This window comes from Streptomyces sp. NPDC102258, assembly GCF_055584685.1.
In genome coordinates, this window is sequence record NZ_JBVJLO010000008.1 from 111040 (window position 1) to 166955 (window position 55916).

At 72.4% G+C, this 55916-nt stretch carries 56 protein-coding genes and 1 pseudogene (2 of these 57 only partly in view); 12 read left to right on the plus strand and 45 right to left on the minus strand.

Annotation, left to right across the window (positions count from 1 at the left end; translation table 11 throughout):
• The 4 genes in view from ACZ6ZT_RS15825 to ACZ6ZT_RS15840 are tightly spaced (at most 45 nt apart) and all read right to left on the minus strand, a layout consistent with a single transcriptional unit that may run on beyond the window.
• Positions 1–352, minus strand: partial view of a nuclear transport factor 2 family protein gene (locus tag ACZ6ZT_RS15825; protein WP_469719739.1) — the 5' portion only. It extends 104 nt beyond the left edge of the window; 352 of the gene's 456 nt are visible here — the first part of the coding sequence; the start codon lies at positions 350–352; its stop codon lies off the left edge, out of view.
• A 13-nt stretch (positions 353–365) separates the two neighbouring features.
• Positions 366–797 carry a nuclear transport factor 2 family protein gene (locus tag ACZ6ZT_RS15830; RefSeq protein WP_469719740.1) on the minus strand — a complete coding sequence of 144 codons (432 nt, stop codon included), beginning with the start codon at positions 795–797 and terminating at the stop codon, positions 366–368.
• 45 nt (positions 798–842) lie between these two features.
• A complete protein-coding gene (locus ACZ6ZT_RS15835; protein ID WP_469719741.1) occupies positions 843–2492 on the minus strand; it encodes a thiamine pyrophosphate-binding protein in 1650 nt (549 codons plus the stop codon).
• 34 nt (positions 2493–2526) lie between these two features.
• Entirely contained in the window at positions 2527–3351 is an 825-nt protein-coding gene (locus tag ACZ6ZT_RS15840; RefSeq protein ID WP_469719742.1) for a type 1 glutamine amidotransferase domain-containing protein, read from the minus strand.
• Positions 3352–3627: 276 nt separating this feature from the next.
• On the opposite strand from ACZ6ZT_RS15840, the gene ACZ6ZT_RS15845 reads away from it, so the two are divergent.
• The 5 genes from ACZ6ZT_RS15845 to ACZ6ZT_RS15865 all read left to right on the plus strand — a co-directional run bounded on the left by ACZ6ZT_RS15845 (position 3628) and on the right by ACZ6ZT_RS15865 (position 7044).
• Positions 3628–3900: a UBP-type zinc finger domain-containing protein gene (locus ACZ6ZT_RS15845; RefSeq protein WP_469719743.1), complete on the plus strand. Its 273-nt coding sequence runs from the start codon at positions 3628–3630 to the stop codon at positions 3898–3900.
• Entirely contained in the window at positions 3897–5609 is a 1713-nt protein-coding gene (locus ACZ6ZT_RS15850) for an FAD-dependent oxidoreductase (protein ID WP_469719744.1), read from the plus strand. The genes ACZ6ZT_RS15845 and ACZ6ZT_RS15850 overlap by 4 nt, the downstream gene beginning before the upstream one ends.
• A gap of 61 nt (positions 5610–5670) precedes the next feature.
• Complete coding sequence (locus ACZ6ZT_RS15855) at positions 5671–6162, plus strand: hypothetical protein (RefSeq protein WP_469719745.1); 492 nt, start codon at positions 5671–5673, stop codon at positions 6160–6162.
• A gap of 76 nt (positions 6163–6238) precedes the next feature.
• Positions 6239–6568: a putative quinol monooxygenase gene (locus ACZ6ZT_RS15860; RefSeq protein ID WP_469719746.1), complete on the plus strand. Its 330-nt coding sequence runs from the start codon at positions 6239–6241 to the stop codon at positions 6566–6568.
• Positions 6565–7044, plus strand: coding sequence for a group II truncated hemoglobin (locus tag ACZ6ZT_RS15865; protein WP_469719747.1), 480 nt, complete (start codon positions 6565–6567; stop codon positions 7042–7044). Before ACZ6ZT_RS15860 ends, ACZ6ZT_RS15865 begins: the two co-directional genes overlap by 4 nt.
• An 84-nt stretch (positions 7045–7128) precedes the next feature.
• Here the strand turns inward: ACZ6ZT_RS15865 and ACZ6ZT_RS15870 are convergent, their stop codons facing one another.
• The 8 genes from ACZ6ZT_RS15870 to fmt all read right to left on the minus strand — a co-directional run bounded on the left by ACZ6ZT_RS15870 (position 7129) and on the right by fmt (position 13523).
• Positions 7129–7539 (minus strand): barstar family protein, encoded by a 411-nt coding sequence (locus tag ACZ6ZT_RS15870; protein WP_469719748.1) that lies wholly within the window; start codon positions 7537–7539, stop codon positions 7129–7131.
• Positions 7536–7967, minus strand: a complete 432-nt coding sequence (locus tag ACZ6ZT_RS15875; RefSeq protein ID WP_469719749.1) for a guanyl-specific ribonuclease — start codon at positions 7965–7967, stop codon at positions 7536–7538. Before ACZ6ZT_RS15875 ends, ACZ6ZT_RS15870 begins: the two co-directional genes overlap by 4 nt.
• Positions 7968–8040: 73 nt before the next feature.
• On the minus strand, positions 8041–8262 hold the full coding sequence (locus ACZ6ZT_RS15880) for a CarD family transcriptional regulator (RefSeq protein WP_030157491.1): 222 nt from the start codon (positions 8260–8262) through the stop codon (positions 8041–8043).
• A gap of 95 nt (positions 8263–8357) precedes the next feature.
• On the minus strand, positions 8358–9371 hold the full coding sequence (locus ACZ6ZT_RS15885) for a sugar-binding transcriptional regulator (RefSeq protein ID WP_073920265.1): 1014 nt from the start codon (positions 9369–9371) through the stop codon (positions 8358–8360).
• Positions 9372–9509: 138 nt separating this feature from the next.
• Positions 9510–10196: a ribulose-phosphate 3-epimerase gene (gene rpe, locus ACZ6ZT_RS15890; RefSeq protein ID WP_469719750.1), complete on the minus strand. Its 687-nt coding sequence runs from the start codon at positions 10194–10196 to the stop codon at positions 9510–9512.
• A gap of 190 nt (positions 10197–10386) precedes the next feature.
• Positions 10387–10932, minus strand: a complete 546-nt coding sequence (locus tag ACZ6ZT_RS15895) for a putative immunity protein (RefSeq protein ID WP_469719751.1) — start codon at positions 10930–10932, stop codon at positions 10387–10389.
• 49 nt (positions 10933–10981) lie between these two features.
• Positions 10982–12469, minus strand: coding sequence for an RsmB/NOP family class I SAM-dependent RNA methyltransferase (locus ACZ6ZT_RS15900; RefSeq protein ID WP_469719752.1), 1488 nt, complete (start codon positions 12467–12469; stop codon positions 10982–10984).
• 121 nt (positions 12470–12590) lie between these two features.
• Entirely contained in the window at positions 12591–13523 is a 933-nt protein-coding gene (fmt, locus tag ACZ6ZT_RS15905; RefSeq protein WP_469719753.1) for a methionyl-tRNA formyltransferase, read from the minus strand.
• 251 nt (positions 13524–13774) lie between these two features.
• Between fmt and ACZ6ZT_RS15910 the strand changes: the two genes are divergently transcribed.
• A complete protein-coding gene (locus tag ACZ6ZT_RS15910; protein WP_469719908.1) occupies positions 13775–14302 on the plus strand; it encodes a hypothetical protein in 528 nt (175 codons plus the stop codon).
• A 278-nt stretch (positions 14303–14580) separates the two neighbouring features.
• Here ACZ6ZT_RS15910 and ACZ6ZT_RS15915 read toward each other — a convergent pair whose 3' ends face one another.
• The 14 genes from ACZ6ZT_RS15915 to pyrR form a co-directional block, all read right to left on the minus strand.
• Entirely contained in the window at positions 14581–16680 is a 2100-nt protein-coding gene (locus ACZ6ZT_RS15915) for a primosomal protein N' (RefSeq protein ID WP_469719754.1), read from the minus strand.
• Positions 16681–16764: 84 nt separating this feature from the next.
• Positions 16765–17973, minus strand: a complete 1209-nt coding sequence (gene metK, locus ACZ6ZT_RS15920; protein ID WP_469719755.1) for a methionine adenosyltransferase — start codon at positions 17971–17973, stop codon at positions 16765–16767.
• Between the two features lie 195 nt (positions 17974–18168).
• Positions 18169–19395 (minus strand): bifunctional phosphopantothenoylcysteine decarboxylase/phosphopantothenate--cysteine ligase CoaBC, encoded by a 1227-nt coding sequence (gene coaBC / locus ACZ6ZT_RS15925; protein WP_469719756.1) that lies wholly within the window; start codon positions 19393–19395, stop codon positions 18169–18171.
• A 101-nt stretch (positions 19396–19496) separates the two neighbouring features.
• Positions 19497–19769 (minus strand): DNA-directed RNA polymerase subunit omega, encoded by a 273-nt coding sequence (rpoZ, locus tag ACZ6ZT_RS15930; protein WP_004948662.1) that lies wholly within the window; start codon positions 19767–19769, stop codon positions 19497–19499.
• A gap of 76 nt (positions 19770–19845) precedes the next feature.
• Positions 19846–20409, minus strand: coding sequence for a guanylate kinase (gmk, locus tag ACZ6ZT_RS15935; RefSeq protein ID WP_469719757.1), 564 nt, complete (start codon positions 20407–20409; stop codon positions 19846–19848).
• Positions 20410–20470: 61 nt separating this feature from the next.
• A complete protein-coding gene (locus tag ACZ6ZT_RS15940) occupies positions 20471–20794 on the minus strand; it encodes an integration host factor (RefSeq protein WP_030234009.1) in 324 nt (107 codons plus the stop codon).
• Between the two features lie 278 nt (positions 20795–21072).
• On the minus strand, positions 21073–21915 hold the full coding sequence (gene pyrF, locus ACZ6ZT_RS15945; protein WP_469719758.1) for an orotidine-5'-phosphate decarboxylase: 843 nt from the start codon (positions 21913–21915) through the stop codon (positions 21073–21075).
• Positions 21912–23021 (minus strand): quinone-dependent dihydroorotate dehydrogenase, encoded by a 1110-nt coding sequence (locus ACZ6ZT_RS15950; RefSeq protein WP_469719759.1) that lies wholly within the window; start codon positions 23019–23021, stop codon positions 21912–21914. The genes pyrF and ACZ6ZT_RS15950 overlap by 4 nt, the downstream gene beginning before the upstream one ends.
• Before the next feature lie 92 nt (positions 23022–23113).
• Positions 23114–26422 carry a carbamoyl-phosphate synthase large subunit gene (gene carB, locus ACZ6ZT_RS15955; RefSeq protein ID WP_469719760.1) on the minus strand — a complete coding sequence of 1103 codons (3309 nt, stop codon included), beginning with the start codon at positions 26420–26422 and terminating at the stop codon, positions 23114–23116.
• Positions 26415–27572 carry a glutamine-hydrolyzing carbamoyl-phosphate synthase small subunit gene (gene carA, locus ACZ6ZT_RS15960; protein ID WP_469719761.1) on the minus strand — a complete coding sequence of 386 codons (1158 nt, stop codon included), beginning with the start codon at positions 27570–27572 and terminating at the stop codon, positions 26415–26417. Before carA ends, carB begins: the two co-directional genes overlap by 8 nt.
• The gene (locus ACZ6ZT_RS15965) at positions 27569–28150 is read right to left on the minus strand and encodes a PH-like domain-containing protein (protein ID WP_469719762.1); all 582 of its coding nucleotides are present in this window, start codon (positions 28148–28150) and stop codon (positions 27569–27571) included. The genes carA and ACZ6ZT_RS15965 overlap by 4 nt, the downstream gene beginning before the upstream one ends.
• Positions 28147–29433, minus strand: coding sequence for a dihydroorotase (locus ACZ6ZT_RS15970; RefSeq protein ID WP_469719763.1), 1287 nt, complete (start codon positions 29431–29433; stop codon positions 28147–28149). The genes ACZ6ZT_RS15965 and ACZ6ZT_RS15970 overlap by 4 nt, the downstream gene beginning before the upstream one ends.
• Before the next feature lie 2 nt (positions 29434–29435).
• Positions 29436–30425, minus strand: coding sequence for an aspartate carbamoyltransferase catalytic subunit (locus ACZ6ZT_RS15975; protein WP_469719764.1), 990 nt, complete (start codon positions 30423–30425; stop codon positions 29436–29438).
• 106 nt (positions 30426–30531) lie between these two features.
• A complete protein-coding gene (gene pyrR / locus ACZ6ZT_RS15980; RefSeq protein WP_469719765.1) occupies positions 30532–31128 on the minus strand; it encodes a bifunctional pyr operon transcriptional regulator/uracil phosphoribosyltransferase PyrR in 597 nt (198 codons plus the stop codon).
• Between the two features lie 263 nt (positions 31129–31391).
• On the opposite strand from pyrR, the gene bldD reads away from it, so the two are divergent.
• Positions 31392–31892, plus strand: a complete 501-nt coding sequence (gene bldD, locus ACZ6ZT_RS15985) for a transcriptional regulator BldD (RefSeq protein WP_007263032.1) — start codon at positions 31392–31394, stop codon at positions 31890–31892.
• 162 nt (positions 31893–32054) lie between these two features.
• Here bldD and nusB read toward each other — a convergent pair whose 3' ends face one another.
• The 14 genes from nusB to ACZ6ZT_RS16055 form a co-directional block, all read right to left on the minus strand.
• Positions 32055–32489 carry a transcription antitermination factor NusB gene (nusB, locus tag ACZ6ZT_RS15990; RefSeq protein WP_469719766.1) on the minus strand — a complete coding sequence of 145 codons (435 nt, stop codon included), beginning with the start codon at positions 32487–32489 and terminating at the stop codon, positions 32055–32057.
• A 3-nt stretch (positions 32490–32492) separates the two neighbouring features.
• Positions 32493–33059, minus strand: a complete 567-nt coding sequence (gene efp, locus ACZ6ZT_RS15995) for an elongation factor P (protein WP_469719767.1) — start codon at positions 33057–33059, stop codon at positions 32493–32495.
• A gap of 59 nt (positions 33060–33118) precedes the next feature.
• Positions 33119–34225 carry an aminopeptidase P family protein gene (locus tag ACZ6ZT_RS16000; protein ID WP_469719768.1) on the minus strand — a complete coding sequence of 369 codons (1107 nt, stop codon included), beginning with the start codon at positions 34223–34225 and terminating at the stop codon, positions 33119–33121.
• 93 nt (positions 34226–34318) lie between these two features.
• The gene (locus ACZ6ZT_RS16005; RefSeq protein ID WP_469719769.1) at positions 34319–35056 is read right to left on the minus strand and encodes an AAA family ATPase; all 738 of its coding nucleotides are present in this window, start codon (positions 35054–35056) and stop codon (positions 34319–34321) included.
• Between the two features lie 46 nt (positions 35057–35102).
• Entirely contained in the window at positions 35103–35555 is a 453-nt protein-coding gene (gene aroQ / locus ACZ6ZT_RS16010) for a type II 3-dehydroquinate dehydratase (protein WP_469719770.1), read from the minus strand.
• Positions 35552–36643: a 3-dehydroquinate synthase gene (gene aroB / locus ACZ6ZT_RS16015; RefSeq protein WP_469719771.1), complete on the minus strand. Its 1092-nt coding sequence runs from the start codon at positions 36641–36643 to the stop codon at positions 35552–35554. The genes aroQ and aroB overlap by 4 nt, the downstream gene beginning before the upstream one ends.
• Entirely contained in the window at positions 36640–37158 is a 519-nt protein-coding gene (locus ACZ6ZT_RS16020; protein WP_469719772.1) for a shikimate kinase, read from the minus strand. The genes aroB and ACZ6ZT_RS16020 overlap by 4 nt, the downstream gene beginning before the upstream one ends.
• Positions 37155–38339, minus strand: a complete 1185-nt coding sequence (aroC, locus tag ACZ6ZT_RS16025; RefSeq protein WP_469719773.1) for a chorismate synthase — start codon at positions 38337–38339, stop codon at positions 37155–37157. The genes ACZ6ZT_RS16020 and aroC overlap by 4 nt, the downstream gene beginning before the upstream one ends.
• Before the next feature lie 190 nt (positions 38340–38529).
• Entirely contained in the window at positions 38530–39357 is an 828-nt protein-coding gene (locus ACZ6ZT_RS16030; protein ID WP_469719774.1) for a shikimate dehydrogenase, read from the minus strand.
• A 5-nt stretch (positions 39358–39362) separates the two neighbouring features.
• Entirely contained in the window at positions 39363–41132 is a 1770-nt protein-coding gene (gene mltG / locus ACZ6ZT_RS16035; protein WP_469719775.1) for an endolytic transglycosylase MltG, read from the minus strand.
• Between the two features lie 126 nt (positions 41133–41258).
• Positions 41259–41729, minus strand: a complete 471-nt coding sequence (gene ruvX / locus ACZ6ZT_RS16040; protein WP_469719776.1) for a Holliday junction resolvase RuvX — start codon at positions 41727–41729, stop codon at positions 41259–41261.
• 2 nt (positions 41730–41731) lie between these two features.
• On the minus strand, positions 41732–44401 hold the full coding sequence (gene alaS, locus ACZ6ZT_RS16045) for an alanine--tRNA ligase (RefSeq protein WP_469719777.1): 2670 nt from the start codon (positions 44399–44401) through the stop codon (positions 41732–41734).
• Positions 44401–44742, minus strand: a complete 342-nt coding sequence (locus ACZ6ZT_RS16050; protein WP_469719778.1) for a DUF6167 family protein — start codon at positions 44740–44742, stop codon at positions 44401–44403. The genes alaS and ACZ6ZT_RS16050 overlap by 1 nt, the downstream gene beginning before the upstream one ends.
• Before the next feature lie 8 nt (positions 44743–44750).
• Entirely contained in the window at positions 44751–45179 is a 429-nt protein-coding gene (locus tag ACZ6ZT_RS16055; RefSeq protein WP_469719779.1) for a DUF948 domain-containing protein, read from the minus strand.
• Between the two features lie 148 nt (positions 45180–45327).
• Here ACZ6ZT_RS16055 and ACZ6ZT_RS16060 point away from each other — a divergent pair, with 148 nt between their 5' ends.
• Positions 45328–47475, plus strand: coding sequence for an ATP-binding protein (locus tag ACZ6ZT_RS16060; RefSeq protein WP_469719780.1), 2148 nt, complete (start codon positions 45328–45330; stop codon positions 47473–47475).
• A gap of 17 nt (positions 47476–47492) precedes the next feature.
• On the opposite strand, the gene rpsD is transcribed toward ACZ6ZT_RS16060, so the two are convergent.
• Positions 47493–48104 carry a 30S ribosomal protein S4 gene (gene rpsD, locus ACZ6ZT_RS16065; RefSeq protein WP_008740451.1) on the minus strand — a complete coding sequence of 204 codons (612 nt, stop codon included), beginning with the start codon at positions 48102–48104 and terminating at the stop codon, positions 47493–47495.
• A gap of 55 nt (positions 48105–48159) precedes the next feature.
• Between rpsD and ACZ6ZT_RS16070 the strand changes: the two are divergent.
• Positions 48160–49079: pseudogene (locus ACZ6ZT_RS16070) on the plus strand (DUF2470 domain-containing protein).
• 39 nt (positions 49080–49118) lie between these two features.
• Here ACZ6ZT_RS16070 and ACZ6ZT_RS16075 read toward each other — a convergent pair.
• The 4 genes from ACZ6ZT_RS16075 to ACZ6ZT_RS16090 form a co-directional block, all read right to left on the minus strand.
• Complete coding sequence (locus tag ACZ6ZT_RS16075; RefSeq protein ID WP_469719781.1) at positions 49119–50471, minus strand: replication-associated recombination protein A; 1353 nt, start codon at positions 50469–50471, stop codon at positions 49119–49121.
• A 50-nt stretch (positions 50472–50521) separates the two neighbouring features.
• Positions 50522–51136, minus strand: a complete 615-nt coding sequence (locus ACZ6ZT_RS16080; protein WP_469719782.1) for a vitamin K epoxide reductase family protein — start codon at positions 51134–51136, stop codon at positions 50522–50524.
• 191 nt (positions 51137–51327) lie between these two features.
• Positions 51328–52590 carry a histidine--tRNA ligase gene (hisS, locus tag ACZ6ZT_RS16085; RefSeq protein WP_469719783.1) on the minus strand — a complete coding sequence of 421 codons (1263 nt, stop codon included), beginning with the start codon at positions 52588–52590 and terminating at the stop codon, positions 51328–51330.
• A 10-nt stretch (positions 52591–52600) separates the two neighbouring features.
• Positions 52601–53314: an MBL fold metallo-hydrolase gene (locus tag ACZ6ZT_RS16090; protein ID WP_469719784.1), complete on the minus strand. Its 714-nt coding sequence runs from the start codon at positions 53312–53314 to the stop codon at positions 52601–52603.
• Between the two features lie 153 nt (positions 53315–53467).
• On the opposite strand from ACZ6ZT_RS16090, the gene ACZ6ZT_RS16095 reads away from it, so the two are divergent.
• The 3 genes from ACZ6ZT_RS16095 to ACZ6ZT_RS16105 form a co-directional block, all read left to right on the plus strand.
• Entirely contained in the window at positions 53468–54250 is a 783-nt protein-coding gene (locus tag ACZ6ZT_RS16095; RefSeq protein ID WP_469719785.1) for a peptidylprolyl isomerase, read from the plus strand.
• A 191-nt stretch (positions 54251–54441) separates the two neighbouring features.
• Positions 54442–55671, plus strand: a complete 1230-nt coding sequence (locus tag ACZ6ZT_RS16100) for a DUF349 domain-containing protein (RefSeq protein WP_469719786.1) — start codon at positions 54442–54444, stop codon at positions 55669–55671.
• Positions 55672–55851: 180 nt separating this feature from the next.
• On the plus strand, positions 55852–55916 hold the 5' portion of the coding sequence (locus ACZ6ZT_RS16105) for a glycosyltransferase family 39 protein (RefSeq protein WP_469719787.1). The gene runs 1186 nt beyond the window's last position; the window shows 65 of its 1251 coding nt (coding positions 1–65); the start codon lies at positions 55852–55854; its stop codon lies off the right edge, out of view.

Sequence of the window (55916 nt, forward strand, 5' to 3'; positions counted from 1 at the left end):
CGCCGCGCCAGCGCATGAAGTGGAAGACCGGGTAGTCCATCCGCTCGTACGGGGTGGTGCTCGCCGGGTCGGCGCCCTCGCGCAGGGCGACGTTGCGGCAGACGTCGGCGCTGCAGTCCTCGCCGACCAGCACGGCCTCCAGGTCCATCCGGAAGGTGCCGCCCGTGAGCTTGTGGGTCTGGCCCATCAGCTCCAGGAAGGCGTCCAGGCTCTCGTACCAGCCGGCCAGCGGGTGGTTGCCCGGGACCAGCCAGCGCAGGTCCTCGGCGTAGTACTCCAGGATCCGCGCCCGGTCGCCGGAGCCGAGGGCCCGGTAGGCCGCCTCGACCCGTTCACGCGTCACTTCGGTCATGGCCGCCGCCTTCTCAGAGCGCGCCGGAGCCGGGCATCGGCGCCAGCTCGTTGACCGTGTACTGCCTGATCAGCGGGCCGGCCGGGCCGGCCACCAGGGTCCAGGTCTGGTCGGCGTCGAAGCCGAGCCACTGGCTGCGCGCGGCCGGCGGGTCCCAGATCTTGGCCTGCCAGTTGACGAGGACCCGGACGATCGCCCGGTCGCCCTCGATGACGGGCTCCACCTTGGTGACGGTGTGGACCTCGTCGAAGAACCGGTGGGTCACGGCGTCGTACCAGCGGCCGAAGCCCTGGTGTCCGAGGAAGGTGTCCTCGGGGACCTTGAACTCCAGGTCCTCGGTGATCAGGGCGAGTACCTGGTCCAGCGGCAGGTGCCGGTCCAGGGCCACGTACCAGTTCTCGGTGAAGGTGCGGATCGCGTCCTCGGTCAGCCGCTCGGCGGGCATGCGGTCTCCTCCTGTCCGTCGGTTTCCGTCGGTGTGGGGCGCTGCTCAGATCTGGACGTCGACGAGGTACGGGCCGGGGTGCGCGAGCATCCGCGCCACGGCGGCCACCGCCTCGTCGGGCTTCTCCACGCGGGTGCCGTCGGCGCCCAGCGCCCTGGCCAGGCCGGCGAAGTCGATCTCGGGGTGGCCGAGGTCGAAGGAGCCGGGGAAGGGGTGCTCGGCGATGTCCCGCTCGCGCCAGTACTGGGCGATGTTGTCGTCGAGGAGCCGGTACTTGCGGTTGTTGCAGACCACGAACTTGGCGTCGATCCCGTGCCGGACCGCCGTCCACAGCGCCTGGTAGGTGTACATCGACCCGCCGTCGCCCGCGAAGCCGACGACGAGCCGGTCGGGGCGGGCGAGCTTCGCGCCGACCGCGCCCGGGAAGCCGACGCCCAGCGATCCGCCCCGGGTGAGGTGGTAGTCGCCGGGCCGCTCGGGCGGCAGGTACCGGGTCACCAGCGGCGAGGTGGTCAGCGCCTCGTCGAAGACGATCAGGTCCCGGCCGGTGCGCTCGGCCAGCGTCCGCAGGAAGACCGCCATCGGCGAGCCGTCCTCGTCCGCCGCGGCGGCCGCCGTCTCCCGCACCCGCTCCCGGGTCCGTACGTCGAGCCGCGCGGCGGCCGCCGCCCGGCGCCGCGGGGTCAGCAGCCCCTCCAGTACGCCGGCCAGCGCGCGCAGCGCCTGCCGCGGGTCGGCGGCCAGCCCCAGGTCCACGGGGTGGTTCTTGGCGATCTCGTAGGCGTTGAGGTCGATGTGCACGACCCGCGCACCGGGCCGGAAGGGGTTCTCCAGCTCGGGGAACACCTCCGGGAAGACGTAGGTGCCCACGATCAGCACCCCGTCCGCGTCCGCGATCAGCTCCTTGCTGTGCGGGCCGAACATGTGGCCGCTCTGGCCGCGCCGCAGCGGGTGCGAGGCCCTGATGTTCACCTCGGAGGAGTCGACCTCGTACACGTCGGCGCCCAGCAGCTCGGCCACGGCGGCGAGTTCGGCCTGCGCCCCGGAGAGCGCCACCCCGTCGCCGACCAGCACGACCGGGCGTTCGGCGCCGGCCAGCAGCTCGGCCGCCCGGCCCACCGAGGCGGGCGAGGGGGCCACGTCCGTGAGCGGCACCGTGGCGGGCAGCACGGGCTCGGAGTTGAGCTCGTCCAGCACGTCCATGGGCAGCGCCACGAAGACGGGGCCGCGCGGCGGGGTGAGGGCGATCTTCACGGCCCGCCGGATGGTGCGGAGCACGGAGCGCGGGTCGGTGACCCGGGTCGCGTACTTGGTGACGGGCTTGGCCATGGCCACCAGGTCGGAGGCCATCTGCGCGTCCATCGCGTCGTAGCGGACGCCGGCGTCCCCGGCGACCACGACGAGCGGGGTGTGCCCGCGCAGCGACTGGTACAGCATGCCGATGCCGTTGCCGAGGCCGACGCCGGAGTGCAGCTGGAGCAGGGCCGCGCCGCCGGTGGCGCGGGCGTAGCCGTCGGCGATGCCCGCGGCCACCGTCTCCTGGAGCGCGAGGACGTAACGGAAGTCCGGCGCCGCGTCGACCGCGTCGAGGAATCCCTGTTCCACCGTTCCCGGATTTCCGAACATCACCGTCAGGCCGTCGGCCTTGAACTGCTCGATCAGCCTTTCCCGGCCGGGAGTCGCTTTGGCGTTCACGCTATTCCCCCCTCTTCTCCCGCGGAACGCGCGCTCACCAGCCGTAGCGGGTCAGGCCGTCTTCCAGGACTTCCACGATCTTCTGCCCCGTGAGATAGGAATCGGGGGTCGAACGGCCCGTCACGAAGGGGAAGTCGACGATCACCGAGACCGGCTTTCCGAAATTCCCGTGATAGGCGCCGCGCGGGCCGGTGGCGTCGCGCAGGATGTATTCCAGCGGGTACGGCGGCGGCCCCATGTTGAAGTCGGTGCCGAGGAATCCGGTGCCGTCCTTGTAGTCGTACTCCTTGCAGTGGCCGGTGACGTGCTTGCCCCAGACGATGCTCTTGCGGTCGTCCCAGTCCCGGGCGAAGGCCAGGCAGGCGACCCCGTAGCACTCGGCGGCGACGACCTTGCCGGCCTTCTTGAAGGCCAGGATCAGGGCGTGTACGCGCTCGTTGTTGGCGAGGTCGGCGATCGGGCCGCTGCCGCCGACGATGAGGATCGCGTCGTAGTCCGCGACGTCGGCGTCCAGCTTGTCCAGATCGCGGTGGTACTGCTCCAGCTCGCGCAGGTAGCCCGCATCGCTCGTGTACGGGCGCTCGGGCACCCAGGCCTCGATGTCGAGCGGCGAGTCGAGCCGGCTCGACTGCTCGAACTCGCGGCCCAGCCGGGCGTTCTCCTCGGTGGTCACCGAGCGGCCCAGCGGGGGGTCGACGTAGTCCGCGTCGAGGCTCGGCGGAAGTGCGTGCGCACGCTTTCCGGTCGGCGTGGCGAATACGGTCTCATATCCCCGCTCGTCGAACTTCGACACCGGGCCGATCAGTTCTTCGGCCCAGTAACCGTGTTCGGAGACAATGACCAGAATCTTTCTGCTCACGAATTCCTCCAGGCGCCGCCTGTTGTGTTGGCGTCCCCCACACTGCGTGCGGCCGGGGCCTGCGTCAAAGGGCGCGAATGCGACTTCGTGAGGTAGCGGGCAAGGTGGTCCCGGCACCTCACCTAGTCGTCCCGCGAGGTCAGGAAGTACCCGCCGGACTTCCTGACCTCGGCCGGATCGATGAACCTTTCGCGGATCTCCGCCCTATGTTCTGGACGCGCCGTGCCCCACGGGCGGGCCGGGGAGCACGAGTGCGCGAGGAGAGGGACGGGGACGATGACGATGGACCTGTTGTGCACACACATCGACCAGATACGTCCGGTGAAGGCCACCACCGAGGGCTGCGAGGAGTGCCTCTTGTCCGGTGACAGCTGGGTACACCTGAGGATGTGCCTGAGCTGCGGGCACGTCGGCTGCTGTGATTCGTCCAAGAACCGTCATGCCACACGCCACTACCGCACCACCGAGCACGCCGTCGCGGCCTCGCACGAGCCCGGCGAGGACTGGGCCTGGTGCTACGCCGACCAGCTGATGCTGGACCCGGCGTGAACGCGCGCAAGGGCGCCGGCGCGGGCTCCGCCGCCGAGCGGGCCGAGACCCGTAAGCCCGTCATCCTGGCCGTGGACGACGACCCGCAGGTGCTGCGCGCCGTCCGCCGCGACCTGCGCAGCGCCTACGGCGACCGCTACCGGGTGCTCGGCGCCTCCTCGGCCGCCGACGCGCTGAAGATCCTGGACTCCCTCGACGAGCGCGGCCACGACCCGGCCCTGTTCCTCGTCGATCAGCGGATGCCCGACGTGACCGGCGTGGAGTTCCTCCTCGAAGCCGTCAGCCGCTTCCCGGACGCCCGCCGGGTCCTGCTCACCGCGTACGCGGAGACGGACGCGGCGATCACCGCCATCAACCGGGTGCGGCTGGACTACTACCTGCTCAAGCCCTGGGACCCGCCCCACGAGCGGCTCTTCCCGGTCCTGGACGACCTGCTCTCCGACTGGCTGGCCACCTACCGGCCGGCCTACGACGGGATCCTCGTCGCCGGCCACCTGGTCTCCCCGGGCACCCACGCCGTCCGGGACTTCTTCACCCGCAACGGGCAGCCGTTCCGCTTCCTGAACGTCGAGCGGGACCCCGAGGCGCTCACCGTGATCGCCGCGGCACAGGCCGACGCGGCGCTCCCGCTGGTGCGCTTCCCCGACGGTTCGGTGCTCTCGGCCCCGTCCGACACCGAACTCGCCCGCCGCCTGGGTCTGGCCACCACCGCCTCGCGCCCCCACTACGAGTGCGTCATCGTCGGCGCCGGTCCGGCCGGGCTCGCCGCCGGGGTGTACTCGGCCTCCGAGGGCCTGTCCACCCTGATGCTGGACTCGCGGGCCCCGGGCGGCCAGGCCGGCACCTCCAGCCTGATCGAGAACTACCTCGGCTTCCCCTCGGGCCTGTCGGGCGGCGACCTCACCCGCCGGGCCACCATCCAGGCGACCCGGTTCGGCGCCGAGATCCTGCACCCGGTCGAGGTGGTCTCCCTGACCCGCGACGACCCGGCGAAGATCCTGACCCTGGCGGACGGTACGGAGATCAGCGCCGAGACGGTGCTGCTGGCGACCGGGGTCTCGTACAACCGCCTCCAGGCCCCCGGCGCGGACCGCTTCGAGGGGGCGGGCCTGTACTACGGCGCGGCCACCACGGAGAGCTCGGCGTGCATCTCGCAGCACGTGTTCATCGTCGGCGGGGCCAACTCGGCCGGCCAGGCGGCGGTGCACTTCGCGAAGTACGCGGCCCGGGTGACGATCCTGGTGCGGGCGGCCTCCCTGGACGCGAGCATGTCCCGCTACCTGATCGACGAGATCGAACGCACCCCGAACATCGAGGTGCGGGTCCGCACCACGGTGGTCGCGCTGGACGGCGACGAGCACCTGGAGCGGATCACCCTGCACGACGCCGACACCGGCGAGGACACCGTGACCCCGGCCCGCTTCATGTTCACCTTCATCGGCGCCCGCCCGCACACGGACTGGCTGGCCGGGGTGGTCGAGCGCGACGAGTTCGGCTTCGTGCTCACCGGCTCCGACCTGATCGCCAACGGCGGCGAACTCCCCGCCGAGTGGAGCCTGGAGCGGGCCCCCTACCCGCTGGAGACCAGCGTCCCCGGGGTCTTCGCGGCGGGCGACGTACGGGCCCACTCGGTCAAGCGGGTCGCCTCCGGCGTCGGCGAGGGCGCGATGGCGGTATCGCTGATCCACCGCTACCGCTCGATGGGCTGAAGCCGAGAGCGAACGCCCGGGCCCTTGCGCTCACCGGGAGAGCGGATGCAACGTTGATTACATGATTACAGCCGAACAGAGCGAGCAGCTCCGCGCCTGGTTCACCGAGCGCCTGCCGGTGGACGTCTACGAGTCCCTCGTCTCGGTCACCGTCGACCGGGAGGAGATCACCGTCGTCGGCACCGTGCCGGCGTCCGAGTCCGTCAAGGAGTTCCGCGAGCGCACCCGCGAGCAGCGCGTCGAGGTGGCGCGCGAGGCGGAGGAGCTCTACCGCCGCAAGGTCGCCTGGGGCGTGCGGTCGGGTGAGGAGACCACCCTCTTCACCCACCTCGCCGTCCCCGTCATGACCCGGCTGCGCCAGTCGGAGCGCCAGGTGCTCGACACCCTGGTCGCCGCCGGGGTGGCGCGCAGCCGCGCCGACGCCCTGGCCTGGTGCGTGCGCCTCGTCGGGAACAACACCGACACCTGGCTCACCGAGCTCCGCGACTCCCTCGACCGGGTGCGTCAGGTGCGCGCCGAGGGCCCCGACCTCCAGAAGTCGCGGTCCGAGTAGGGGAAAGCGTCGCCGGGCGGACATGATCCCGGAAAGGTAGCCAGGACACCTGATCCCAGGGAGAGGCACGCACACCATGACCACGACCGTCGAGTACATCCGCTACCGGATCGCCTCGCAGGACCAGCAGGCGTTCGAGGAGGCGTACACGAGGGCCGCCGAGGCCCTGGCCGCCTCGCCCGAGTGCGTCGACTACGAGCTGGCCCACTGCGAGGAGGAGAAGGAGCGCTACATCCTCCGCATCCGCTGGACCTCGATCGACGCCCACCTGAACGGCTTCCGCAAGGGCGAGCACTTCCCGGCGTTCTTCAGCGCGATCCGCCCGTACGTGACGGCCATCGAGGAGATGCAGCACTACCTCGTGACCGGTGTGGCGGGTCCGGGAAAGGCCGCCGGTCAGTCATGAGCACGACGCCCACGATCTACGAGTGGATGGGCGGCGAGCAGGCCCTGCTGCGCCTCACCGACGTCTTCTACGGGCACGCCCTGAAGGACGAGATCCTGGCTCCGGTCTTCGCGGGCATGGACGCGGAGCACCCGCGGCACGTCGCGGTCTGGCTGTCGGAGGTCTTCGGCGGCCCGGCGGAGTACTCGGCGCACCACGGCGGCCACCCGCACATGGCCACCAAGCACCTGGGACGCGGCATCACCGAGAAGCAGCGCCGCCGCTGGGTGGAGCTGCTGCTGGACACGGCCGACGAGGTCGGCCTGCCGACGGACCCGGAGTTCCGGGCGGTGTTCGTCTACTACATCGAGTGGGGCACCCGGATGGCCCTGATCTACTCGGGCCCCAACCCGCCGCCGGTGAACGCGGCGAAGATCCCGGTCTGGTCCTGGGGCCAGACCCCGCCGTGGGTCCCGAAGACCACGACACCCGAGTGAGCACCGGCGGGGGCGGCGAGAGCCGTCCCCGTCCGACGCGTGCGGAACCCCGGCATGTACCGGACCGCCCGGCCCGTGCGCCCGTCAGCCGCGCCGGCGCCCGGGGCGGGTCTCCCCCGCCGCCGCCGCATCCGGCCCCGCCAGCAGTACGGTCAGCGGCGGCGCCCCCTCGGCCGCGCGCCAGAAGTCCACGGCCTCCTCCAGCACCTCCCGCAGCGTCTCCCAGTCCCCGGGCCGCTCGGCGGCGTACCCCCGCCAGGAGGTCACCGCGAGCAGCCGTCCCGGCGCCTCGGGCAGCCACGACAGGTCGGTGAGGGCGTCCGCGAGCGCGTCCCAGTTCCCGCCGAACCACCGCGGCACCGCGAGGGCGTCCGCGCAGCGCCGCATCAGCGCGGCCTTGCTCCGTACGCCGTCCAGGTCCAGCCGCAGGACGCTCCAGCCCGCCTCCTCGGCGGCCGCCAGGGCGGGGGCGAGGGGCTGCGGGTCCAGGCTCATCGGAGAACCGCCTTGAAGGTCTGGTAGTGGTCGTCCGTGTAGTAGAACTCCCCGCCCCCGCCCGTCACGATCCGCCGGGCCCCGCGGTCGCGTTCGCCCGGTGTGGTGACCGTGTACTCGTGGTAGTAGCCGCGCTTGCGCTGCGGCAGGGCCTTCTCGAAGTTCCCGAAGACGGTCCCGTCCTGCCGGTACGCGTACGGGCCGCCCCGGTCGATCAGGGCCAGCACCTCGCGGGCCTGCCGCGGCAGCGCGTCGGCCCGTACGGTGGCCATCCCCTTGGCCCACCCGGGGGCATCGCTGACAGCGCTGGCGGCAGGCGGGGCCGGGGCGGACGTACCACCGCAGCCCGCCGCGCCGGCCAGCGCGACGCACAGGAACAGCGCACCCAGCGCACGCAGCAGCGATCGGGGCACGTTCCGAAAGATCATGCACCGATCGTGCCAAATATCCGATTCGCTCGCGAACCGCCCTACGGGCGAACCGCTCACCCGGGGAACGGGTTCAGAGCGCGGACATCTTGGTGTACGGACTCAGGATGCGTTTCTGGACCGACCCGAAGTCGACGAGAACGGCGATCCCCTCCTCGATCCCGACGACACGGCCGAGGCCGTGCTCGTCGTGACTCACCCGGTCGCCGACGCTGAACTGCCGGAGCGGCGGTTCCACGGGGGCCTTGAACGGGCTGGACGGCAAATGGCGGCGAGGTACTGCTGACTTAGTCATTGAATCCAGTATGCGCCCCCGGAGCCGCCCCGCGGTCCGCTGTTCGGGTCTCGATTCCGGCACCATCCGGATCTCCGGCCGGCCGCGAGGCCCCGTCAGTCGTCCGGGTCGGCCCGGTCGAGCGCCGGCCGCAGCCCCGGAGCGGACTCGGTGAGCAGGTAGTCGGCGACCGCCGTATCGGTGACGAGGCTGGTCACCAGCCCCGAGCGGAGCACCGCGCCGATCGCGGAGGCCTTGCGCAGCCCGCCCGCGATCGCCACCACCTCGGGGATCCGGCGCAGCCGGTCCGCCTCGACGGTGATGCACCGCTCCCCGAGGTCCCGGCCGACCCGGCGGCCCTCCGCGTCGAAGAGGTGCGCGGACATCTCGGCGGCCACGCCGAGGGAGGCGTAGTGCGCCCGCTCCTCGTCGGTCAGCATGTCGTGCACGGTGGAGATGCCCGGCTCCCAGGAGCCGATCGAGACGGCGGCGACGGTGACCTTGTCGAAGTACTCGAAGGCCCGCGCGATGCCCGTCTGACCGCGCAGCGCGGCCGCGGTCGCCGGGTCGGGCAGCAGCATCGGCGCGTAAATGGGGTGGGCGTCGCCGCCCGAGACCTGCGCGGCTCTGCGGACGGCCTCCACGGAGCCGCGCTCGGCCGTCCCGGCGTCGTACACGCCGGTGAGCTGGACGACGGTGCAGGGGGGCAGCCGGTGCAGCGAGGCGGCCATGTGGATGGTGGAGCGCCCCCAGGCCAGGCCGAGGACGTCGCCCTCGTTGACCAGCTCGCCCAGCAGGTCGGCGGCGACCGCGCCGAGGTTCTCCGGGTCCGGAGCGTCCTCGGTCGCGTCGGCCGGCGATTCCACCACGACGGCGTGCCGCAGCCCGTACCGGGCGCGCAGCGCGTCGGAGCGCTCCGCATCCAGTTCGGCCGGTACGCGGATCTCGATGCGTACGAGGTCGCGTTCGAGGGCGGTCTCCAGGACCCGGGCCACCTTGAAGCGGCTCACGCCGAACTCCTCGGCGATCTGGATCTTGGACTTGCCCTCCAGGTAGAAACGGCGCGCCATGGCCGCCGCCTGCACCAGCTCCGCGGGTCCCATCCGCAGGGCTGACCGTCCCGCCGACATTGCAGACACCGCGTTCTCCTCACTGCTGTTCACACTGTCGTGTTCACACTCTCGACTCGCCGTTCATCCTGTCAGATCCGACGGCCGTTGATCAGCCTGGACGGCTTCCGTTCACCGAGCTGTTCACCAACCCTTGCCTCAGTGGTCGCACGCCCACGGCGCGGCGGCGATCGCCGCGCCCGCCTGCTCGCGCAGCGTCCGTACGGCGGCGGCCGGATCGACCGCCCCGTAGACCGCGCTGCCGGCCACGAACACGTCGGCGCCGGCCTCCGCGACCCGTTCGATCGTCGAGGCCGAGACGCCGCCGTCGACCTGGAGCCACAGGTCCAGTCCGTGCTTGGCGATGAGTTCGCGGGTGCGGCGGACCTTGGGCAGCATGATGTCCAGGAACGACTGGCCGCCGAAGCCCGGCTCGACCGTCATGATCAGCACCATGTCCAGTTCGGGCAGGATGTCCTCGTACTGCTCGATGGGGGTGCCGGGCTTGAGCGCCATGGCCGCCCGCGCCCCTTGGGCCCGGATCTCCCGCGCCAGGCGCACGGGGGCCGCGGCGGCCTCCGCGTGGAAGGTGACGGAACCCGCGCCGGCCTCCACGTACTGCGGCGCCCACCTGTCCGGGTCCTCGATCATCAGGTGCAGGTCCAGCGGGATGTCCGTGGCGCGGCTCAGGGACTCCACGACGGGGACGCCGAGGGTGAGGTTCGGGACGAAGTGGTTGTCCATGACGTCGACGTGCAGCCAGTCGGCCCCCTCGACGGCCCGCGCCTCCTCGGCGAGGCGGGAGAAGTCGGCGGACAGGATGCTGGGATTGATCTGAACGGCCATGCCCCAAGCCTGCCATGCCCACGGCCACTTCCGGCCACGGCCCCGGAACTGGTCCCGTGACCGGAAAAACCCACTGCCGCACGCGAGCCCGCCGCTGTGCCGGACCGTCCGAGTGCGCCGGGTAGGCACCCCGCCCCTCCGCCTCGCGGCGCGCCGCACCGGCACGCCCCGGCGGCGACCGCGCCTGGGGTCACCGGTCGTCCGCGCCGCCCGGCCGGCTCCGCAACGCCTCCTCCAGCCGGTGGCGCATCGCGTCCAGCCGGCTGCGGCCCGGGACGAAGACCGGCAGCTGCCGGATGATGGCGGCCACCGCCGGCGGCGCCTCCCCGAGCGCCCGGCGCAGTTCCTCGTCGCCGACGGCGGTGTCCTCCCCCGCCGCGATCTCGGCCGCGCGGGCCGCCTGCATCGCGGGCGCGAGGGCGTGCTTCGCCTGGTGCGGGCTGGCCAGGGCGTGGATGTACGGGCTCGCCGCCGCGTACCCCGCGGCCCGCGCGGCGGCCCCGGCGACCGGATCCCCGGCCTCCCGCGCCGCCGCCAGCGCGGCCGTGGCCAGCGTCCGCAACGGCCCCCGCCCGATCTCGCCCCGCGCGTACGCCCGCACTCCCCGCAGCGCCTCCCGGGGACGGCCGTCGGCCGGGGCCCGCTCCTCGAACAGCGCCAGCACCCGCTCGGCGCAGCCGGCGGTCCAGCCCCCGAGCTCCCGCCGCTCTTCGTCGCTGATGATCACCTGGTCCATGCGGCCATCCTGCCGGACCCGGCGTCACCGTTCCGCGGGCCGGGGGCCGTTACGCGGTGCGGCGGAGCAGGGCCAGGTACATCGCGTCCGTGCCGTGGAGGTGGGGCCACAGCTGGACGTCGGGGCCGTCGCCCAGGGCCGGGACGCCCCCCATGTACGGCCGGGCGTCGATCAGTTCGGCCGCCACCGGCCGGATGCCGGCGCCGCGCCCCTTGAGGACGTCGTCCACGACGACCCGGGTCTCCGCCAGGTGCGGGGAGCAGGTCGCGTAACCCACGACGCCGCCGACCCGCACCGCCGCCAGCGCCTCGCGCAGCAGTCCGCGCTGGAGCGGGGCGAAGCCCTCCAGGTCCTCCGGGCGCCGCCGCCAGCGGGCCTCGGGCCGGCGCCGCAGCGCGCCCAGGCCGGAACAGGGGACGTCGACCAGGACCCGGTCGAAGGAGCCCGGCAGCCACGGCGGCCGGGTGCCGTCGGCCGCGATGACCTGGTACGGGCCCGGGTTGCCGGCCAGCGCCTTCTCCACCAGCCGCGCCCGGTGCGGCTGCTTCTCGGAGGCCAGCAGGAAGGCTCCGCGCTGGGCGGCCAGCGCGGCCAGCAGCGCCGCCTTGCCCCCCGGACCCGCGCAGCCGTCCAGCCAGCGCGCGTCGCGCCCCTCGACGGGGACCGCCGCCAGGGCCATCGCCACCAGCTGGCTGCCCTCGTCCTGGACCCCGGCGCTCCCGTCGCGGACCGCCTCCAGCGCGCCCGGCTCGCCGCCCTCGGCCATCCGGACCGCGTACGGGGACCAGCGGCCCGGCAGCGCGGAGTCCTCGCCGACCGCCTCCAGCAGTTCCCCGGGCGTGGACCGGCCCGGGCGGGCGACCAGCGTCACCTCGGGCCGTTCGTTGTCGGCTTCGAGCAGGTCCTCGATCCCGGCCCGGCCGCCGCCCAGCGCGTCCCACAGGGCGCTGACGACCCAGCGGGGGTGCGAGTGGTAGACCGCGAGGTGCTCCTCGGCGTCGTCCTCGTACGGCGGCGCGACCCGCTCCAGCCAGCCGTCGAGGTCATGCGCGGAGATCTTGCGCAGGACGGCGTTGACGAACTTCGCGCGGCCGTCGCCGAGCACCACGCGGGCCAGCTCCACGCTGGCGGAGACCGCGGCGTGGGTGGGGATGCGGGTGCCGAGGAGCTGGTGGGCGCCGAGCGCGAGCACGTCGAGGACCGGCGGGTCCACCTCGCGCAGCGGGCGGTCGATGCAGGCCTTGATCACCGCGTCGTAGGTGCCCTGGCGGCGCAGGGTGCCGTAGACGAGCTCGGTGGCCAGGGCGGCGTCGCGCGCCTGGAAGCTCTCGTCCTGGCGGGCCTTCTTCAGCAGCGGTGGCAGCACGAGGTTGGCGTAGGCGTCGCGCTCGTCCACCGCCCGCAGCACCTCGAAGGCCAGCAGCCGGACGGGGTCCTTCTGCGGCCGGCGGTAGGGCTTGGCGGGCTTGCCGCCCTGCTGGCCGGACGGCTTGCCACCGCCTGCGGAGGCGGGACGACGACGGGGCTGTTCGCTCACGTGAAAGGTGCTCCGGGGTTACGAGGTGCTGCGGGGGTCACGAGGTACTGCGGGAGTGTGCCGCGCGGGGCGGCGCGCCGGGCCGACCGGCTCGGGTTCAGCCTACGTCGGCCCCGCGCCGTCAGGGCGCCAGCCGCTCGCCGGGGGCGATCCGCACGCCGCGGGCCCAGTCGGCGCCCTTCATCGGCTTCTTGCCCTGCGGCTGCACCCACAGCAGTTCCACGGCGTGCGAGCCGGTGCCCACGTACACGTTGTTCTTGGCCGGGGCCAGCACGCCGGGCGCCAGGTCGGTGCGGTCGGGGACGAGGCCGACGGAGATCAGCTTGAGCCGCTCGCCGCGGAAGACGGTCCACGCGCCGGGCGCGGGCGTGCAGCCGCGCACGACGCGGTCGGCGCGCAGCGCGGGGGCGTTCCAGTCGACGCGGGCGTCCTCGACGGTGATCTTCGGCGCGAGGGAGATCCCCTCCGCGGGCTGCTCGACCGCGCGCAGGGTGCCGTCCTCGATGCCGTCCATGGTGGCGCCGAGCAGTCCGGCCCCGGCGAACGCCAGCCGGGTCAGCAGGTCGCCGCTGGTGTCGGTCGGGCGGATCTCCTCGGTCAGGACCCCGAAGACGGGGCCGGTGTCCAGGCCCTCCTCGATCCGGAAGGTGGAGGCGCCGGTGACCTCGTCCCCCGCCATGATCGAACGCTGTACGGGAGCGGCCCCGCGCCAGGCGGGCAGCAGCGAGAAGTGCAGGTTGACCCAGCCGTGGCGGGGGATGTCCAGGGCGCTCTTGGGGATGAGGGCCCCGTAGGCGACGACGGGGCAGCAGTCCGGGGCGATCTCGCGCAGCCGGGCCTGGAAGTCCGCGTCGCGCGGCCGGGCGGGCTTGAGCACCTCGATGCCGGCCTCCTCGGCGCGCTCGGCGACGGGGCTGGCGACCAGCCTGCGGCCGCGGCCGGCGGGGGCGTCGGGCCGGGTGATCACGGCGGCGACCTCGTGCCGCCCGGAGGCGATCAGGGCGTCCAGGGCGGGCACGGCGACCTCGGGGGTGCCTGCGAAGACCAGCTTCACTGGGTCCTACCTCGCTATCTCGGCTGTCAGCAGCGCACCAGTCTAGGGGGCCCGTACCGGGGCACCCGCCTGCGGCGGCGAGGGGGCGTACGCACACCCGCGCGCCTCTCGCATATGCCGACACGCCCCCCGGGCGTGACTTACTCGCCTCATGACGCGTTGGTCAAGACAGATTGACCGAAACGGGCCGCGATCAAGAACGGTGTATGCGGCCCGATCCGCTCTTCAGCACCGGTTCGAGAGGCTTCTCCATGGCCGACCACGCCACCCATGACGCCCAAGCACGGGCCAGCCTGCACCTCCTGGTGAGGGACATCGAGCGGGTTCGCCGGCAGGTGGACGCTCTGCGTACGCTCACCGCTCAGCTCGGCAACGTCTACCGCCCCCGCCGCTCCGGCCCCTCCACGGGCTTCGTCGTCTACGGCCGGGCCCCCGCGCCCACCGTCCGGCTCGCCCAGGAGCTGCGGGACAGCGTCGAGACGCTGGTCACCGCGGCGGTGGACTTCGACCGCTCCCTCGGCTTCTCCTGGGACGCGGTCGGTTCGGCTCTCGGCGTCACCAAGCAGGCCGTGCACCGCCGTTACGGGGCCCGCCGCGCGCAGGCCGCCGAGCCCGCGGAGCCGCAGGCCGAGAGCACCGCGCCCAGGACCCTGGGGCCGCTGCCCATCATTCCCGCGGCCCGCTCGGTGCCCCCGCAGCCGGTGCGCGAGGAGGCCCAGGCCGCCGCCGCCGTCCCGGCCGCCCGCCAGTCGGCCCTCCCGGGCCCGCGCAACGGCTGACGCTCCCCGCCGCCGGGACGCCGACCCCCGACGGCACCGGCCCCGCGGCCACCGCCCCTGCCGGGCGGCGGCCGCGGGGCCGCCCCCTGTCCGCCGTTCCGCCACTCACCCAGGCGTTCCGCCCCGACCCCCTGTCCGGACGCTCCGCTCCCGGTGCGCCCGAACGCCGCGCGGGGTGCGACTCCGCTCCGCGCGTCCCCGCCCCTGCCGACGGCACGGCACGAGCGGAGGGCGGCAGGTACGACCCCGCCGCGCCCCGCGGCCCCTGCGTACGGTCCTCAGCCGATGTCGGGCGGGTCGACGCGGACCCGGACCGCGTCGCCCGGCGCGACCCCCCGCGCCAGCCGGGCGGCCTGCGCGGCCTTGAGGGCGGCGGCCAGCGCGGCCCCGCTCCCCGGCGGCACCCGGATGAGCGCCCGCTCCCCCGGCGAGGGCTCCCCCCGCCGCCCGGGCAGCGGTACGGGACCCAGCACCTCCGCGTCCGGGGGCAGCTCGGCGGCGGTGAGGAAGGCCTCCAGCGCCTCCCCCCGGCCGGCCACCGCGGCCATCCGCGACACCGGCGGAAAGCCCAGCTGCGCCCGCTCCGCCAGCTCCCGTACGGCGTGCCCGACGGGGTCCCAGCGCACCAGCGCCTGCACCGGCCGCAGCGTCGGCTCGGCGACGACCACGACCTGGCCCTCGGGCCGCACCAGCGAGGCGGCGCCGATCCAGCGGCGCAGCGCCTCCTCCCCCGCCCGCAGATCGGGCCGGCCCAGCATGGCCCAGCCGTCCAGCAGCAGCGCCGCCGCGTACCCGGCGCCCGCCGCGACCGGTTCGGCGCCCGGGGTGCACACCACCAGCGCGGGCCGGTCCGGCACCTCGTCCAGGACGTGGTCGCGCCCGGAGGTCCGTACGGCCACGGCGGGAAAGGCCCGGCCCAGCTCCTCCGCGGTCCGCCGCGCGCCCACCACCTGGGCCCGCAGCCGGAAGGAGCCGCACTCCTCGCAGTGCCAGGCGCTCTCGGCCCGCCCGCACCAGCCGCAGTGCAGGTCCCGCTCGTCGGGGGCCTCCAGCGGCCCGGCGCACACCCGGCAGCGGGCGGGGGTCCGGCAGCGCTCGCAGGCCAGCCGGGGCACGTACCCCCGGCGCGGCACCTGCACCAGTACGGGGCCGGTCTTCAGGCCCTCCCGTACGGTCTCCCAGGCCAGGCTCGGCAGCCGTGCCTGGCGGGCTGCCCCGTCGCGGGCCAGCAGTTCGTCGCCGACGGTACGGATGCGCGGGGCGGTGGCGCGCACCGTCTCCCGGTCGGCGACGAGCGGTCGGGCCCAGCCGGACTCCACGAGCTGGGCGGCCTCGACCGTGCAGCTGGTGCTCCCGGCGAGGAAACCGCAGCCGTCGGTGACGGCGCGCAGTTCCAGCACCTCGCGGACGTGCGGGAAGGGGGCGTGGTCGTCGCCGTGGCTGGAGTCCCCGTCGTCCCAGACCGCCACGAGCCCGAGGTCCCGTACGGGGGCGAACATGGCGGCCCGGGTGCCGACGACGGCCCGCACCGAGCCCCGGCTGACCGCGAGCCACTGCCGGTAGCGCTTCTCGGGGCCGGACTCGGCGGTGAGCAGGGCGTGCCGGCCCTCGCCGAGCAGGGCCGTGAGGGCGGCGTCGACCCGGGCGGCCGTGCGCCCGTCGGGGACGACGGCGAGGGCGCCGCGGCCGGAGGCGAGGGTGGCGGCCATGGCGCGGGCCAGCTCATCGGCCCAGGCGGGGCCGGGCAGGGCCGTCCACACCGCGCGGGGGGCCGCTCCGTCGGCCAGGGCCCGCAGGAAGGCCGGGCCCACGCCGTAGCGCGCCCAGGGGCCCGGCTCGGGCGCGGCGGGCGGGGGCAGCGGCTCGGGCGAGGGCTTGGCCTCGGCGCGGGCGTTGCGCGGGGGCAGGGCGAGCTGGAGCACGTCGGCGAGGCTGCCCGCGTAGCGGTCGGCGACGGCCCGGGCGAGGGCGAGCATCCGGGGGCCGAGGACGACCTCGGGCGAGACGACGTGGGCGAGGGCGGCGAGGGCGCCGTGGTAGTCGGTTTCCGCGCGGCGCTCGACGATGAACCCGTCGATGAGCCCGCCGCCCTCGCGGCGGCCGCCGTGCACCTGGTGCGCGCCGGCGCCGAAGCGCACCCGGACCCGGACGCCCGGCTGCGCGGCCTCGGACAGCTCGGCGGGCACGGCGTAGTCCCACAGCTGGTCGAGATGGAGCACGCCCTTGTTGACGAGGACCCGCGCGACCGGCAGCTCCTCGGCGAGGGCCGCCCCGCGCCAGGTGCGCGGCTTGGCCTTGGGCGCCTTGGCCTTCGCCTCGGCGACCATCTCCCGGATCAGTGCGAGCTGTTCCGGCGGGGAATCGTTCGCGCTGCTCATACCGGCATTCTTACCAAACGCCGCCGACAACGGACGGCCCCGGACCGCGAGGGTCCGGGGCCGTCCGTGACGAGCGGGCGGTGCCTACAGACCGGCGGCGGCGCGCAGGGCGTCGACGCGGTCGGTGCGCTCCCAGGTGAAGTCCGGCAGCTCGCGGCCGAAGTGGCCGTAGGCGGCGGTCTGGGCGTAGATCGGGCGCAGCAGGTCGAGGTCGCGGATGATCGCGGCCGGGCGCAGGTCGAAGACCTCGCCGATGGCGTCCTCGATCTTCTGCACCTCGACCTTGGCGGTGCCGAAGGTCTCCACGAACAGGCCGACGGGCTCGGCCTTGCCGATGGCGTACGCGACCTGGACCTCGCAGCGCGCGGCCAGCCCGGCGGCGACCACGTTCTTGGCGACCCAGCGCATGGCGTACGCGGCGGAACGGTCGACCTTCGACGGGTCCTTGCCCGAGAAGGCGCCACCGCCGTGGCGGGCCATGCCGCCGTAGGTGTCGATGATGATCTTGCGGCCGGTGAGGCCGGCGTCGCCCATCGGGCCGCCGATCTCGAAGCGGCCGGTCGGGTTCACCAGCAGCCGGTAGCCCTCGGTGTCCAGCTTGATGCCGTCCTCGACGAGCTGGGCCAGCACGTGCTCGACGACGAACTCGCGGATGTCGGGAGCGAGCAGCGAGTCCAGGTCGATGTCGGCCGCGTGCTGCGAGGACACGACGACCGTGTCGAGGCGCACGGCCTTGTCGCCGTCGTACTCGATGGTGACCTGGGTCTTGCCGTCGGGGCGCAGGTACGGGATCGTGCCGTTCTTGCGGACCTCGGACAGCCGGCGCGAGAGCTTGTGCGCGATGTGGATCGGCAGCGGCATCAGCTCGGGCGTCTCGTCGCAGGCGTAGCCGAACATCAGGCCCTGGTCGCCCGCGCCCTGCTGGTCCAGCTCGTCCTCGTCACCCTCGACGCGCTGCTCGTAGGCGGTGTCCACGCCCTGCGCGATGTCGGGCGACTGCGCGCCGATGGACACCGACACGCCGCAGGAGGCGCCGTCGAAGCCCTTCTTGGACGAGTCGTAACCGATTTCGAGGATCTTGTCGCGGACGAGCTGGGCGATCGGCGCGTACGCCTTGGTCGTCACCTCGCCCGCGATGTGCACGAGACCGGTCGTGATGAGGGTCTCCACGGCCACACGCGAGGTCGGGTCCTCGGTGAGGAGCGCGTCGAGGATGGTGTCGCTGATCTGGTCAGCGATCTTGTCGGGGTGACCCTCGGTGACGGACTCCGAGGTGAACAGGCGACGGGACACAACGCTCCCTGGGGTTGCAGCGGCTGCTGGCTGATCATGGGCGGAACCACACCGGAGGCTGCGCCCGGTCACGTTCCAGATGTGCAGTTTATCGGTCGACACCGTGCGCCGGACCACCCGTCTCGCCTTATGGGAGCCATGTGACCTGCGGCACTCCATTCTGACGTACGGATTTCCCGACGAGAAGGCACACGCTCAGGCGCGTCGCGAGTCCGCCCTGGGGGCGAGCCTGGGCGCCACCTGGTCCCAAATGACATCGGCCAGGGCTTCCTTAGGACCGTAGGGCACTGCCACCTCGGACCCGTCAGAGGAGAGGATCACAGCCTCGTTCTCCTCCGAACCGAAGGTCTTGGCCGCGCCGACCTCGTTCACCACGAGAAGGTCGCATCCCTTGCGGCGGAGCTTGGTCCGGCCGTTGGCGAGGACGTCGTCGGTCTCGGCCGCGAAGCCGACCACCACCTGGCCGGCCAGGGCGCGCTCGGCGGAGAGCTCGGCGAGCACGTCGGGGTTGCGTACGAGGGCCACCGGCTCGGGCTCCCGGCCGTCCTGCTTCTTGATCTTGCCGTCGGCGTACCGGGCGGGCCGGAAGTCGGCCACGGCCGCGGCCATCACCACGGCGTCGGCGTCCGCGGCCGCCTTGAGCACCGCCTCCCGCAGTTGCAGGGCCGTGCCCACGCGTACGACGTCCACCCCGGCCGGGTCGGCCAGCGCGGCGTTGGCGGCCACCAGGGTGACCCGGGCGCCGCGCGCGACGGCCGTACGGGCGAGGGCGTACCCCTGCTTGCCGGAGGAGCGGTTGCCCAGGAAGCGGACCGGGTCGAGGGGCTCGCGGGTGCCGCCCGCGCTGACCACCACGTGCCGCCCGGCGAGGTCCGGCTCCGCGGTCCCCCGCGCCAGGACGCGGCGGCACACCTCGAAGATCTCCTCGGGGTCGGGCAGCCGCCCCTTGCCGGTGTCCTTGCCGGTCAGCCGGCCGACGGCGGGCTCGATGACGACCGCGCCGCGCCGGCGCAGCGTCGCCACGTTCTCCTGGGTGGCGGGGTGCTCCCACATCTCGGTGTGCATCGCCGGGGCGAAGACCACCGGGCAGCGGGCGGTGAGCAGGGTGTTGGTGAGCAGGTCGTCGGCGAGCCCGTGGGCGGCCTTGGCCAGCATGTCGGCGGTGGCGGGGGCCACGACGACGAGGTCGGCGCCCTGGCCGATGCGTACGTGGGGCACCTCGTGGACGCTCTCCCAGACCCGCGTGGAGGCGGGGTTGCCGGAGAGCGCGGCCCAGGTGGCCTCGCCGACGAAGTTCAGCGAGGCGGCCGTCGGCACGACCCGTACGTCGTGCCCGGACTCGGTCAGCCGGCGCAGCAGCTCACAGGCCTTGTAGGCGGCGATCCCGCCGCTGACCCCCAGCACGACCTTCGGCTTGTCCACCACGCGCTCCCCATCCGTAACCAGTCGTCTACGCATCCATGACACACCACAGGCCCGGCAGATGTTCCGCCGGGCCTGTGGTGAAAGGAATGTTCCGTGCCCTACTGGGCCGGGGCCTCGATGGCCTCGGAGGTCAGCAGGCCCGCGTTGATCTCGCGCAGGGCGATCGAGAGCGGCTTCTCGTGGACGTGGGTGTCCACCAGCGGACCGACGTACTCCAGCAGGCCTTCACCGAGCTGCGAGTAGTACGCGTTGATCTGCCGCGCACGCTTGGCCGCGTAGATCACGAGGCTGTACTTCGAGTCCGTGGCCTCGAGCAGCTCGTCGATCGGCGGGTTGATGATGCCCTCGGGCGCGGTGATGGAAGAGGACACGCTCTACCTTCCGAAGAATGGGTGAAAGATCAGACATTGACCGGACACCGACGGAGACGACGGCATCGATCAACGATCAAACAACTTTCATCAAGGCTAGCAGCTCGCGCGCCACGTCCTCGACGGAGGTGTTGACCAGGGTGGTGTCGAACTCGGATTCGGCAGCGAGTTCGATCTTCGCCGCGCCGAGCCGACGCTCGATCACCTCGGGCGATTCCGTCCCGCGGCCGGTGAGCCGGCGGACCAGCTCCTCCCAGCTCGGCGGGGCGAGGAAGACCAGCTGCGCGTCCGGCTTGGACTCGCGGACGAGGCGGGCACCCTGGAGGTCGATCTCCAGCAGGACCGGCTCGCCGTTCTCCAGCCGTTCCGCCACCGCGCCGCGCGGTGTGCCGTAGCGGTTGCCCGCGAACTCGGCCCACTCCAGCAGCTCGCCGTTGGCGATCAGCTTGTCGAACTCGTCGTCGTTGACGAAGAAGTAGTGGACTCCGTGTCGCTCACCGGGCCGCGGCTTGCGGGTGGTGGCCGACACCGAGAGCCATACCTCGGGGTGGACCTTGCGCATATGCGCGACGACCGTGCTCTTGCCGACCCCCGAGGGGCCGGAGAGCACGGTCAGCCGCGGACGAACCTCTGCTGCCATAGAGCGATTATCCAGGTTCTCGGGACTGCCTGAGAACGCCGGGAGTACTTCGGGCGACGCCTCAGGCGCCACTGCCGCCGAACTCGCGCTCCAGAGAGGCGATCTGGTTGGAACCGAGACCTCGGACACGCCGGGACTCGGAGATGCCGAGGCGCTCCATGATCTGCTTGGCGCGGACCTTGCCCACGCCGGGCAGCGACTCAAGGAGGGCGGAGACCTTCATCTTGCCGATGACGTCGTTCTCCTGTCCCGTCTTGATGACGTCGTGGAGGGAGGCGCCGGAATGCTTGAGTCGATTCTTCACCTCGGCCCGCTCCCGGCGAGCCGCGGCGGCCTTTTCGAGCGCTGCTGCGCGCTGTTCAGGGGTAAGGGGCGGAAGAGCCACGCCTACGTCACCTCGGATGTCGAACTGTCGGATACGGACCGGCGCAGAGCCCGAAGGCACCACGCCAGGCGAGCCCCCGAGCAGCGACGGAAATCGTTCGCTGCTCGTTCACTCTGGTCGGAGACTAGCGGCCAAGGCCGCTCCAGTCAGCGAGAACGGACGAAAAGTCCTGGTCAGCCTCCACTGAACCGTACATCAGGGACAAACTACCCCGGTTTTGTCCGGGGAAGGACGTTCGAATTTCGTCAGGGCGTGCCATACGCGTGTCGCGGGCGGGGTCAGGCGGAGACGGCCTCGCGGATCTCGGCCGCGAAACGGCGGGCGGCCGCGCGCAGGGCGGCGGCGTCCGGACCGTGCCGCAGGACGCCCCGGGAGACGTTCGGGACGACGTTGCCGACGGCCTGGCCGAACACCGCCGGCAGGTCCGCGGCCGTCGCGCCCTGGGCACCGATGCCCGGGGCCAGCAGCGGCCCGTTGATGTCCAGGTCGAAGGAGGACAGATCGCCCAGCGTGGCGCCGACCACCGCGCCGAAGGAGCCCATCGGCGCGGCCCCGGCGTTCTCGGCCGCCAGGTGCGCCAGCATCGTCGCGCCAATGGTCCGCCCGTCCTCGCGTACGGCGCGCTGCACCTCCGCGCCCTCCGGGTTGGAGGTCAGGGCCAGCACGAACAGGCCGGCCCCCGACCGCCGCGCCAGCTCCACCGCGGGGGCGAGCGAGCCGTAGCCCAGGTAGGGGGTCACGGTGAGCGCGTCGGAGAACAGCGGGGACGCCGGGTCCAGGAAGGCCTCGGCGTACGCGGCCATCGTGGAGCCGATGTCGCCCCGCTTGGCGTCCATCAGCACCAGCGTGCCCGCGGCCCGAGCGTCGGCGACCGTACGCTCCAGCACCGCGACGCCGCGCGAGCCGAACCGCTCGAAGAAGGCCGCCTGCGGCTTGAAGACGGCGACCTCCTCGGCGAGGGCCTCCACGACCGTGCGGGAGAACCGCTCCAGGCCCGCGACGTCGTCGCCGAGGCCCCAGGAGGCGAGCAGCCCGGCGTGCGGGTCGATGCCGACGCACAGCGGCCCCCGCGCGTCCATGGCGGCGCGCAGACGGGTTCCGAAGGGGGTCACGGGGCTCACAGGGCGGCCTTTCGGGTCTCGGCGCCCACGGCTTCGGCCAGGGTCGCGTACGGGCTGGCGGCCAGGCGCGCGGCCAGGCCCTTGTGGAGGGCGCGGGCGTAGAGGGGGCCCTCGTAGATGAAGGCGCTGTAGCCCTGGATCAGGGTGGCGCCCGCCAGGATGCGCTGCCAGGCGTCCTCGGCGTTCTCGATGCCGCCGACGCCCACCAGCACCATCCGGTCGCCCACGCGCGCGTAGAGGCGGCGCAGGACCTCCAGGGAGCGCTCCTTGACCGGGGCGCCCGACAGTCCGCCGGTCTCCTTGACGAGCGAGGGCGCGGACTTCAGGCCGAGGCCCTCGCGCGCGATCGTCGTGTTCGTGGCGATGATGCCGTCCAGGCCCAGCTCCAGCGCCAGGTCGGCGACGGCGTCGACGTCCTCGTCGGCGAGGTCGGGGGCGATCTTGACCAGCAGCGGCACCCGGCGCCCGGGCACGGCGCGGTCCGCGGCCTCGCGCACGGCGCTCAGCAGCGGGCGCAGCGACGCGGTGGCCTGGAGGTCGCGCAGGCCCGGGGTGTTCGGGGAGGAGACGTTGACGACGAGGTAGTCGGCGTGGCGGGCGAGGCGCTCGGTGGACAGGACGTAGTCGGCGACGGCCTCGTCCTCCGGCACCGCCTTGGTCTTGCCGATGTTGACGCCGACGACGGTCCGGAAGACCGGCGTACGGGCGGCCAGGCGCGCGGCGACGGCCGCGGAGCCCTCGTTGTTGAAGCCCATCCGGTTGATCAGCGCCCGGTCCGGGACGAGCCGGAACAGCCGCTTCTTGGGGTTTCCCGGCTGGGCCCGGCCGGTGACCGTGCCGATCTCGACGTGGTCGAAGCCGAGCATGGCCATGCCGTCGATGGCGACGGCGTTCTTGTCGAAGCCGGCCGCGAGCCCGAAGGGGCCGTGCATCCGCAGGCCGAGGGCCTCGGTGCGCAGCGACGCGTAGCGGGGCGCGAGGGCCGCCGCGGCGAAGGTGCGCAGCACGGGGGTGCGGGCGGCGAGCCGGATCCAGCGGAAGGCCAGGTGGTGGGCCTTTTCCGGGTCCATCCGCTTGAAGACGAGGTCGAAGAAGAGTTTGTACACGGTGCCTGGGGTCCCTCTGCGCTCATGAGGAAGGGGACGCCCGGCGCGCGGTCGGCGCGCCGGGGGTCCCCCTCCTTCGTACGGGCTTGTCGTCAGTCGCGGGCCGCGGTCAGCTGCTCCGCGTGCTCCTGGAGGGAGCGCACGCCCACGTCGCCGCGGCCGAGCGCCTCGATGCCCTGGACGGCGGCGGCGAGCGCCTGGACCGTGGTCAGGCAGGGGACGCTGCGCGCCACGGCCGCCGTGCGGATCTCGTAGCCGTCGAGCCGGCCGCCGGTGCCGTACGGGGTGTTGACGATCAGGTCGACCTGGCCGTCGTGGATGAGCTGGACGATGGTCTTCTCGCCGTCCGGGCCCTCGCCCTCGCTGAGCTTGCGCACGATGGTGGCGTTGATGCCGTTGCGGCGCAGCACCTCGGCGGTGCCGGAGGTCGCCATCAGCTCGAAGCCGTGGTTGACGAGCTCGCGCGCCGGGAAGATCATCGAGCGCTTGTCGCGGTTGGCGACGGAGATGAACGCGCGGCCCTTGGTCGGCAGCGGGCCGTAGGCCCCGGCCTGGGACTTGGCGTAGGCGGTGCCGAAGACGGAGTCGATGCCCATGACCTCGCCGGTGGAGCGCATCTCCGGGCCGAGGACGGTGTCGACGCCGCGGCCCTGGATGTCGCGGAAGCGCGACCACGGCATGACGGCCTCCTTGACGGAGATCGGCGCGTCGAGCGGCAGGGTGCCGCCGTCGCCGTTCTTCGGGAGCATGCCCTCCTCGCGCAGCTCGGCGATGGTGGCGCCGAGCGAGATGCGGGCGGCGGCCTTCGCGAGCGGGACGGCGGTCGCCTTCGAGGTGAAGGGGACGGTCCGGGAGGCGCGCGGGTTGGCTTCCAGGACGTAGAGGATGTCCCCCGCCATGGCGAACTGGATGTTGATCAGGCCGCGGACGCCGACGCCCTTGGCGATGGCCTCGGTGGAGGCGCGCAGCCGCTTGATGTCGTAGCCGCCGAGGGTGATCGGGGGCAGGGCGCAGGCCGAGTCGCCGGAGTGGATGCCGGCTTCCTCGATGTGCTCCATGACGCCGCCGAGGTAGAGCTCGTGGCCGTCGTAGAGGGCGTCCACGTCGATCTCGATCGCGTCGTCGAGGAAGCGGTCGACCAGCACGGGGCGGGTCGGCGAGATCTCCGTCGACTCGGCGATGTACGACTCCAGGCGGGTCTCGTCGTAGACGATCTCCATGCCCCGGCCGCCGAGCACGTAGGACGGGCGGACGAGGACCGGGTAGCCGATCTCGTCGGCGATGGCCTTCGCGCCCGCGAAGGTGGTGGCGGTGCCGTGCTTGGGGGCGGGCAGTCCGGCGTCGGCGAGGACCTGGCCGAAGGCGCCGCGGTCCTCGGCGGCGTGGATGGCCTCCGGCGGGGTGCCGACGACCGGGACGCCGTTGTCCTTGAGGGCCTGGGCGAGGCCGAGGGGGGTCTGGCCGCCGAGCTGGACGACGACGCCGGCGATGGGGCCGGCCAGCGACTCGGCGTGGACGATCTCCAGCACGTCTTCGAGCGTCAGCGGCTCGAAGTACAGGCGGTCGGAGGTGTCGTAGTCCGTGGAGACGGTCTCGGGGTTGCAGTTGACCATCACGGTCTCGTAGCCGGCGTCGCTGAGGGCGAAGGAGGCGTGGACGCAGGAGTAGTCGAACTCGATGCCCTGGCCGATGCGGTTCGGGCCGGAGCCCAGGATGATCACCGCGGGCTTGGTGCGCGGGGCGACCTCGGACTCCTCGTCGTAGGACGAGTAGAAGTACGGGGTCTTCGCGGCGAACTCGGCGGCGCAGGTGTCGACCGTCTTGTACACCGGGCGGACGCCGAGCGCGTGGCGGACCTCGCGGACGACGTCCTCGCGCAGGCCGCGGATCTCGGCGATCTGGGCGTCCGAGAAGCCGTGCCGCTTGGCCTCGGCGAGCAGCTCGGGGTGGAGCTTCTCGGCGGCGGCCAGCTCGTCGGCGATCTCCTTGATCAGGAAGAGCTGGTCGACGAACCAGGGGTCGATCTTCGTGGACTCGAAGACCTCTTCCTGGGTGGCGCCGGCCCGGATGGCCTGCATGACGGTGTTGATGCGGCCGTCGGTGGGGCGCACCGCGAGGGCGAGGAGCTCTTCCTTCTCGCCGACGGGGCCGACGAAGGTGAACTGGCTGCCCTTCTTCTCCAGGGAGCGCAGGGCCTTCTGGAGGGCCTCGGTGAAGTTGCGGCCGATGGCCATGGCCTCGCCCACCGACTTCATGGTGGTGGTGAGGGTGGAGTCGGCGAGCGGGAACTTCTCGAAGGCGAAGCGCGGGGCCTTGACGACGACGTAGTCGAGGGACGGCTCGAAGGAGGCCGGCGTCTTCTCGGTGATGTCGTTGGGGACCTCGTCGAGCGTGTAGCCGATGGCCAGCTTGGCGGCGATCTTGGCGATCGGGAAGCCGGTGGCCTTCGAGGCGAGCGCCGAGGAGCGCGAGACGCGCGGGTTCATCTCGATGACGATGACGCGGCCGTCGGCCGGGTCGATCGCGAACTGGATGTTGCAGCCGCCGGTGTCGACGCCGACCTCGCGGATGATCGCGATGCCGATGTCGCGCAGCCGCTGGTACTCGCGGTCGGTCAGCGTCATCGCCGGGGCGACGGTGATCGAGTCGCCGGTGTGCACGCCCATCGGGTCGAAGTTCTCGATGGAGCAGACGACGACCACGTTGTCCTTGGTGTCGCGCATCAGCTCCAGCTCGTACTCCTTCCAGCCGAGGATGGACTCCTCCAGGAGCACCTCGGTGGTCGGGGAGAGCGTCAGGCCCTGGCCGGCGATGCGGCGCAGCTCTTCCTCGTCGTGGGCGAAGCCGGAGCCGGCGCCGCCCATGGTGAAGGAGGGGCGCACGACGACGGGGTAGCCGCCGAGGGTGTCGACGCCCTGGATGACGTCGTCCATGGTGTGGCAGATCACCGAGCGGGCGGACTCGCCGTAGCCGATCTTGGCCTTGACGGCCTCGACGACGCCCTTGAAGAGGTCGCGGTCCTCGCCCTTGTTGATGGCCTCGACGTTGGCGCCGATGAGCTCGACGCCGTACTTCTCCAGGACGCCCTGCTCGTGCATGGAGATCGCGGTGTTGAGCGCGGTCTGGCCGCCGAGGGTGGGCAGGAGCGCGTCGGGACGCTCCTTGGCGATGATCTTCTCGACGAACTCGGGGGTGATCGGCTCGACGTACGTGGCGTCGGCGATCTCCGGGTCGGTCATGATCGTCGCGGGGTTGGAGTTCACCAGGATGACCCGCAGGCCCTCGGCCTTGAGGACGCGGCAGGCCTGGGTGCCGGAGTAGTCGAACTCGGCGGCCTGCCCGATGACGATCGGGCCGGAGCCGATGACCAGGACGGACTGGATATCGGTGCGCTTAGGCACGCTCGGCCTCCATCTGGGCGGTGCTCATCAAAGACGTGAAGCGGTCGAAGAGGTAGGCGGCGTCGTGCGGGCCGGCTGCCGCTTCGGGGTGGTACTGGACGGAGAAGGCCGGCTGGTCGAGCAGCCGCAGGCCCTCGACGACCTGGTCGTTCAGGCAGACGTGGGAGACCTCGGCGCGGCCGAAGGGGGTCTCGGACACCCGGTCGAGGGGCGCGTCGACGGCGAAGCCGTGGTTGTGCGCGGTGACCTCGACCTTGCCGGTGGTGCGGTCCTGCACCGGCTGGTTGATGCCGCGGTGGCCGTACTTCAGCTTGTACGTGCCGAAGCCGAGCGCGCGGCCGAGGATCTGGTTGCCGAAGCAGATGCCGAAGAGCGGGGTCTTGCGCTCCAGCACGCCCCGCATGACGGCGACGGGGCCGTCGGCGGTGGCCGGGTCGCCCGGGCCGTTGGAGAAGAACACGCCGTCCGGATTGACCGCGTACACGTCCTCGACGGTGGCGGTGGCGGGCAGCACGTGCACCTCGATGCCGCGCTCGGCCATCCGGTGCGGGGTCATGCCCTTGATGCCGAGGTCGACGGCGGCGACGGTGAACTTCTTCTCGCCGATCGCGGGGACGACGTACGCCTCCTTGGTGGCGACCTCGGCGGAGAGGTCCGCGCCCTTCATCTGCGGGGCGTCCTGGACCTTCGCCAGCAGCACGGCGTCGTCCATGACGGCCTCGCCGGAGAAGATGCCGACGCGCATGGCGCCGCGCTCGCGCAGGTGGCGGGTGAGGGCGCGGGTGTCGACGCCGCAGATCCCGACGACGCCCTGGGCGACGAGCTCGTCGTCCAGCGTGCGCCGCGAGCGCCAGTTGGAGGGGACGCGGGCGGGATCGCGGACCACGTAGCCGGACACCCAGATGCGGGAGGACTCGGGGTCCTCGTCGTTGACCCCGGTGTTGCCCACGTGCGGGGCGGTCATCACGACCACCTGCCGGTGGTACGACGGGTCGGTGAGGGTCTCCTGGTAGCCGGTCATGCCCGTGGAGAACACGGCCTCGCCGAAGGTCTCCCCCACAGCGCCGTAGGCACGGCCGCGGAAGATCCGGCCGTCCTCCAGGACGAGTACGGCGGGAGCTTTGGCTGCTCCCCTGGTGGAGGTCGTCATCGTTCGGCGCCTTCCGTCGTGATGGATTGGTTCATGGAGTTGATCGCCTCGACCCAGGCGGCGTGTTCGGCCGCGCGGTCGGAGCGGAATCCGGAGTCGATCAGCTTGTCGCCGTGCGCCCAGGTGACGACGAGCAGACCGCCCTCGGTGAGTACCTTGCCCGCGATCCCCTTGTCGAGGCGGGCGCCGCGCAGCCGCGCGGCCGGTACGAAGAAGTCGGTGGCACCCGGACGGACCACGTCGAGGCCCGCGTCGGTGAGCGTGAGCTCGACCCGGCTGCGCACCCCCAGGCCGTGGGCGACGATCCGGTCGAGCCACTGCCCGGCGGTGGTGGACCCGTGGTAGCGGCCGGTCAGGGCCAGCCGGTGCGCGGGCAGGCCGCTCGGGGCGGCGGGCAGCTCCGGCAGATCGCTCTGCAGGGCGCCGCGCCATTTCCAGCCCTGCCGCATCAGCCAGTACACGAACGCGATGAAGACGAGCAGACCGACCACCCACGCGATGCGGGCGCCCCAGTCCGTCACCTCCGCCGACTGTCGTTCGGCGGCCTCGGCGGCCAGTTGGATCACTGCAGGTGTCACGCCAGTTTCCCGTCCACGACCGTTGCCCGGCCCCGCAGGAAGGTGTGAGTGACGCGCCCCGGCAGCTCACGGCCCTCGTAAGGCGTGTTGCGGCTGCGGGAGGCGAAGTGCGCGGGGTCCACGACACCACGGTACGAGGTGTCGACCAGGGTGAGGTTGGCGGGTTCACCTGCCGAGACGGGTCGTCCGTGGTGCGGAAGGCCGCCGATGCGCGCCGGGGCGTACGACATCCGCTCGGCAACGCCCGCCCAGTCGAGCAGGCCGGTCTCCACCATCGTCTGCTGGACGACGGACAGGGCGGTCTCCAGGCCCACCATGCCCATGGCGGCGGCGGCCCACTCGCAGTCCTTGTCCTCGTGCGGGTGCGGGGCGTGGTCGGTGGCGACGATGTCGATCGTGCCGTCGGCGAGCGCCTCGCGCAGGGCCATCACGTCGCGCTCGGTGCGCAGCGGCGGGTTGACCTTGTAGACCGGGTCGTACGAGCGGACGAGCTCGTCGGTGAGGAGCAGGTGGTGCGGGGTGACCTCGGCGGTGACGTCGATGCCGCGGGACTTGGCCCAGCGGACGATCTCGACGGAGCCGGCGGTGGAGAGGTGGCAGATGTGCACCCGGGAGCCGACGTGCTCGGCGAGGAGGACGTCGCGCGCGATGATCGACTCCTCGGCGACGGCGGGCCAGCCGCCGAGGCCCAGCTCGGCGGAGACGACGCCCTCGTTCATCTGGGCGCCCTCGGTGAGGCGGGGCTCCTGGGCGTGCTGGGCGACGACGCCGCCGAAGGCCTTCACGTACTCCAGGGCGCGGCGCATGATCACGGCGTCGTCCACGCACTTGCCGTCGTCGGAGAAGACGGTGACGCGGGCGGCGGACTCGTGCATGGCGCCCAGCTCGGAGAGCTTCTTGCCCTCCAGGCCGACGGTGACGGCGCCGATGGGCTGCACGTCGCAGTAGCCGGACTCCTTGCCCAGGCGCCAGACCTGCTCGACGACGCCGGCGGTGTCGGCGACCGGGAAGGTGTTGGCCATGGCGAAGACGGCGGTGTAGCCGCCGGAGGCGGCGGCGCGGGTGCCGGTGAGGACGGTCTCGGAGTCCTCGCGGCCCGGCTCGCGCAGGTGGGTGTGCAGGTCGACCAGGCCCGGCAGGAGCGTCCGGCCCTCGGCCTCGATGACGCTCGCGCCCTCGGCGGACAGGCCGGTCCCGACCGCTTCGATGCTCTCGCCGTCGATCAGGACGTCCTGCGCCTCGCCGCCGAGCACCTTCGCGCCACGAATAAGGATCTTGCTCATGGTTACTTGTTCTCCTCGGTACGCGGGGCGGCGGTGGTGGTGACGGCGGGCTCGGAGCCGCCGAGCAGCAGGTAGAGGACGGCCATCCGGATCGAGACGCCGTTGGCGACCTGCTCGACGACCGTGCAGCGGTCGGAGTCGGCGACCTCGGCGGTGATCTCCATGCCGCGGACCATCGGGCCGGGGTGCATCACGATGGCGTGCCCGGGCATCCGCGCCATCCGGGCGGCGTCCAGGCCGTAGCGGCGCGAGTACTCGCGCTCGGTGGGGAAGAAGGCGGCGTTCATCCGCTCGCGCTGCACCCGCAGCATCATGACCGCGTCGGACTTCGGCAGCACCTCGTCGAGGCTGTACGAGACCTCGCACGGCCAGGTCTCGACGCCGACGGGCACCAGGGTGGGCGGGGCCACCAGGGTGACCTCGGCGCCCAGGGTGTGCAGCAGGTCCACGTTGGAGCGGGCCACGCGGCTGTGCAGGACGTCGCCGACGAGGGTGATCCGGCGGCCGTCGAGGTCCTTGCCGAGCCCGGCGTCCCGGCCGACGAGGCGGCGGCGCATGGTGAAGGCGTCCAGCAGGGCCTGGGTGGGGTGCTGGTGGGTGCCGTCGCCCGCGTTGATGACGGGGGCGTCGATCCAGCCGGAGGTGGCGAGCCGGTAGGGGGCCCCGGAGGCGCTGTGCCGGATGACCACGGCGTCGACGCCCATGGCCTCCAGGGTCTGCGCGGTGTCCTTGAGGGACTCGCCCTTGGAGACGCTGGAGCCCTTGGCCGCGAAGTTGATCACGTCGGCGGACAGGCGCTTCTCGGCGGCCTCGAAGGAGATCCGGGTGCGGGTGGAGTCCTCGAAGAAGAGGTTGCAGATCGTACGGCCGCGCAGGGTGGGCAGCTTCTTGATCGGCCGGTCCGCGACGCGGGCCATCTCCTCGGCGGTGTCGAGGATGAGGACGGCGTCGTCGCGGGTGAGGTCGGCGGCCGAGATGAGGTGGCGCTTCATCTGGGTGCTCCGTAAGTCGGGAGGGCAGGCAGGCGGGCTGACTGGAATACGGGCAGGGCAGGCTGCGGCGCGGACCCCCGGTCGGGGGGTCCGGCGTCCGTACGGGCTACTGCCCGGAGGCCTGGTCGGTCCGCTGGCCGAGCAGAACGGCGTCCCGGCCGTCCTCCTCCTGGAGCTGGACCTTGACGGTCTCCCGCAGCGACGTGGGGAGGTTCTTGCCGACGTAGTCGGCGCGGATCGGCAGTTCGCGGTGGCCGCGGTCGACGAGGACGGCGAGCTGCACGGCGCGCGGCCGGCCGATGTCGCCGAGGGCGTCGAGGGCGGCCCGGATGGTGCGTCCGGAGAAGAGCACGTCGTCGACGAGGACCACCAGGCGGCCGTCGATTCCGTCGCCGGGGATCTCGGTGCGGCCGATCGCCCGGGCGGGCTTCAGACGCAGGTCGTCGCGGTACATGGTGATGTCGAGGGAGCCCACCGGGATCTTGGCACCGGTGATCTCTTCGAGCTTGGCGGCCAGCCGGCCGGCGAGGAACACGCCGCGGGTGGGAACGCCGAGGAGCACCACGTCGTCGGCGCCCTTGGCGCGCTCGACGATCTCGTGGGCGATGCGGGTCAGGACCCGGGCGATGTCCTGCGCCTCCAGTACGGGGCGCGCCGCCTCGGATCCGGCTTCCGAAGAAGCCGGGGAAGTCTGGCTGTCCATGAAAAGGACCTCCTTCTCCGCCTCACGGGACGGACCTTAAAGGACGTCTGATGTACGCCGTCCACCGTACCAGGAACGGGCGCCCGGCTTCGCACGGGCGCCGCGGCGGCCCTCGCGGGCGGGCGTCGAACGGCATTCGGCTTGACGCATCCACGTAACGCTGCGTAACCTCACAGTGAGTTACCAGCCGCGCGACGGAGCCGCATGTCAACCATGTCGCCTGTCGTCCATGTCGTCACAGCGTCACAGCGTCCGGGAGCGTTATGTCCAGCGAATACGCCAAACAGCTCGGGGCCAAGCTCCGCGCCATCCGCACCCAGCAGGGCCTCTCCCTTCACGGTGTCGAGGAGAAGTCCCAGGGCCGTTGGAAGGCCGTGGTGGTCGGGTCCTACGAGCGCGGGGACCGCGCCGTGACCGTCCAGCGCCTTGCCGAGCTGGCGGACTTCTACGGTGTTCCGGTGCAGGAACTGCTGCCGGGCACGACGCCCGGCGGAGCGGCCGAGCCGCCGCCGAAGCTGCGCCTGGACCTGGAGCGGCTGGCGGGCGTGCCCGCCGAGAAGGCCGGCCCGCTCCAGCGCTACGCGGCGACCATCCAGAGCCAGCGCGGCGACTACAACGGCAAGGTGCTGTCGATCCGCCAGGACGACCTGCGCACCCTGGCCGTCATCTACGACCAGTCCCCCTCCGTCCTGACCGAGCAGCTCATCAGCTGGGGCGTCCTGGACGCGGACGCGCGCCGCGCGGTGGCCCACGAGGACATCTAGTCCCCGGCCGGCCCAGCAGAAACGTTACCGGCGGGTGCCGGGGCCCCTTCAGGGCCCCGGCACCCGCCGGTTTCGCATGTCCGCGCGCCGCGGGGACCGCGACAACGGAAGGGCCCGCGACGCTCGCGTCGCGGGCCCTTCCGTACGGCGCGGTGTCCCGCGTCAGGCCTCGCTGCGGCGCAGCTTCGGCTTGAGGTCCTTGAAGCGGCCCAGCAGCCCGTTCACGAACGAGGGCGACTCGTCCGTGGAGAACTCCTTGGCCAGCTGGACGGCCTCGTCGATCGCCACGGCGTCCGGGGTCTCGTCGACCCAGATCAGCTCGTAGGCGCCCAGCCGCAGGATGTTGCGGTCGACGACCGGCATGCGGTCGAGGTCCCAGTCCACGGCGTAGGTGACGATCAGCTCGTCGATCCGGTTCACCTTGTCGGCGTAACCCTCGACGAGGTCCATCGTGAAGGCGCTGACCGGCGGCTGCCGGTCGTCCGACCTCGCGTGGCGGATCCAGTCCGCGAGGACCTCGCGCACGGGGACCCCGCGCTGGTCGGCCTCGAACAGGATCTGGAAGGCGCGCTTGCGCGCATTGCTCCGAGCAGCCACGGGTTAGTTGCTCTTCCGGCCGAGGTAGTCGCTGGTGCGGGTGTCGACCTTGACGACCTCGCCCGTGGTGACGAACAGCGGGACCTGGATCTCGTAACCGGTCTCCAGCGTGGCGGGCTTGGTGCCGCCGGTGGAGCGGTCGCCCTGGACGCCCGGGTCGGTGTGCTGGATGGTCAGCTCGACGGCGGCCGGGAGCTCGACGTAGAGCACCTCGCCCTCGTGCTGGGCCACGGAGGCGGTGAAGCCCTCGATGAGGAAGTTGGCGGCGTCGCCGACGGCCTTGCGGTCGACCATGAGCTGGTCGTAGGTGCTCATGTCCATGAAGACGAAGTACTCGCCGTCCATGTACGAGAACTGCATGTCACGGCGGTCGATGGTGGCCGTCTCGACCTTCACACCGGCGTTGAAGGTCTTGTCGACGACCTTGCCCGAGAGCACGTTCTTGAGCTTGGTACGCACGAAGGCCGGGCCCTTGCCGGGCTTGACGTGCTGGAACTCGACGACGGACCAGAGCTGGCCCCCGTCGAGCTTCAGCACCATGCCGTTCTTGAGGTCGTTCGTGGAAGCCACGGTTGCGGAATCTCCTGCACTGGAAGACCACGGATGCGCGCACAGCCCGGCCACGCGGGCTAGAGCGCGAGCAGCTCCTTGGTCGTAATGGTGAGTAGCTCGGGACCGCCGTCCGCCTCGGGGCGCACGACGAGCGTGTCATCGATCCGGACACCTCCCCGGCCCGGGAGGTGAACCCCCGGTTCGACGGTGACCGGCACGCAAGCGTCCAGTTTACCCATTGCCGTAGGTGCAAGCTGCGGGTCCTCGTCGATTTCGAGGCCCACCCCGTGTCCCATCCATCCCGCGAGGGCTTCCCCGTGGCCCGCGGAGTCCAGCACGGACCGTGCCGCGCGGTCCACGTCGCGGTAGGCGGCGCCCGGCAGGAGCGCCTCCCGGCCGGCCCGCTGGGCGGCGAAGACGAGCTCGTACAGCTCGATCTGCCAGTCGGCCGGGGTGGTCCCGATCACGAAGGTGCGGCCGATTTCGCAGCGGTAGCCGCGGTAGTTCGCACCGAGGCAGACGGAGAGGAAATCGCCCTCCTCCACCCGCCGGTCCGAGGGCCGGTGCCGGCCCCGGCCCGAATGCGGGCCGGTGCCGACGGAGGTCGGGAAGGCCGGGCCGTCGGCGCCGTGGTCGACGAGGCGGCGTTCCAGCTCCAGGGCCAGGTGGCGTTCGGTGCGGCCGACCAGGATCGACTCCAGCAGCTCGCCGAGGGCCTGGTCGGCGATCTCGGCGGCGATCCGCAGGCAGGCGATCTCCTCCTCGTCCTTGACCAGGCGCAGCTGCTCGACGGCGGAGCCGAGGTCGGCCAGCCGCAGCCGGGGCGCCACCGAGTGCAGGGCCCGGTGCCGGCCGACGGTGAGGTGGTGTTCCTCCACGGCCAGGGACTCGGCCCGTCCGGCGGCGGCCAGGTCGGCCGCGGCCACGGCCGGGTCGGCACCGGGGCTGGACAGCACGGAGAGGCGCAGCCGCTCGTCGAGCCGTCCCTCGTCCGCCTCGCAGGAGGGCGCGGCGGCGCAGAACAGCACGTCCTCGGCGGGTCCGACCAGCAGGACGGCGCCCAGCGGGGACGCCCCGGCGAGGTAGCGGACGTTCGCCGGACGCGTGATCAGTGCGGCGGAGCTGCCCGCGGCCGTACAGCGGTCGCGGAGCAGTCCCCTGCGGGTCGCGTACACGTCTGACATGTCTTCGAGCGTACGAGCGCACCGCGCATCCGGCCTGGCGAGCGCATCCGGACGGGACGCGGACCCCGGCGGGACGGGACCGGGGGCGGGCGGCTACCAGCCTCCGGGGGCCGCCGCCGCCCGCGCGAGGGCCTCGTCCAGGGCCCGCGCGGTGCCTTCCACGTCGAGGTGTGAATTGTCGATGATGGGCAGTCCGGAGCCGTACCAGCCGGCCATCCGGCCGTGGATGCGGGCGACCTCCTCGTCGGAGAGGCGGCGGTTGCCGGAGCGGGCGGCGTTGCGGTCGAGGACGATCTCCAGGCCGGGCAGCAGCACCACCGGCAGCAGCCCCGGCCCCACGTGCCGCTTCCAGCCGCCCAGGCCCACCACCGGGCGGTCGGGGAAGACGGCGTCGTCGAGGATGCAGGAGATCCCGTTGGCCAGGAAGTTGCGGGCGGCGAAGCCGCAGGTGCGCCGGGCCAGGCGGTACTGGGCCTCGGAGTGCTCGTTCCAGCCGGACTGCGGATCCGCGAAGCCGGAGCACACCCATTCGCGGACGTCGTCCAGGCTGATGTGGGCGGTCGGCACCGGACGGGTGTTCGCCCAGTGCCGGGCCACGGTGGTCTTGCCGGCCCCCGCCGGGCCGATGAGCAGGACCGCGAGCGTGGCGCCGCCGGTGCCCGGCGCGGGGGGAACGGGCGGCGCGGCCACGGCGGGGGGCAGCGGGATGTGCCCCGTGGCCTCGGGCACCGGGGTCACCGGCCAGCCCTGGGCCGGGGGTATCGGCGGCGGCGGGGGCGCCGCCGGGTGCTGACCCGTCGGCGGACTCCAGCCCCCCACTCCGTGCTGCATCCGCGCCACTCCGTCTCGTTCAGGCGACTGATGCGAGAACGTTATCTCAGGCCGTGACCTCTTCCGCCAGCGCGCGCAGCGCCAGCCGGTAGGAGCCCAGCCCGAAGCCCGCCACGGTACCGGTGGCCACGGCCGCGATGACGGACGTGTGCCGGAACTCCTCGCGGGCGTACGGGTTGGAGATGTGCACCTCGATCAGCGGCGCGGTGCGCTGCGCCGCCGCGTCCCGCATGGCGTACGAGTAGTGCGTGAAGGCGCCCGGGTTGATCACGACGGGGAGCTTCCCGTCGGCGGCCTCGTGCAGCCAGCGCACCAGCTCGCCCTCGTCGTTGGTCTCGCGGACCTCCACGTCGAAGCCGAGCTCCGCCCCCAGGGCGCGGCAGCTCTCCACCAGCCCGGCGTACGAGGTGGCCCCGTAGACGTCGGGCTCGCGGGAGCCGAGCCGGCCCAGGTTCGGGCCGTTGAGGACGAGGACCCTGCGGGCCGCGCCGTCGCTCACGCGGACACCTCGCCGTACGCGGCGATCAGGTGCGCCGGGTCCGGGCCCTCCAGGACGGTGGGCTTGCCCAGGCCGTCCAGGACGATGAAGCGCAGCAGGTTGCCGCGGGACTTCTTGTCGAGCTGCATGGTCTGGAGCAGCTTGGGCCACTGGTCGCCGCGGTAGGTCAGCGGCAGCCCGACGGCCCCGAGGATCTCGCGGTGCCGGTCGGCCGTGGCGTCGTCGAGGCGGCCCGCGAGCCGGCCCAGTTCGGCGGCGAAGACCATGCCGACGGACACGGCCGCGCCGTGGCGCCACTTGTAGCGCTCGTTCTTCTCGATGGCGTGCGCGAGGGTGTGGCCGTAGTTGAGGACCTCGCGCAGTCCGGCCTCCTTGAGGTCGCTGGAGACCACGTCGGCCTTGACCTGGATGGAGCGCACGATCAGCTCGGCCGTGTGCGGGCCCTCGGGCGTGCGCGCCGCCCCCGGGTCTTCCTCGATCAGCTCCAGGATCCTCGGGTCGGAGATGAACCCGGCCTTGATGACCTCGGCGAGACCGCTGACGTAGTCGTGGACCGGCAGCGAGTCCAGCGCGGCGAGGTCGCACAGCACGCCCGCCGGCGGGTGGAAGGCGCCGACGAGGTTCTTGCCCTCGGCGGTGTTGATGCCGGTCTTGCCGCCGACGGCCGCGTCGACCATCGCGAGGACGGTGGTCGGCACCGCGATCCAGCGCACCCCGCGCAGCCAGGAGGCCGCCACGAAGCCCGCGAGGTCGGTGGTGGCGCCGCCGCCGACGCCGACGATCACGTCGGTCCGGGTGAAGCCGGACTGGCCCAGCGCCTTCCAGCAGTACGCCGCCACCTCGATGGTCTTGGCCTCTTCGGCGTTGGGCACCTGGATGGCGACGGCCTCGTAGCCCTGCGCCGCGAGGTCGTCGCGCAGCGCCTCGCCGGTCGAGGCGAGCGCCTCGGGGTGGATCACGGCCACGCGCTGGGCGCGGGTGCCGATCAGGCTGCCCAGCTCGCCCAGCAGCTGCCGGCCGACCAGCACGTCGTACGCCTCGTGTCCCGCGCTCGCGCCGACCTTGATGCGCGTCACCTGGTCTGTCATACGTCCTTCAACTCCAGAGCGTCGAGGACCGCCTGGGCGACCTCTTCGGGGGTGCGGTCGTCGGTGGCCACCACGACGCGCGCTACTTCGGTGTACAGGGGGCGCCGGGCGTCCATCAGCTCGCGCCACTGGCGGCGCGGGTTGACGGCGAGCAGCGGGCGGGCCGCGCCGAGGCCGACGCGGCGCACGGCCTCCTCGACGTCCATCGACAGGTAGGCCACGGGCAGCCCGCCGAGGAGGGCGCGGGTGCCCTCGTCGAGGACGGCGCCGCCGCCGAGGGCGAGGACTCCGGTGTGCTCGGCGACGGCGGCCGCGACGGCCCGCCGCTCCAGCTCGCGGAAGTACGGCTCGCCCTCGTCGACGAACAGGTCGGAGATCTCCCGGCCCGTGGCGGCGACGATGTCGGCGTCGGTGTCCCGGTAGGCGACGCCGAGCCGTTCGGCGATCAGCGCGCCCACCGTGGACTTGCCGGACCCCATGGGGCCGACGAGGACGACCAGTGGTCCGGCGGTCACCGGATCTGCAGGTTGTCGAGGTAGGAACGGACGTTGCGGCGGGTCTCGGGGACCGAGTCGCCGCCGAACTTCTCGACCACGGCGTCGGCCAGCACGAGCGCGACCATGGCCTCGGCGACGATGCCCGCGGCGGGCACCGCGCAGACGTCGGAGCGCTGGTGGTGGGCCACCGTCGCCTCGCCGGTCGCCACGTCGACGGTCGCCAGCGCCCGCGGCACGGTCGCGATGGGCTTCATGGCGGCCCGTACGCGCAGCAGCTCACCGGTGGTCAGACCGCCCTCGGTGCCGCCGGAGCGGCCGGAGGTGCGCTTGAGGCCCTCGGGAGTGGAGACGATCTCGTCGTGCGCCTGGGAGCCGGGTACGCGGGCCAGCTCGAAGCCGTCGCCGACCTCGACGCCCTTGATGGCCTGGATGCCCATGAGGGCGGCGGCGAGGCGGGCGTCGAGGCGCCGGTCCCAGTGGACGTGGGAGCCGAGGCCGACGGGCACCCCGTAGGCGAGGACCTCCACGACGCCGCCGAGGGTGTCACCGTCCTTGTGGGCCTGGTCGATCTCGGCGACCATCGCCTTCGACGCGTCGGCGTCGAGGCAGCGGACCGGGTCGGCGTCGAGCTTCTCGACGTCGGCGGGGGTCGGCAGGACTCCGTAGGGGGCCTTCGCCGCGGCGAGTTCGACCACGTGGGAGACGATCTCGATGCCCGCGACCTCCTTGATGAAGGAGCGGGCGACGGCGCCGAGGGCCACACGGGCGGCGGTCTCACGGGCGCTGGCGCGCTCCAGGATCGGCCGGGCCTCGTCGAAGCCGTACTTCTGCATGCCCGCGAGGTCGGCGTGGCCGGGGCGCGGACGGGTGAGCGGGGCGTTGCGGCCGGTCTCCTTGAGCAGCGAGGGGTCGACCGGGTCGGCCGACATGACGGTCTCCCACTTCGGCCACTCGGTGTTGCCGATCATGACCGCGATCGGGGAGCCCTGGGACAGTCCGTGCCGGACGCCGCCGAGGAAGGTGATCTCGTCCTGCTCGAACTTCATCCGGGCACCGCGGCCATAGCCGAGCCGGCGCCGGGCCAGGTGGTCCGCCACCAGCTCGGTGGTGACCGGGACGCCGGCGGGAAGGCCCTCCAGCGTCGCGACCAGGGCCGGTCCGTGCGACTCTCCTGCGGTCAGCCAACGCAACCTGCTCAACGATGCTCCTCATGCTCGCGCCTGGCACTGCGACGGCGCGATCGGGTGCGCGGCCCTGACCCGCCTCACCCGATCCTCCCACGTCCGGGCGGGTGCACCGGCCCCGGTCCAGCAGTCGGACGACGGCCGCGGAGCCACTGTGGCGCGTACGGCTATCCGTTCCCTACGCGCGGGCCGGGCGCGGCCCCGCTCAGTGGCGGGCGCGCAGGGCCGCTTCGCCGGCGGCCCGCATGGCCGCGAGCGGGCCGCGGGGGGTCCCGGTCATCTGCTCGACCTGGAGGACGGCCTGGTGGACCAGCAGGTCCAGGCCGCCCAGCAGGGTCCCGCCGCGGCCGGTCCAGGCGGCGGCCAGCGGGGTCGGCCAGGGGTCGTAGAGGACGTCGAAGAGGGTGCCCGGGGCCTCGGGTACGGCCGCGGCGAGGGCGTCGGTGGCCCCGGCCGGGGTGGTGGCGACGACCAGGGGCGCCGTCAGCGCCTCGGCCGCCCGTGACCAGTCGGCCGTGCGGACGGGCACGCCGAGCCGCTCGCCCCACTCGCGCATCTCGGCGGCGCGGGCGGCGGAGCGTACGTACGCGGTGACCTCGCCGGTGCAGATCCGGCCGAGGGCGGCCAGCGCCGAGGAGGCGGTGGCCCCGGCGCCGAGGACCGCGGCGGCAGGGACCTTCTCGACGCCGCGCTCGTGCAGCGCGGCGAGGATCCCGGGGATGTCGGTGTTGTCGCCGAGGCGGCGGCCGTCCCGGGTCAGGACGACCGTGTTGACCGCCTCCACGGAGGCGGCGGTGTCGCTGACCGCGTCGAGCAGCGGGATGACCGCCCGCTTGAGCGGCATGGTCAGGGACAGCCCGGCCCACTCGGGGCCGAGCCCCGCCACGAACCCGGGGAGCGCGGCCTCGTCGATCTCGAACCGGTCGTAGGACCAGTCGTCGAGGCCGAGCTCCCGGTGGGCGGCGCGGTGCAGCACCGGTGAGAGGGAGTGCTCGATGGGCGAACCCAGCACCGCGGCCCGTATCCCTGACATGACTGCTACCCGCCGTTCTTGTGCTGCTTCTGCCGGTCCTGGAACTCGGCGACGAGCTTGAGGTGCTCGTCGTACGTCTTGGTGAAGGTCGTCGTCTGGCCGTCGACCGACACGAAGAACATCCATCCGCCGTGGTCCGGGTTGAGCGTAGCGGTCAGCGCCTCCAGGCCGGGGTTGCCGATGGGGCCCGGGGGCAGTCCCTTGACGTAGTGCGTGTTGTACGGGTTGTCGAAGGCCTGGGCTTCCTTCAGGTTGAAGTTGATCTCGCTCTGGTTCTTGACGTAGTTGTACGTCGAGTCGAACTGGAGCTTCTGGTTCGTGACGTCGTTGCTCTTCTTGAGGCGGTTGTAGACCACCTCCGCCATCTTGCGGAAGTCGTCGTGGTTCTTGCCCTCGGCGTTGACGAGGCTGGCGACCGTGACCACCTGGAGGGGGTTCTCCAGGCCCAGTTCCCTGGCCTTGGCCTCCACGCCCAGCTCGCTGTACTTGGCGTTCGCGTTCTTGACCATCTGCTTGAGCAGCGACTCGGGGGTGCTGTCCTTGCCGAGGTCGTAGCGCGTCGGGTAGAGGAAGCCTTCGAGCGGGTCGATCAGCTTGGGGTCGTTGCCCGCCCAGGCCGGCAGGCCCAGGTTCCTGGCCTCGCGCTGCGCGATGTCCTTGGTGGTGCCGGCCGGCTTGCCGAGCTTCTTGTCGATCGCGTCGTACACCTTGGTGTTGCGCATGCCCTCGGTGACGGTGATGACGTTCAGCTTGGTGGGGTCGATCATCACGGCCACGGCCGCGGCGCCCGACATCTTCTTCTTCAGCGTGTACACGCCGGGCTGGATCGACTTGCCCTTGGGGTTGGCGTTGGCGGCGTCCACGAAGGCCTGGGCGCTCGCGACGATCCCGGCGTCCTTGAGGATGCGGCCCATCTGGCCGAGGCCCGCGCCCCTGGGGATCTCGATGTCGACCGACTCCTCCGAGCCGGAACCCGCGAAGTCCTCCGTCGCGCCGAAGCGCTCCTTGAGGTACGAGTAGCCGTAGTAGCCGCCACCGCCGACGACGGCGACGATGACCAGGGCAGCGACCAGGCAGGCCGCGCCGCTGCGCTTGGGTTTGCCGCCCTTGCCGCCCTTGCCGCGACCCGCGCGCCGGCCGCCGCGGCCGGGGGGCTCGTCGTCGGCGTCGCCGAGGAGGGACTCCTCCGGCTCCTCCGCCGGCGGCTCATCGGCCGGGTCCGGGTCGAGGTGGCGCCGGCCGGGGGGCCGGGGCGGGGGGAAGGCCTCGGGGGTGGCGTAGAGGTCGGGGGCCTCGCCCGGGTAGCCCGTGGTGACGGACTGGGCGTAGGGGTCGGCGTCGGCGTACGGGTCCACGGGCGCGTGCCCGGCCTCGTACGGGGCCTGGACCTGGGCGTGTGCCGGGGCATGGGCCTGCGCCTGGGCCTGGGCCTGGGCCTGGGCCTGGGCCTGGTACGGGACCTGCTGCCCCTGCCCGGTGTCCCAGCCCTGGCCGTCGTAGACCTGCTGGGGCTGGGACTGCTGGTGCTGCGGGTGCGGCTGCTGCTCCTGCGGCACGTACTGCTGCTGCTCGTACTGCTGCTGTTCCGGGTACTGCTGCGGGTACTGCTGGAACTGCGGCTCCTGGAACTGCGGGTCCTGGTACTGCGACTCCTGGTACTGCGACTCCTGCTGATGCTGCTGCTGGGTCGCCTGTCCGGTCCACCCCTGGTCCCCGTAGAGCGGGTCCTCCGGGTGCCAGGGTTCGGGGGCGCGGCCCCGGCCATACTCAGTCATCGGTCCCCTAGAGCCGCGAGACGAAGGCAGCGGCTTCGTTGCCGCGGCACCCGGTTCCGCCTCTGAAGTGGTGGGCGACGGCTGTTCGAATGCCGCCACATCGCGCGGAACGTTACCGTATCGCGATCAGACAACCACTTCGACGCACTCACCGGGCGGATTACCTGATACCCGTTCGGTCTCAAGAGCGTTCTGAAGGATCACCACGGCGGCCGCCTGGTCGATGACCGCGCGGCCCTTCTTGGCGTTCCTGCCGGACGCCCGCAGCCCCTGGGCCGCGGTGACCGTGGTCATCCGCTCGTCCACCAGGCGCACCGTCACCGGCTTGATGCCCTTGGCGAGTTCGTTGGCGAAGACGCGCACCTTGGCCGCGGCCGGCCCCTCCCGCCCGCTGAGCGAGCGGGGGAGGCCGACGACGACTTCGAGGGGCTCGTACTCCGCGACGAGCTGCCGCAGCCGCCGGTGGGCGAACGGGATGTCCCGGCCCGGGACGGTTTCCACCGGTGTGGCGAGCACCCCGTCGGGGTCGCAGGAGGCGACCCCGATCCGGGCGTCCCCGACGTCGATGGCCAGCCTTCGGCCGCGGCGCAGCGTCATCGTCAGGCCGTCTCGACGACGAGGCGTTCGACGGCGCTGATGGCCTCGGGGATGGCGGCCGGGTTCTGGCCGCCGCCCTGGGCCACGTCCGGCTTGCCGCCACCGCCGCCGCCGAGGGTCTTGGCGGCCGTACGGACCAGGTCGCCGGCCTTGAGGCCGCGCTCGCGGGCCGCCTCGTTGGTGGCGATGACGGTCAGCGGGCGGTCGTTCGCCGTGGTGAAGAGCGCCACGACGGCCGGGCGGTCGCCCGGGATGCGGCCGCGGACGTCGAGGACCAGCCTGCGCAGGTCGTCGGCGCCGGTGCCGTCCGGCACCTGGCCCACGACGAGGGCGACGCCGCGGATGTCCTGCGCGTTCTCGGCGAGACCGGCGGCGGCCTGGAGGACCTTCTCCGCGCGGAACTTCTCGATCTCCTTCTCGGCGTCCTTCAGCTTGCCGAGCATGGAGGCGATCTTCTCCGGCAGCTCTTCCGGACGGCCCTTGACCAGCTCCTGGAGCTGGGCGACGACCGTGTGCTCCTTGGCCAGGAAGTTGTACGCGTCCACGCCCACCAGGGCCTCGACGCGGCGCACGCCGGAGCCGATGGAGGACTCGCCGAGCAGCTTCACCAGGCCCAGCTGGGCGGTGTTGCCGACGTGGGTGCCGCCGCACAGCTCCTTGGAGAAGTCGCCGATGGTCACGACGCGCACGCGCTCGCCGTACTTCTCGCCGAACTCGGCGATGGCGCCCTGCTTCTTCGCCTCGTCGATGCTCATGACCTCGGCGGTGACGTCGAGCTCGCGGGAGAGCACGTCGTTGATCTTCTGCTCGACGTCGGTGAGGACCGTGCCGGGGACGGCGTTCGGGGAGCCGAAGTCGAAGCGGAAACGCCCGGGGGAGTTCTCCGAGCCGGCCTGGGCGGCCGTCGGGCCGAGGGCGTCGCGCAGGGCCTGGTGGGTCAGGTGCGTGGCCGAGTGGGCGCGGGCGATGGCCCGGCGGCGGTGCACGTCGATGGCGGCGTACGCGGAGGCGCCCACCGTCACCTCGCCGACCTGGACGGAGCCCTTGTGGACGAAGACGCCCGGGACGGGCTGCTGCACGTCGCGGACGACGATGACGGCGCCGGAGTCGAGCTTGATCCGGCCCTGGTCGGCGAGCTGGCCGCCGCCCTCGGCGTAGAAGGGGGTGCGGTCCAGGACGACCTCGACGTCGTCGCCCTCGGAGGCCGCGGGCGCGGAGACGCCGTTGACCAGCAGGCCGACGAGGGTGGACTCGCCCTGGGTGGTGGCGTAACCGGTGAACTCGGTGGCGCCGGAGCCGTCGGCGATCTCCCGGTAGGCGGACATGTCCGCGTGGCCGGTCTTCTTGGCCTTGGCGTCGGCCTTGGCCCGGTCGCGCTGCTCCTGCATCAGGCGGCGGAAGCCGGGCTCGTCCACGGAGAGGCCCTGCTCGGCGGCCATCTCCAGGGTGAGGTCGATCGGGAAGCCCCAGGTGTCGTGGAGCAGGAACGCCTTGTCGCCGGAGAGGACCGTGCCGCCGCCGGCCTTGGTCTCGGTGACGGCGGTGTCGAGGATGTTCGTGCCGCCCTTGACGGCCTTGAGGAAGGCGGCCTCTTCGGCGAGCGCGACGGTCTCGATCCGCTTGCGATCGGTGACCAGCTCCGGGTACTGCTGCCCCATCGTGTCGATCACGACGTCGACCAGCTCCCGGACGACCGGGCCGGTGGCACCCATGAGGCGCATGTTGCGGATGGCGCGGCGCATGATGCGGCGCAGCACATAGCCGCGGCCCTCGTTGCCGGGGGTGACGCCGTCGCCGATGAGCATGACGGAGGTGCGGATGTGGTCGGCGACCACGCGCATCGACACGTCGGTGCCGTGCGCGGCGCCGTAGCGCACGCCGGTCAGCTCGGTGGCCTTGTCCATGACCACGCGCAGGGTGTCGGTCTCGTACATGTTCTGCACGCCCTGCAGGATCATCGCGAGGCGTTCGAGGCCGAGACCGGTGTCGATGTTCTTGGACGGGAGGTCACCGAGGATCGGGAAGTCCTCCTTCCCGTCGCCGGCGCCACGCTCGTACTGCATGAAGACCAGGTTCCAGATCTCCACGTAGCGCTCGTCGTTGACGGCCGGGCCGCCCTCGACACCGAACTCGGGGCCGCGGTCGTAGTTGATCTCCGAGCAGGGACCGCAGGGGCCGGGGACGCCCATGGACCAGAAGTTGTCCTTCTTGCCCAGGCGCTGGATGCGCTCGGCGGGGACGCCGATCTTCTCGCGCCAGATCGTCTCGGCCTCGTCGTCGTCGAGGTAGACGGTGATCCAGAGCTTCTCGGGCTCCAGGCCGTAGCCGCCGTCCGCCACGGAGCTGGTGAGCAGCTCCCAGGCGTACTGGATGGCGCCTTCCTTGAAGTAGTCCCCGAAGGAGAAGTTGCCGCACATCTGGAAGAACGTGCCGTGGCGGGTGGTCTTGCCGACCTCTTCGATGTCCGGGGTACGGACGCACTTCTGCACGCTGGTGGCCCGCGGGGCCGGGGGCTTGGTCTCGCCGAGGAAGTACGGCTTGAAGGGGACCATGCCCGCGTTGACCAGCAGCAGAGTCGGGTCGTCCGCGATGAGCGACGCCGAAGGGACGACGGTGTGCCCGCGCTCCTCGAAGAAGCTCAGCCAGCGGCGGCGGATTTCAGCCGACTCCATCAGTGGTCCTCATTCCGGTCGTACGAAAACTTCACAGGGGTGTTCTTGTCGTTCTGGATGGCCCGCGTCCGCCGCGGCCCGGGAAGGGCGGTGACGTTGTCGGGCCGGTCGGGGTCCTGGTGGAGCCCCAGTGCATCGTTCAGCTCGTCCTCGCGCTGCGTCATTCCCGCCTTGACGTCGAGGGCGAAGTCCTTGAGGCGGTGACCCGCCTCCACCGCCTTGTCGGCGGCCTGGGCGGCGAGGCTCTCCGGCGTCAGCTTCTTCAGCTGCCGGTTGACCTTGGTGGTGGCCCACACGCCGGCGGCGGCGCCTGCGGTGAACCAGAAGGCTCGGCGGAACATCGGCGGTCTCAGCCCTTCTGCTTCCGGCGCCGCGCGGCCGGCACCGTACGGCCGACGATCACGCTGCGCCGGGATGTCTTCTGCGGCACGTCCCCCGCCTTGCCCAGGGCCTTGCGGACCCCGTAGCCGAAGGCCGCGACCTTGACCAGCGGGCCGCCGAAGGTGGAGGCCACGGTGGAGGACAGGGCGGAGGCGTTGGAGGTGACCTCCTGGACGTCGCTCGCGATGGCGTCGACCCGGTCGAGCTGGGTGCGCGCGGAGCGGACGGTGTTCGAGGCGTCCGCGAGGAGCGGGACGGCCTGCTCGGTCACGTCGGCGACGAGCTTCGTCGTCGCTTTGAGCACCTGGGCGAGCCTCACCAGCACCACGGCGAGGAAGGAGACCAGGATGGCCCAGAAGACGGCCACGAGGATCCCGGCCACCTCTCCACCGGACACGTTGCACCGCTCCCTGAATTCGCGAAACCTACGGAGAAAAGTCGTCCTCCGACCCTATCGCGCCGGGGATCCGCCGCAGTACCGGAATCCGGGCCCCGTCGCACCCGCCTTGTACGGAGCGCGTGCGGAGCAGTACCCTCCGTGTCCCATGCGACAGAGACCCCCGCGACCGGGGACGTCCGGCAATCTTCCCTCGGAGCTGAGCGCCTTCGTCGGGCGGGGTGGCGAACTGGCCGCACTGGCGCGGCTCCTGGACGCCTCCCGGCTGGTGACGGTGACCGGGGTGGGCGGTGTGGGCACCTCCCGGCTGGCCCTCGCGGCGGCCCGGGCCGCCGCCGAAGGGGCGCAGGAACGCTACTTCGACGGCGTCTGGCTGGCCGAACTGTCCTCCGTACGCGATCCCGCGCTGCTGGAGTTCACCCTGGCCGAGGCGCTCGGGCTGACCGACCACACCACCCGGCCGCCCCGGACCGTGCTGGCCGGGCACCTCGCCGCGCGGCGGCTGCTGCTGGTCCTCGACGGTTTCGAGCATCTGGTGGAGGAGACGGCGGCGCTGGTGCGGGAGCTGCTGCGGCGCTCCCCCGGCCTGCGGGTGCTCGCGGCGGGCCGCCGCCCGCTCGGCGTGGACGGGGAGTCGGTCCTCCCGCTGGACCCGCTGGAGCCGGAGCCGGCCCTGGAGCTGCTGGCCGCGCGCGCCGCGGCCGCGGATCCCGCCTTCGCGGTGACGGCGGCGAACCGGCCGGTGCTGACGGAGCTGTGCGCGCGGCTCGACGGGATCCCGCTGGCTCTGGAACTGGCGGCCGGCCGGCTGCGGACGCTGTCGCCGGAGCAGGTGCTGGCCCGGCTGGAGGACCGCTTCGCCCTGCTGACGGGCGGGCCGCGCGGGGCGTTGCCCCGGCACCGGGCGCTGCGGACGGCGATCGGCTGGAGCAACGAGCTGTGCACCGTCGAGGAGCGGCTGCTGTGGGCGCGGCTGTCGGTGTTCGCGGGGCGGTTCGACCTGGACGCCGCCGAGTACGTCTGCGCGGGCTCCGGCCTGCCGGTGGACCGGGTGCTCGACCTGGTCGGGGAGCTGCTGGCGCAGTCCCTGCTGTCCCGGGAGGAGACCCCGGCCGGGGTGCGCTACCGGATGCTGGAGAGCGTACGGGTCTACGGCGCGGGCTGGCTGGAGTCGCTGGGGGACGCCGGGCGGCTGCGGCGGCGGCACCGGGACTGGTACGTGGGGCTGGCCACCTGGTGCGAGCTGGACTGGTTCAGCCCGCGCCAGCGGGAGGTGGCCGCGCTGGTGGAGGTGGAGCTGGCGAACCTGCGGCTCGCGCTGGAGTGCTGTCTGGACGAGCCCGAGGAGGCGCACCTGGGCCAGTACCTGGCGGGCACCCTGTGGTTCTACTGGGCGGGCTGCGGCCGGCTGACCGAGGGACGGCACTGGCTCGACCGCGCCCTGGAGTGCGGGGCGGCGGAGGAGGAGTACGCGGGTTCGCGCCTGAAGGCGCTGTGGGTGCTCGGCTACGTGGCCGCGCTGCAGGGCGACCCGGTGGCGGCGGCGGGCGCGCTGCACGAGTGCCGGGCCGGCGCGGAGCGGACCGGGAACCGGGTGGCGGCGGCGTACGCGGTGCACCGGCTGGGCTGCCTCGCGCTGGTCTCGGACGACATGGCGCGCGCCGGGGAGCTGCTCGGGGACGCGCTGGAGCGCTACCGCGAGACGGGCGAGCTCAACAGCAACGTGCTGATGTGCCAGGTGGAGCTGGCGATGGCGCTGGCCTTCCGGGGGAACCTGGCGGGGGCGGTCACGCTGTGCGAGGAGGTCCGGGACATCTGCGAGGAACGCGGGGAGCTCTGGACGAAGGCGTACGCGCTCTACGTGCTGGCGTACGCGGCCCTGGACGCGGGGGACACGGGCGCCGCGCGGCGGCTGCTGACCGAGTGCGTGGGCGTCAACCACACCTTCCGCGACCTGGTCGGGCTGGTGCTGGCGGTGGAGCTACTGGCCCTGGTCACGGTCGCGGAGGGCGCCCCGGCGGAGGCGGCGGTGCTCCAGGGCGCGGCGGAGCCGATGTGGGAGGGGGTCGGGCTGCGCCTGTTCGGCTCCGGGTACTTCAACGCGCCCCGGCTGCTGTGCCGGGAGCGGGCGGGCGAGCTGCTGGGCCCCGAGCGGTACGCGGCGCACGCCGCCGAGGGCCGGCGGCTGACGCCGGCCGCGCTGGTCCTGCGTACGGAGACGGGCGGGGCGCGGGGGACGGAAACGCGGAAGCCCGCCGCCCCCCGGAGGGGACGGCGGGCCGGGACCAGCCTGTGAGGGCTACGTCCGCTGGATCAGCGGGCGTAGTACTCGACGACGAGCTGCTCGTCGCAGATGACCGGGATTTCCTTGCGGTTCGGGTCGCGGTCCAGGCGGAAGGCCAGGGCCTTCAGGTTGACCTGCAGGTAGCGCGGGGTCTCGCCCTCGCCTGCGTAGCCACCCTCACGGGCAACCTGGAACGGAACCTTCTCGCGGCTGCGCTCGCGCACGGTGATGACGTCGTCCGGGCGGACACGGAACGACGGCTTGTCGACCTTGTCACCGTTGACCTCGATGTGGCCGTGAACGACCATCTGGCGGGCCTGGTAGATGGTGCGGGCGATGCCCGAACGCAGGACCAGGGCGTCGAGGCGACGCTCGAGCTCGACGACCAGCGCCTCGCCCGTCTTGCCCTCGGCCTTCTTGGCGCGGTCGTACGCGCGGGCCATCTGACGCTCGGAGATGTCGTACTGCGCGCGCAGACGCTGCTTCTCCAGCAGACGAACCTTGTAGTCCGAGTTCTGCTTGCGGCCACGGCCGTGCTCGCCCGGCGGGTAGGGGCGGGCCTCGAAGTACTTGACGGCCTTCGGGGTCAGCGCAATGCCGAGGGCACGCGACTTCTTGACCTTGGGTCGCTTCTGGTTCACGTGGAACCTACCTCCATGTAAGTTAGGTGAGGCTTACCTTAGCGAGGAGGACGTAATGTCTCGACCACATGGGATCCCCCTGCCCAGTGCGCGTCGCAGTTCGGGTTCCAACGAAACGGAATCCGCTTTCGACGACGATAAGCAAGGTCAGCCGCGTCCCAGGGAAGGCGTTCGGCAGCTCACCGGAGCCGAACGCGTACGAACCCTCGTAGAGTCCAACGCCTCAGTATCCCTCACCCTGCCGGGTGCTCGTGACGCGCACGAGCCCGACGAGCTCGGGAAAGGGGCGCCGGTCACACGGACCGTCACCCCGGACGGGGACGTGATTCTCCTGGTTTCCGGGGAATCCGCGGCTGCCAGGGCAACCGCTCACGCCCAGGACGACGACCTCACCGCCGTGATCGAGATCACGGATGTGGCGCCGGTGTCCGTGCCCCATCGTATACGGGGCCGCGCCCGGCTCGCCGGGTGGCTGACGCCGGTGCGCGGAGCCGACCGGGCCGGCTGCGCCGCGCTGCTCGCCGAGCGGCGGCCGGTGGGCGGGCTGCTGGGCCTGTCCGAGGCCCCGCAGGCGCCCGGCGACGGCCACCGGTCGGTGCGCCCCGCCTGGATGATGCTCCGCCTGGAGGTCGGCGAGATCGCGGTGGACGACCTCTGGGGCGCCGAGCCCGTGGACCCGCGGGAGCTGGCCGGCGCCGAGCCGGACCCCCTGGCCGGCCATGAGGCGGAGCTGCTCCAGCACCTGCACGCCGCGCACGCCGAGCGCGTCGCCGACCTGTGCGCACTGCTGGCCCCCGGGCCGCCGCCGGCCTCAAAGCCGTGCCGCTCGCCCTGGACCGGCTCGGGCTGCGGGTGCGCTTCAGCGACGCCGACCGCTCCTCCTTCGACGCCCGCTTCGACTTCCCGGAGCCGGTCGCGGACATCTGCGGCCTGCGCCGCGCGATGCACCACCTCTTCGCGGCCGCCGCCCGCTGAGGGCGCGCCCCCGTGCGGCCCCGGCGGCACACCCGCGGCTCAGGACCCGCCGCGCAGGCGCTCCCGCACCTTCTCCACCACGTCCGCGTACCGCGCCTCCGCCCCGTAGCGCGTCGGCTCGTAGTACCGCTTGCCGTGGATCTCGTCCGGCGCGTACTGCTGCGCGGCGATCGCCCCCGGCACGTCGTGCGGGTACACGTACCCCACCGCGTGCCCCAGCTTCGCCGCGCCCTTGTAGTGCCCGTCCCGCAGGTGCGCCGGCACGCTCCCCGCGAGCCCGGCCCGTACGTCGGCCAGCGCGGCGCCGATCGCGGTCGTCGCGGTGTTCGACTTGGGGGCCAGCGCCAGCGCGATCGTCACGTGCGACAGGGTCAGCGCGGCCTCCGGGAAGCCGATCATCGCCACCGCCTGCGCGGCCGCCACCGCGAGCGGCAGGGCCGTCGGGTCGGCCAGGCCGATGTCCTCGCTCGCGGAGATCATCAGGCGCCGCGCGATGAACCGGGGGTCCTCCCCCGCCTCGATCATCCGGGCCAGGTAGTGCAGCGCCGCGTCCACGTCCGAGCCGCGGATCGACTTGATCAGCGCGCTCGCCACGTCGTAGTGCTGGTCGCCGTCCCGGTCGTACTTGACCGCCGCCCGGTCGACGGCCTCCTCCACCGTCTGGAGGGTGATCTCCTCCTCGCCCTTGGCGATGGCCGATCCGGCCCCCGCCTCCAGCGCGGTCAGGGCGCGGCGCGCGTCGCCCCCGGCGATCCGCAGCAGGTGCGCCTCGGCGTCGGCCGGCAGGGACACCGCCCCGCCGAGGCCCCGCTCCTCGGCGAGCGCGCGGCGCAGCAGCGCGCTGAGGTCCTCGTCCGTCAGCGGCTCCAGCGTGAGCAGCAGGGAGCGCGAGAGCAGGGGGGAGATGATCGAGAAGTACGGGTTCTCCGTGGTCGCCGCGATCAGGGTGACCCAGCGGTTCTCCACGGCCGGCAGCAGGGAGTCCTGCTGCGCCTTGCTGAAGCGGTGGATCTCGTCCAGGAAGAGGACGGTCTCCTTCCCGTACCCGCCGGCGGCGCGGCGGGCGCCCTCGATGACCGCGCGGACCTCCTTGACCCCGGCCGTGATCGCCGACAGCTCGACGAACCGCTTCTGCGTCGCCTGGCTGACCACGTACGCCAAGGTGGTCTTGCCGGTGCCGGGCGGCCCCCAGAGGATCACCGACGAGGCCCCGGCCGGGCCCCCGGCGCCCTCCCCCACCAGCCGTCGCAGCGGTGAGCCCGGCTTCAGCAGGTGCTGCTGGCCGACCACCTCGTCCAGGGTGCGCGGGCGCATCCGGACGGCGAGCGGGGAGGTCGAGGGGTCCTTCTCCTGGCGGTCCTCGGCGGCGGCGGTGAAGAGGTCTGGTTCCACACCGGAAGCCTATGCGAGGCCACTGACAGCGCGGCCCCGGCAGCGCTGGCTCAGGAGGTCCAGAAGTCCCACCAGCGGGTCAGGATCAGCATGCCGATGATCCCGACGTGCAGGACGGGCAGCACCCAGGTGAACTCGTCGAAGAAGCTCCGCAGCCAGCCGGGGGCGGGCAGCAGGCCCTCGCGGATGTTGTGCGAGGTCACGTACCAGAACATGACGATGGTGGCGACCCAGGCCAGGCAGCACCACAGGCACAGTGAGTTGATGTTGTACAGCGACTGGTACATCAGCCAGGCGCAGAACCCGACGCCGAAAAGGGTGCCGGCGTTCAGGGTGAGCCAGTACCAGCCGCGGAAGCGGGCTCCGGCCAGGATGCTCATGCCGACGCAGATCACGATCCCGTAGGCGACCAGGCCCAGCATCGGGTTCGGGAAGCCGAAGGCGGCCGCCTGGTCGCTCTTCATGATGTTGCCGCAGGAGACGATCGGGTTCAGGCTGCAGCCCGGCGTGAAGTTCGGGTCCTCCAGCAGTTTGAACTTGTCGATGGTGATCACCCACGCGGCCAGCAGCCCCGCGGCCCCCGTGATCACGAGCAGCAGGGCCAGCGCCCGGCTGCCGCCGAAGGTCCGCGCAGCGGTGTCCGCACCGGCACTGGTTGTCGTCATACCCGCCCGCTCCACATCTCCAAGGTCGTCAAGCACCGGCCATTGTGCCGTACGGGCCTGTGCGCGCACCGTTCGTTGGAGATAAGGACGGCCGCCCCCCGGGGGCCCCGGGAGGCGGATCCGGCCGCGGGAACGGAGGAGGGCGGGGCGGGGGACCGACTCCCCCGCCCCGCCCTCCGGACGGCTTCGGATCAGGCCAGACGGGCCGTGACCTCGGCGATCAGATCGGCCAGGGCGACCGGGACCTGCTCGCCGGCCTCCATGTCCTTGAGCTGGACGACGCCCTCGGCGAGGTCGCGCTCACCGGCGACCACGGCGAACCGGGCGCCCGAGCGGTTGGCGTCCTTCATGGCGCCCTTGAGTCCCTTTCCACCGAACGCGAAGTCGGCCGCGATCCCGGCCCGGCGCAGTTCGGTGACCTTGCCGAACAGCACCCGGCGGGCCTCCTCGCCCAGCGCCACCGCGAACACGGAGGTGGCGGCGGGGAGGGCCAGTTCCACGCCCTCGGCCTCCAGCGCGAGGACCGTGCGGTCCACGCCCAGCGCCCAGCCGACCGACGGCAGCGCCGGTCCGCCGATCATCTCGGAGAGGCCGTCGTAACGGCCGCCGCCGCCGACCGCGGACTGCGAGCCCAGGCCGTCGTGGACGAACTCGAAGGTGGTGCGGGTGTAGTAGTCGAGCCCGCGCACCAGCTTCTCGTCGTCCTCGAAGGCGACCCCGGCGGCGGTGACCAGCGCCCGGACCTCCTCGTGGTACGCCTTGCAGGGGTCGCACAGGTAGTCGCGCAGCATCGGGGCGCCGACCAGCTGCTTCTGTACCTCGGGCCGCTTGTCGTCGAGGACGCGCAGCGGGTTGATCTCGGCCCGGCGGACGGTGTCGGCGTCCAGGTCCAGCGCGCGCAGGAACTCCTGGAGCGCCTCCCGGTAGACCGGACGGCACTCCTTGTCGCCGAGCGAGTTCAGCAGGATGCGGAAGTTCCGCAGGCCCAGCGAGCGGTACGCCTGGTCGGCCAGGATGATCAGCTCGGCGTCCAGCGCCGGGTCCTCGGCGCCGATCGCCTCCGCGCCGACCTGCGAGAAGTGGCGGTAGCGGCCCTTCTGCGCCCGCTCGTAGCGGTAGTACGAACCGGAGTACCAGAGCTTGACGGGCAGCGTGCCGGCCTTGTGCAGGTTGCCCTGGAGGGCGGCGCGCAGGACGGAGGCGGTGCCCTCGGGGCGCAGTGCGAGCTGGTCGCCGCCCTTGGTGGTGAGGGTGTACATCTCCTTGCTGACGATGTCGGTCGACTCGCCGACGCCGCGCGAGAAGAGCTCGACGTTCTCGAAGCCGGGGGTCTCGACGTACCCGTAGCCGGAGTTCCTCAGCGGGGCGGAGATCGCCTCGCGCACCGCCAGGAAGGTGGCGGAGCGGGGCGGCAGCAGGTCGTACGTGCCCTTGGGGGCCTGGAAGGTACTCACGAAACTCTCGTCACATTCCTCGTCGTGGGGCGGCGGCGGGGTCCGCCCCCAGGCCGGCGGCGACTTCCCGCAGGTACGGGTTGGTCGCGCGCTCGCGGCCGATGGTGGTCTGGGAACCGTGGCCGGACAGCACCACCGTCGAGTCGTCCAGCGGCAGGCACACGCGGGCCAGCGACTGGAGCATCTCGGCGTGGGAGCCGCCGGGCAGGTCGGTGCGTCCGATGGAGCCGGCGAACAGCAGGTCGCCCGAGAAGAAGACCGGCGGGACGTCGGCCGCCTCGGGCATCCGGAAGGTCACCGACCCCTTGGTATGACCGGGCGCGTGCGCCACCGAGAACTCCATCCCGGCCAGCTCCAGGACGCTTCCGTCGCTCAGCTCGCGGACGTCGTCCGGCTCGCCGACGGTCAGCTCCCCCATCAGCGGCATCCCGATGGAGCGGCCGAGGGCCTTCTCCGGGTCGCTCATCATGAAGCGGTCCTCGGGGTGGATCCAGGCCGGTACGTCGTGCGCTCCGCAGACCGGGACCACCGAAGCCACGTGGTCGATGTGGCCGTGGGTGAGGACGACCGCGACGGGCTTGAGCCGATGCTTCCTCAGCGTCTCCTCGACACCCTGGGTGGCCTGGTGGCCCGGGTCGATGATGACGCACTCCTCACCGGCGGCGGGGGCGACCAGGTAGCAGTTGGTCCCCCAGGCCCCGGCGGGGAATCCGGCAATCAGCACGTTCGTCCCTCAATCGTCGTCCGGTGGGCGGCAGCGGATCGGAATCTGCTGCTCAGAGCCTACCGGCGCCTCTCATGACACAGCGAACCCATATACGGTACGGCCTAACCGAGCCCGGACAGCGGTACCAGAGACGCACAAGGAGACGACCCGGTGGTCACGAGCGATCAGCGTCGGCGACAGCTCGCCAGGGAGAAGTACGAGCGCCAGCAGAAGCGCCGGGCCGAGGCCCGCCGCAAGTCCCGGCAGCGCTGGGCGGTGGCCGGCGCGGCCGCGGCCGTGGTCGTGGCCACCCTGGTCGCCCTGGTGGTTGGGGGCGTCTTCGACGGCAAGGACAAGAAGGACGCGGCGGCGGAGCCCTCGCCGTCCGCGTCGGCGCCCGAGCCGCAGAAGTCCCCGTCGCCGCCGATGACCATCGACGCCAAGGCGAAGTACACCTTCGCCCTGAAGACGAGCGCGGGCGACGTGACGTTCGAGATGGACGCGGCGAAGACCCCGCAGACGGTCAACTCGTTCAAGGCGCTCGCCGACAAGGGCTTCTTCGACAACACGAAGTGCCACCGCCTGGTGACGAGCGGCATCTACGTCCTGCAGTGCGGCGACCCGCAGGGCACCGGCACGGGCGGCCCCGGCTACACCATCCCGGACGAGAACCTGGACGCGCTGGGCAAGCCGAACGAGCAGGGCCAGGTGATCTACCCGGCGGGCACGGTGGCCATGGCGAACACGGGGCAGCCGGGCAGCGGCGGCAGCCAGTTCTTCCTGGTGTACAAGGACAGCCCGCTGGCCCCCTCCTACACCCCCTTCGGCACGATCGACGCGGCCGGGCTGAAGGTCCTGGAGGACGTGGCGAAGGCGGGGACGGCCGACGGCGCCCAGGACGGCGCCCCGAAGACCCCCGTGGTGATCCAGAAGGGCACCGTCACCCAGAAGTGACGGGGAGCGGCGGCCCCGGGCCCGCCCGGCCCGCCTCCCGTACGCCGATATTCCGTCGTGCGGGATGCGGACAGCCGGCCCGGCGGTCGCCTATGTTGGCGTTGTGCAGGGCGGGCGCTGCCCGCCCCAGGAAACTGTGGACGATGCCCGGGGGGTGAACCCTCTCGCGGGCATCAGGTGGAGGAGGCGCTGTGAGCAGCGACCCGTGGGGCCGAGTCGACGAGACCGGCACCGTGTACGTGCGTACTTCCGAGGGCGAGCAGGTCGTCGGCTCGTGGCAGGCGGGCACCCCTGAGGAGGCCCTGGCCTACTTCGAGCGCAAGTACGAGGGCCTGGTGGTCGAGATCGGCCTCCTCGAACGGCGGGTGCGGACCACCGATCTGTCCGCCAAGGACGCCCAGACGGCCATCGAGCACCTGCGGACGCAGGTGGACGAACACCACGCCGTGGGCGACCTGGCCGCGCTGCGCGTGCGGCTCGACCAGCTGGTCGCGACCGTGGACTCGCGGCGCGAGGAGCGCAAGGCCCAGAAGGCCAAGCAGGCGGACGAGGCCCGTACGGCCAAGGACGAGCTGGTGGCCGAGGCCGAGCGGCTGGCCCAGAGCGACCAGTGGCGCAGCGCCGGCGAGCGGCTGCGGGCCCTGGTGGACATCTGGAAGGGTCTGCCGCGCCTGGACCGCAAGTCGGACGACGAGCTGTGGCACCGCTTCTCGCACGCCCGTTCCGCGTTCTCCAAGCGCCGCAAGGCGCACTTCGCCGCGCTGGACGCCCAGCGCGAGGAGGCCCGCAAGGCCAAGGAGAAGCTGGTCGCCGAGGCGGAGTCGCTGTCGAAGTCGACGGACTGGGGTCCGACGGCCGCCCGCTACCGCGAGCTGATGGACAGCTGGAAGGCGGCCGGCCGGGCGCAGCGCGAGGCCGAGGACGACCTGTGGAACCGTTTCCGCGGTGCGCAGGACGTGTTCTTCGCGGCGCGCGGCGAGGTCTTCGCCGAGCGGGACGCGGAGCAGGTCGAGAACCTGAAGCTGAAGGAGGAGCTGGCCGTCGAGGCGGAGAAGCTCCTCCCGGTGACGGACCTGAAGGCGGCGCGGGCCGCGTTCCGTTCCCTCAACGAGCGCTGGGAGGCCATCGGTCACGTGCCGCGGGACGCGCGTCCCAAGGTCGAGGGCCGGATGCACGCCGTGGAGCGGGCCATCCAGGAGGCCGAGGAAGGCGAGTGGCGCCGGACGAACCCGGAGGCGCGGGCCCGTGCGGCCGGTCTGACGGGTCAGCTCCAGGCGGCGGTCGACAAGCTGCGCCAGCAGATCGACGGCGCGCGCGCCGCGGGCAACAACGCGAAGGCCGACAAGCTGGCGCGGGAACTGGAGGGCCGACAGGCCCTGCTGGACCAGGCGCTGAAGGGCCTGGAGGAGTTCGGCGGCTGACCGCCCCGGATCCCTCGGACGGGTACCGCCGGATTCCTCCGGTGGTACCCGTCCGCGCATGTGCGTCCTATTCGTTACGTGGTTTCAACCCAGGCTGCGCGCTGGGAGCACCTGACACCTGTGTACCGTTGTACGGTGCCGCCTCGGCGGCCTTCTGCCGGGCGACGACCAGGATTGAATGTGACGCATACCCAGATACGCGCCGATGTCCCCGACTCACTGCTCGTTGCCGAGCCGCTCACCGG

Coding starts and splice junctions, on each gene's coding strand:
- ACZ6ZT_RS15865 (WP_469719747.1), top strand. CDS start 6,565: ATGAGCACGACGCCCACGATCTACGAGTGGATGGGCGGCGAGCAGGCC.
- ACZ6ZT_RS15885 (WP_073920265.1), bottom strand. CDS start 9,371: ATGTCGGCGGGACGGTCAGCCCTGCGGATGGGACCCGCGGAGCTGGTG.
- ACZ6ZT_RS16030 (WP_469719774.1), bottom strand. CDS start 39,357: ATGTCAGGGATACGGGCCGCGGTGCTGGGTTCGCCCATCGAGCACTCC.
- pyrR (WP_469719765.1), bottom strand. CDS start 31,128: ATGGACAGCCAGACTTCCCCGGCTTCTTCGGAAGCCGGATCCGAGGCG.
- carA (WP_469719761.1), bottom strand. CDS start 27,572: ATGACGACCTCCACCAGGGGAGCAGCCAAAGCTCCCGCCGTACTCGTC.
- ACZ6ZT_RS15975 (WP_469719764.1), bottom strand. CDS start 30,425: ATGAAGCGCCACCTCATCTCGGCCGCCGACCTCACCCGCGACGACGCC.
- ACZ6ZT_RS15870 (WP_469719748.1), bottom strand. CDS start 7,539: ATGAGCCTGGACCCGCAGCCCCTCGCCCCCGCCCTGGCGGCCGCCGAG.
- mltG (WP_469719775.1), bottom strand. CDS start 41,132: ATGACTGAGTATGGCCGGGGCCGCGCCCCCGAACCCTGGCACCCGGAG.
- ACZ6ZT_RS15845 (WP_469719743.1), top strand. CDS start 3,628: ATGACGATGGACCTGTTGTGCACACACATCGACCAGATACGTCCGGTG.
- ACZ6ZT_RS15855 (WP_469719745.1), top strand. CDS start 5,671: ATGATTACAGCCGAACAGAGCGAGCAGCTCCGCGCCTGGTTCACCGAG.
- aroB (WP_469719771.1), bottom strand. CDS start 36,643: ATGACAGACCAGGTGACGCGCATCAAGGTCGGCGCGAGCGCGGGACAC.
- ACZ6ZT_RS16060 (WP_469719780.1), top strand. CDS start 45,328: ATGCGACAGAGACCCCCGCGACCGGGGACGTCCGGCAATCTTCCCTCG.
- ACZ6ZT_RS16050 (WP_469719778.1), bottom strand. CDS start 44,742: ATGTTCCGCCGAGCCTTCTGGTTCACCGCAGGCGCCGCCGCCGGCGTG.
- ruvX (WP_469719776.1), bottom strand. CDS start 41,729: ATGACGCTGCGCCGCGGCCGAAGGCTGGCCATCGACGTCGGGGACGCC.
- gmk (WP_469719757.1), bottom strand. CDS start 20,409: ATGGCAGCAGAGGTTCGTCCGCGGCTGACCGTGCTCTCCGGCCCCTCG.
- rpe (WP_469719750.1), bottom strand. CDS start 10,196: ATGGCCGTTCAGATCAATCCCAGCATCCTGTCCGCCGACTTCTCCCGC.
- ACZ6ZT_RS16080 (WP_469719782.1), bottom strand. CDS start 51,136: ATGACGACAACCAGTGCCGGTGCGGACACCGCTGCGCGGACCTTCGGC.
- ACZ6ZT_RS15880 (WP_030157491.1), bottom strand. CDS start 8,262: ATGACTAAGTCAGCAGTACCTCGCCGCCATTTGCCGTCCAGCCCGTTC.
- alaS (WP_469719777.1), bottom strand. CDS start 44,401: ATGGAGTCGGCTGAAATCCGCCGCCGCTGGCTGAGCTTCTTCGAGGAG.
- ACZ6ZT_RS15915 (WP_469719754.1), bottom strand. CDS start 16,680: ATGAGCAGCGCGAACGATTCCCCGCCGGAACAGCTCGCACTGATCCGG.
- ACZ6ZT_RS15910 (WP_469719908.1), top strand. CDS start 13,775: ATGGCCGACCACGCCACCCATGACGCCCAAGCACGGGCCAGCCTGCAC.
- ACZ6ZT_RS15860 (WP_469719746.1), top strand. CDS start 6,239: ATGACCACGACCGTCGAGTACATCCGCTACCGGATCGCCTCGCAGGAC.
- ACZ6ZT_RS15970 (WP_469719763.1), bottom strand. CDS start 29,433: ATGAGCAAGATCCTTATTCGTGGCGCGAAGGTGCTCGGCGGCGAGGCG.
- ACZ6ZT_RS16005 (WP_469719769.1), bottom strand. CDS start 35,056: ATGCAGCACGGAGTGGGGGGCTGGAGTCCGCCGACGGGTCAGCACCCG.
- ACZ6ZT_RS16000 (WP_469719768.1), bottom strand. CDS start 34,225: ATGTCAGACGTGTACGCGACCCGCAGGGGACTGCTCCGCGACCGCTGT.
- ACZ6ZT_RS15830 (WP_469719740.1), bottom strand. CDS start 797: ATGCCCGCCGAGCGGCTGACCGAGGACGCGATCCGCACCTTCACCGAG.
- bldD (WP_007263032.1), top strand. CDS start 31,392: ATGTCCAGCGAATACGCCAAACAGCTCGGGGCCAAGCTCCGCGCCATC.
- ACZ6ZT_RS15895 (WP_469719751.1), bottom strand. CDS start 10,932: ATGGACCAGGTGATCATCAGCGACGAAGAGCGGCGGGAGCTCGGGGGC.
- ACZ6ZT_RS15875 (WP_469719749.1), bottom strand. CDS start 7,967: ATGATCTTTCGGAACGTGCCCCGATCGCTGCTGCGTGCGCTGGGTGCG.